Annotated in this window: 54 protein-coding genes (2 of these 54 only partly in view); 28 read left to right on the top strand and 26 right to left on the bottom strand. The window is 71.2% G+C overall.

Annotated features, from left to right (window positions below; genetic code table 11):
- On the top strand, positions 1-562 hold the 3' portion of the coding sequence (locus tag ACIBTX_RS00540; RefSeq protein WP_357130337.1) for a GPP34 family phosphoprotein. 116 nt of this gene lie to the left of the window's left edge; only the last 562 of its 678 coding nucleotides appear in the window; the start codon falls outside the window, past its left edge; the stop codon is at positions 560-562.
- Between the two features lie 18 nt (positions 563-580).
- Here ACIBTX_RS00540 and ACIBTX_RS00535 read toward each other — a convergent pair whose 3' ends face one another.
- Positions 581-2254: a phospho-sugar mutase gene (locus ACIBTX_RS00535; protein WP_357130334.1), complete on the bottom strand. Its 1674-nt coding sequence runs from the start codon at positions 2252-2254 to the stop codon at positions 581-583.
- A 48-nt stretch (positions 2255-2302) separates the two neighbouring features.
- Positions 2303-4366, bottom strand: a complete 2064-nt coding sequence (locus ACIBTX_RS00530; RefSeq protein WP_363660811.1) for a serine/threonine-protein kinase — start codon at positions 4364-4366, stop codon at positions 2303-2305.
- Between the two features lie 207 nt (positions 4367-4573).
- On the opposite strand from ACIBTX_RS00530, the gene ACIBTX_RS00525 reads away from it, so the two are divergent.
- Complete coding sequence (locus ACIBTX_RS00525) at positions 4574-6157, top strand: methylmalonyl-CoA mutase (protein WP_396831769.1); 1584 nt, start codon at positions 4574-4576, stop codon at positions 6155-6157.
- A gap of 460 nt (positions 6158-6617) precedes the next feature.
- Entirely contained in the window at positions 6618-7877 is a 1260-nt protein-coding gene (locus ACIBTX_RS00520) for an amidohydrolase (RefSeq protein ID WP_357130326.1), read from the top strand.
- On the opposite strand, the gene ACIBTX_RS00515 is transcribed toward ACIBTX_RS00520, so the two are convergent.
- Positions 7834-8787, bottom strand: coding sequence for a DUF4349 domain-containing protein (locus ACIBTX_RS00515; RefSeq protein ID WP_357130431.1), 954 nt, complete (start codon positions 8785-8787; stop codon positions 7834-7836). The genes ACIBTX_RS00520 and ACIBTX_RS00515 overlap by 44 nt on opposite strands.
- A 94-nt stretch (positions 8788-8881) precedes the next feature.
- Between ACIBTX_RS00515 and ACIBTX_RS00510 the strand changes: the two genes are divergently transcribed.
- The 6 genes from ACIBTX_RS00510 (at position 8882) to ACIBTX_RS00485 (ending at position 13089) form a co-directional block, all read left to right on the top strand.
- Positions 8882-9514 carry an MBL fold metallo-hydrolase gene (locus ACIBTX_RS00510; RefSeq protein WP_396831767.1) on the top strand — a complete coding sequence of 211 codons (633 nt, stop codon included), beginning with the start codon at positions 8882-8884 and terminating at the stop codon, positions 9512-9514.
- Positions 9515-9518: 4 nt separating this feature from the next.
- Positions 9519-10490, top strand: a complete 972-nt coding sequence (locus ACIBTX_RS00505; protein WP_357175033.1) for a hypothetical protein — start codon at positions 9519-9521, stop codon at positions 10488-10490.
- A gap of 76 nt (positions 10491-10566) precedes the next feature.
- A complete protein-coding gene (locus ACIBTX_RS00500; RefSeq protein ID WP_357175030.1) occupies positions 10567-11301 on the top strand; it encodes a hypothetical protein in 735 nt (244 codons plus the stop codon).
- Between the two features lie 67 nt (positions 11302-11368).
- On the top strand, positions 11369-11647 hold the full coding sequence (locus ACIBTX_RS00495; RefSeq protein ID WP_357130315.1) for a type II toxin-antitoxin system prevent-host-death family antitoxin: 279 nt from the start codon (positions 11369-11371) through the stop codon (positions 11645-11647).
- Entirely contained in the window at positions 11644-12054 is a 411-nt protein-coding gene (locus ACIBTX_RS00490) for a type II toxin-antitoxin system VapC family toxin (RefSeq protein ID WP_357130312.1), read from the top strand. The genes ACIBTX_RS00495 and ACIBTX_RS00490 overlap by 4 nt, the downstream gene beginning before the upstream one ends.
- A gap of 75 nt (positions 12055-12129) precedes the next feature.
- Positions 12130-13089, top strand: coding sequence for a GNAT family N-acetyltransferase (locus ACIBTX_RS00485; RefSeq protein WP_357130309.1), 960 nt, complete (start codon positions 12130-12132; stop codon positions 13087-13089).
- 72 nt (positions 13090-13161) lie between these two features.
- Here the strand turns inward: ACIBTX_RS00485 and ACIBTX_RS00480 are convergent, their stop codons facing one another.
- Positions 13162-13617 (bottom strand): gamma-glutamylcyclotransferase, encoded by a 456-nt coding sequence (locus tag ACIBTX_RS00480; RefSeq protein ID WP_357175024.1) that lies wholly within the window; start codon positions 13615-13617, stop codon positions 13162-13164.
- Between the two features lie 165 nt (positions 13618-13782).
- On the opposite strand from ACIBTX_RS00480, the gene ACIBTX_RS00475 reads away from it, so the two are divergent.
- Positions 13783-15186 (top strand): NAD(P)H-quinone dehydrogenase, encoded by a 1404-nt coding sequence (locus ACIBTX_RS00475; protein ID WP_357130303.1) that lies wholly within the window; start codon positions 13783-13785, stop codon positions 15184-15186.
- On the opposite strand, the gene ACIBTX_RS00470 is transcribed toward ACIBTX_RS00475, so the two are convergent.
- Together ACIBTX_RS00470 and ACIBTX_RS00465 are read right to left on the bottom strand one after the other, a co-directional pair.
- Positions 15143-15874, bottom strand: a complete 732-nt coding sequence (locus ACIBTX_RS00470) for a DUF998 domain-containing protein (RefSeq protein WP_396831766.1) — start codon at positions 15872-15874, stop codon at positions 15143-15145. The two genes, ACIBTX_RS00475 and ACIBTX_RS00470, sit on opposite strands and share 44 nt — an antisense overlap.
- Before the next feature lie 272 nt (positions 15875-16146).
- A complete protein-coding gene (locus ACIBTX_RS00465; protein WP_357130297.1) occupies positions 16147-16761 on the bottom strand; it encodes a DedA family protein in 615 nt (204 codons plus the stop codon).
- A gap of 503 nt (positions 16762-17264) precedes the next feature.
- Here ACIBTX_RS00465 and thrS point away from each other — a divergent pair.
- A complete protein-coding gene (gene thrS / locus ACIBTX_RS00460; protein ID WP_357175019.1) occupies positions 17265-18482 on the top strand; it encodes a threonine--tRNA ligase in 1218 nt (405 codons plus the stop codon).
- A gap of 39 nt (positions 18483-18521) precedes the next feature.
- On the opposite strand, the gene ACIBTX_RS00455 is transcribed toward thrS, so the two are convergent.
- From ACIBTX_RS00455 to ACIBTX_RS00440, 4 genes are all read right to left on the bottom strand, one after another.
- Positions 18522-20453, bottom strand: a complete 1932-nt coding sequence (locus ACIBTX_RS00455; protein ID WP_396832118.1) for an ABC transporter ATP-binding protein — start codon at positions 20451-20453, stop codon at positions 18522-18524.
- 176 nt (positions 20454-20629) lie between these two features.
- Complete coding sequence (locus ACIBTX_RS00450) at positions 20630-22363, bottom strand: ABC transporter ATP-binding protein (protein WP_357130291.1); 1734 nt, start codon at positions 22361-22363, stop codon at positions 20630-20632.
- A complete protein-coding gene (locus ACIBTX_RS00445) occupies positions 22357-22839 on the bottom strand; it encodes a MarR family transcriptional regulator (protein ID WP_357130288.1) in 483 nt (160 codons plus the stop codon). Before ACIBTX_RS00445 ends, ACIBTX_RS00450 begins: the two co-directional genes overlap by 7 nt.
- A gap of 24 nt (positions 22840-22863) precedes the next feature.
- Positions 22864-23310 carry a DoxX family membrane protein gene (locus ACIBTX_RS00440; RefSeq protein WP_357130285.1) on the bottom strand — a complete coding sequence of 149 codons (447 nt, stop codon included), beginning with the start codon at positions 23308-23310 and terminating at the stop codon, positions 22864-22866.
- 84 nt (positions 23311-23394) lie between these two features.
- On the opposite strand from ACIBTX_RS00440, the gene ACIBTX_RS00435 reads away from it, so the two are divergent.
- Positions 23395-23946: a TetR/AcrR family transcriptional regulator gene (locus ACIBTX_RS00435; RefSeq protein ID WP_357395859.1), complete on the top strand. Its 552-nt coding sequence runs from the start codon at positions 23395-23397 to the stop codon at positions 23944-23946.
- A 248-nt stretch (positions 23947-24194) separates the two neighbouring features.
- Entirely contained in the window at positions 24195-26084 is a 1890-nt protein-coding gene (locus ACIBTX_RS00430; protein WP_396831764.1) for a hypothetical protein, read from the top strand.
- A 104-nt stretch (positions 26085-26188) separates the two neighbouring features.
- Here ACIBTX_RS00430 and ACIBTX_RS00425 read toward each other — a convergent pair whose 3' ends face one another.
- Complete coding sequence (locus ACIBTX_RS00425) at positions 26189-27628, bottom strand: GuaB1 family IMP dehydrogenase-related protein (protein ID WP_357130276.1); 1440 nt, start codon at positions 27626-27628, stop codon at positions 26189-26191.
- A 137-nt stretch (positions 27629-27765) separates the two neighbouring features.
- The gene (locus ACIBTX_RS00420; RefSeq protein ID WP_363660157.1) at positions 27766-29517 is read right to left on the bottom strand and encodes a biotin carboxylase N-terminal domain-containing protein; all 1752 of its coding nucleotides are present in this window, start codon (positions 29515-29517) and stop codon (positions 27766-27768) included.
- Between the two features lie 139 nt (positions 29518-29656).
- On the opposite strand from ACIBTX_RS00420, the gene ACIBTX_RS00415 reads away from it, so the two are divergent.
- The 3 genes from ACIBTX_RS00415 to ACIBTX_RS00405 all read left to right on the top strand — a co-directional run bounded on the left by ACIBTX_RS00415 (position 29657) and on the right by ACIBTX_RS00405 (position 32154).
- Positions 29657-30268 carry a PadR family transcriptional regulator gene (locus ACIBTX_RS00415; protein ID WP_357175053.1) on the top strand — a complete coding sequence of 204 codons (612 nt, stop codon included), beginning with the start codon at positions 29657-29659 and terminating at the stop codon, positions 30266-30268.
- 152 nt (positions 30269-30420) lie between these two features.
- Entirely contained in the window at positions 30421-31380 is a 960-nt protein-coding gene (locus ACIBTX_RS00410; protein WP_357130270.1) for an ATP-binding cassette domain-containing protein, read from the top strand.
- Between the two features lie 18 nt (positions 31381-31398).
- Entirely contained in the window at positions 31399-32154 is a 756-nt protein-coding gene (locus ACIBTX_RS00405) for an ABC transporter permease (RefSeq protein WP_355048901.1), read from the top strand.
- A gap of 128 nt (positions 32155-32282) precedes the next feature.
- Here ACIBTX_RS00405 and ACIBTX_RS00400 read toward each other — a convergent pair whose 3' ends face one another.
- From ACIBTX_RS00400 to ACIBTX_RS00375, 6 genes are all read right to left on the bottom strand, one after another.
- Complete coding sequence (locus ACIBTX_RS00400) at positions 32283-32936, bottom strand: O-methyltransferase (protein ID WP_396831763.1); 654 nt, start codon at positions 32934-32936, stop codon at positions 32283-32285.
- A complete protein-coding gene (locus tag ACIBTX_RS00395) occupies positions 32933-33694 on the bottom strand; it encodes a Maf family protein (RefSeq protein WP_396831761.1) in 762 nt (253 codons plus the stop codon). The genes ACIBTX_RS00400 and ACIBTX_RS00395 overlap by 4 nt, the downstream gene beginning before the upstream one ends.
- 209 nt (positions 33695-33903) lie before the next feature.
- On the bottom strand, positions 33904-35013 hold the full coding sequence (gene mycP, locus ACIBTX_RS00390) for a type VII secretion-associated serine protease mycosin (protein ID WP_396831760.1): 1110 nt from the start codon (positions 35011-35013) through the stop codon (positions 33904-33906).
- A gap of 29 nt (positions 35014-35042) precedes the next feature.
- A complete protein-coding gene (locus ACIBTX_RS00385) occupies positions 35043-36401 on the bottom strand; it encodes a hypothetical protein (protein ID WP_396831759.1) in 1359 nt (452 codons plus the stop codon).
- Positions 36398-36856: a hypothetical protein gene (locus ACIBTX_RS00380; protein WP_355048897.1), complete on the bottom strand. Its 459-nt coding sequence runs from the start codon at positions 36854-36856 to the stop codon at positions 36398-36400. Before ACIBTX_RS00380 ends, ACIBTX_RS00385 begins: the two co-directional genes overlap by 4 nt.
- A gap of 89 nt (positions 36857-36945) precedes the next feature.
- Positions 36946-37140 (bottom strand): acyl-CoA carboxylase subunit epsilon, encoded by a 195-nt coding sequence (locus ACIBTX_RS00375; RefSeq protein ID WP_357130254.1) that lies wholly within the window; start codon positions 37138-37140, stop codon positions 36946-36948.
- 90 nt (positions 37141-37230) lie between these two features.
- Between ACIBTX_RS00375 and ACIBTX_RS00370 the strand changes: the two genes are divergently transcribed.
- Both ACIBTX_RS00370 and ACIBTX_RS00365 read left to right on the top strand, forming a co-directional pair.
- Complete coding sequence (locus ACIBTX_RS00370) at positions 37231-39216, top strand: protein kinase (RefSeq protein WP_357130251.1); 1986 nt, start codon at positions 37231-37233, stop codon at positions 39214-39216.
- An 87-nt stretch (positions 39217-39303) separates the two neighbouring features.
- The gene (locus tag ACIBTX_RS00365) at positions 39304-39537 is read left to right on the top strand and encodes a hypothetical protein (protein WP_141907885.1); all 234 of its coding nucleotides are present in this window, start codon (positions 39304-39306) and stop codon (positions 39535-39537) included.
- An 82-nt stretch (positions 39538-39619) separates the two neighbouring features.
- Here the strand turns inward: ACIBTX_RS00365 and ACIBTX_RS00360 are convergent, their stop codons facing one another.
- Both ACIBTX_RS00360 and ACIBTX_RS00355 read right to left on the bottom strand, forming a co-directional pair.
- Positions 39620-40372 (bottom strand): GH25 family lysozyme, encoded by a 753-nt coding sequence (locus ACIBTX_RS00360; RefSeq protein WP_357130422.1) that lies wholly within the window; start codon positions 40370-40372, stop codon positions 39620-39622.
- A gap of 125 nt (positions 40373-40497) precedes the next feature.
- Entirely contained in the window at positions 40498-40854 is a 357-nt protein-coding gene (locus ACIBTX_RS00355) for a Uma2 family endonuclease (protein WP_357130247.1), read from the bottom strand.
- A gap of 151 nt (positions 40855-41005) precedes the next feature.
- Here ACIBTX_RS00355 and ACIBTX_RS00350 point away from each other — a divergent pair, with 151 nt between their 5' ends.
- The 4 genes from ACIBTX_RS00350 (at position 41006) to ACIBTX_RS00335 (ending at position 44285) form a co-directional block, all read left to right on the top strand.
- Positions 41006-41749: a M50 family metallopeptidase gene (locus ACIBTX_RS00350; protein ID WP_357130244.1), complete on the top strand. Its 744-nt coding sequence runs from the start codon at positions 41006-41008 to the stop codon at positions 41747-41749.
- A gap of 136 nt (positions 41750-41885) precedes the next feature.
- Positions 41886-42869, top strand: a complete 984-nt coding sequence (locus ACIBTX_RS00345; protein ID WP_357130241.1) for a 2-dehydropantoate 2-reductase N-terminal domain-containing protein — start codon at positions 41886-41888, stop codon at positions 42867-42869.
- Between the two features lie 62 nt (positions 42870-42931).
- Positions 42932-43432, top strand: a complete 501-nt coding sequence (locus ACIBTX_RS00340) for a SigE family RNA polymerase sigma factor (RefSeq protein WP_357130238.1) — start codon at positions 42932-42934, stop codon at positions 43430-43432.
- Positions 43425-44285, top strand: a complete 861-nt coding sequence (locus tag ACIBTX_RS00335; RefSeq protein WP_396831756.1) for a hypothetical protein — start codon at positions 43425-43427, stop codon at positions 44283-44285. The genes ACIBTX_RS00340 and ACIBTX_RS00335 overlap by 8 nt, the downstream gene beginning before the upstream one ends.
- Before the next feature lie 156 nt (positions 44286-44441).
- On the opposite strand, the gene ACIBTX_RS00330 is transcribed toward ACIBTX_RS00335, so the two are convergent.
- Complete coding sequence (locus tag ACIBTX_RS00330; RefSeq protein ID WP_357130232.1) at positions 44442-46025, bottom strand: acyl-CoA carboxylase subunit beta; 1584 nt, start codon at positions 46023-46025, stop codon at positions 44442-44444.
- An 85-nt stretch (positions 46026-46110) separates the two neighbouring features.
- Between ACIBTX_RS00330 and ACIBTX_RS00325 the strand changes: the two genes are divergently transcribed.
- Both ACIBTX_RS00325 and ACIBTX_RS00320 read left to right on the top strand, forming a co-directional pair.
- Positions 46111-46986: a biotin--[acetyl-CoA-carboxylase] ligase gene (locus tag ACIBTX_RS00325; RefSeq protein ID WP_357130229.1), complete on the top strand. Its 876-nt coding sequence runs from the start codon at positions 46111-46113 to the stop codon at positions 46984-46986.
- Between the two features lie 176 nt (positions 46987-47162).
- Positions 47163-47735, top strand: coding sequence for a PH domain-containing protein (locus ACIBTX_RS00320; protein ID WP_357130226.1), 573 nt, complete (start codon positions 47163-47165; stop codon positions 47733-47735).
- A 45-nt stretch (positions 47736-47780) separates the two neighbouring features.
- Here ACIBTX_RS00320 and ACIBTX_RS00315 read toward each other — a convergent pair whose 3' ends face one another.
- From ACIBTX_RS00315 to ACIBTX_RS00305, 3 genes are all read right to left on the bottom strand, one after another.
- On the bottom strand, positions 47781-48428 hold the full coding sequence (locus tag ACIBTX_RS00315) for a MaoC/PaaZ C-terminal domain-containing protein (RefSeq protein ID WP_357130223.1): 648 nt from the start codon (positions 48426-48428) through the stop codon (positions 47781-47783).
- Positions 48425-49123, bottom strand: coding sequence for a GtrA family protein (locus ACIBTX_RS00310; RefSeq protein WP_357130419.1), 699 nt, complete (start codon positions 49121-49123; stop codon positions 48425-48427). The genes ACIBTX_RS00315 and ACIBTX_RS00310 overlap by 4 nt, the downstream gene beginning before the upstream one ends.
- A 63-nt stretch (positions 49124-49186) precedes the next feature.
- Positions 49187-49723, bottom strand: coding sequence for a GtrA family protein (locus ACIBTX_RS00305; RefSeq protein ID WP_396832117.1), 537 nt, complete (start codon positions 49721-49723; stop codon positions 49187-49189).
- A 442-nt stretch (positions 49724-50165) separates the two neighbouring features.
- Between ACIBTX_RS00305 and ACIBTX_RS00300 the strand changes: the two genes are divergently transcribed.
- From ACIBTX_RS00300 to ACIBTX_RS00285, 4 genes are all read left to right on the top strand, one after another.
- A complete protein-coding gene (locus tag ACIBTX_RS00300) occupies positions 50166-52016 on the top strand; it encodes a phosphoenolpyruvate carboxykinase (GTP) (RefSeq protein ID WP_357130217.1) in 1851 nt (616 codons plus the stop codon).
- A 31-nt stretch (positions 52017-52047) separates the two neighbouring features.
- Positions 52048-52908: a hypothetical protein gene (locus tag ACIBTX_RS00295; protein ID WP_357395908.1), complete on the top strand. Its 861-nt coding sequence runs from the start codon at positions 52048-52050 to the stop codon at positions 52906-52908.
- Between the two features lie 710 nt (positions 52909-53618).
- Positions 53619-54761 carry a geranylgeranyl reductase family protein gene (locus ACIBTX_RS00290; RefSeq protein WP_357130211.1) on the top strand — a complete coding sequence of 381 codons (1143 nt, stop codon included), beginning with the start codon at positions 53619-53621 and terminating at the stop codon, positions 54759-54761.
- A gap of 31 nt (positions 54762-54792) precedes the next feature.
- On the top strand, positions 54793-55563 hold the full coding sequence (locus tag ACIBTX_RS00285) for an isoprenyl transferase (RefSeq protein ID WP_357130208.1): 771 nt from the start codon (positions 54793-54795) through the stop codon (positions 55561-55563).
- A 5-nt stretch (positions 55564-55568) separates the two neighbouring features.
- On the opposite strand, the gene otsB is transcribed toward ACIBTX_RS00285, so the two are convergent.
- Both otsB and ACIBTX_RS00275 read right to left on the bottom strand, forming a co-directional pair.
- Positions 55569-56393, bottom strand: coding sequence for a trehalose-phosphatase (gene otsB / locus ACIBTX_RS00280; protein WP_357174995.1), 825 nt, complete (start codon positions 56391-56393; stop codon positions 55569-55571).
- 67 nt (positions 56394-56460) lie between these two features.
- Positions 56461-56495, bottom strand: the 3' portion of a protein-coding gene (locus tag ACIBTX_RS00275; protein WP_357130202.1) for a hypothetical protein. 319 nt of this gene lie beyond the right edge of the window; 35 of the gene's 354 nt are visible here — the last part of the coding sequence; its start codon lies off the right edge, out of view; the stop codon is at positions 56461-56463.

The raw sequence follows: 56495 nt of genomic DNA, 5'->3' as shown, positions 1-56495 counted from the left end.
CGAGCTGGCACTGGCCGGCCGGATCGCGTTCGCCGACGGGTCGTTGACCGTGATCGACGCGACGCCCACCGGCGAGCCGGTCACCGACGGGGTGCTCGCCCGGATCGCCGCCGACACCCCGCACACCCCGGCCTCGTGGGTGCAGCGCCTGCGGCACGGTCTACGCGACAAGATCCTCGGTGACCTGTGCGCCCAGGGTGTCGTCCGCGATGTCGACGAGACCGAACTGGGCTTCATCCACGTACACCGCTACCCGGTGGTGGACACCTCCGTCGAGGCGGACACCCGCCGACGGCTCGCCGACGCGCTGGCCGGCGCGGCGGCCCCGGACGAGCGGACCGCCGCCCTCGCCACCCTGGTGGTCGTGCTGCGGATGGAGTCCGCGCTGGGCGTCAGCGGCGAGGAGGCCGCCACCGCCCGCCGCCGGTTGGAGGAGATCGCCACCGGGGCGGGCTTCTCCGGCCAGGTGAGCACCGACGACTCGGTGGTCCGCCCCTCGGTCGGCCTGGTCGTCGCCGCCCTGGCCACGGCGGTCGACGCGGCGCTCGGCAAGCGCGCCTGACCGTCGGCCCGCACCCGGTCAGATGCCGAGCGCGGCAGCGACGTCGGCCCGCAGCCGCGCGATCGCCGCGCCGGCCCGGCTCCGGGCGGCGGCGACATCGCCGTCGGGCACCGGCTCCACCACTTCGAGGTACGCCTTGAGCTTGGGCTCGGTCCCCGAGGGGCGAATCACCACCCGGGCCGTCGCGGTACGCAGGATCACCACGTCCGACTCGGGCAGCAGGTCCCGGACACTGTCGACCGGCTGGTCCAGCAGCGTGCCCGGGGTGGCCGTCCGGATCCGGGCCATCGCGTCGGCGATCTCCCGCAGGTCGTCGACCCGGACGGAGAGCTGGTCGGTCTGGTGCACGCCGAACTCGGCGGCCAGCTCATCCAGCCGGTCGGTCAGCGTCCGACCCTGCGCCTTGAGGCCGGCGGCCAGCTCGGCCACCGTCAGCGCGGCGGTGATGCCGTCCTTGTCCCGGACGTGCTCCGGGGCGACGCAGTAGCCGAGCGCCTCCTCGTAACCGAAGACCAGCGGCGCGCTTCCGCCGCCCGCCCGCACGATCCACTTGAAGCCCGTCAGCGTCTCGTCGTAGGGCAGGCCCCGCGCCGCGCACATCGCCCGCAGCAGCGACGACGAGACGATGGTGGTGGCGTACAGCCCGGTCACGCCGCGTCGCATCAGGTGGTCGGCGAGCAGCACACCCACCTCGTCGCCGCGCAGCATCCGCCAGCCCTGTCCGGCCCCGGCCGCGCGGACGACCACGGCGCAGCGGTCGGCGTCCGGGTCGTTGGCGATGGCGAGATCCGCGCCGGTGGAGTCGGCCAGCGCGATCAGCCGGTCGACGGCCCCCGGCTCCTCCGGGTTGGGGAACGAGACGGTCGGGAACGCCGGGTCGGGCTCCGCCTGGTCGGGCACCACGCCGGGGACCGGGAAACCGGCCCGCGCGAACGTCGCGGTGAGCACCGCCGCGCCCACCCCGTGCAGCGGGGTGTACGCCACGGACAGGTCCCGTGGCCCGTCCGCGTCGATCACGGCGGTGGCCCGCTCGACGTACGCGGCGACGAGGTCGTCACCGAGCACCTCGCCGGCCCGCCCCAGCGGCACCTGGGTCAGCGGGCCGACCGCCCGGATGGCGGCCTCGATGCCGGCGTCGGCCGGCGGCACGATCTGCGCCCCGGCGCCCAGCTCACCACCCAGCTCCGCGCCGAGGTAGACCTTGTAGCCGTTGTCCTGGGGTGGATTGTGGCTGGCGGTGACCATCACGCCGGCCACCGCGCCGAGTTGACGCACCGCGTACGCGAGGACCGGGGTGGGCAGCGGGCGGGGGAGCAGCAGCGCCGCCCGGCCGGCACCGGTCGCCACCTGGGCGGTGCGTTCGGCGAACTGGCGGGAGCCGTGCCGGGCGTCGTACCCGATCACCAGCGGGCCGGTGCCGCCCTGGGCCGCGAGCCACGTGACCAGGCCGGCGGCGGCCTGGGTGACCACGGCGAGGTTCATGCCGTTCGGACCGGCGCGCAGCGGACCGCGCAGGCCGGCCGTGCCGAAGGTCAGCGGGCCGGCGAACCGGTCGGCCAGCTCCGGGGCGCTCGCCGGCAGCCCGTCGAGCACCGCCGTCAGCTCGTCCCGGCTGGTCGGGTCGGGATCGTCGGCCAGCCAGCGCCGAGCTTGCTCGCGAATGTCGTCGATGTCAGTGGTGTCCGCCGCCATGCCCCTTGATAGCACGACGGCGGATCACCGCTGCCGGTTCCCTCCGGCTCAGCCGTTTCCGGTGAGCTGGAACGTCTTCACCATCTCGTCGAAGATCGGCTTGCTCTCGGCGAACGCGTCCTCGGTGGCGGAGAGGTAGAACGAGTACGACTTGCCGTCCTTGACGACCGCGCGCCACACCCCGTGGCGCATCTCGCCACCGGAGCCGCAGGTGTACTCGAATTCGACGCCCGGGCTGCCCGCCAACTGCTGCTCGGCGATGGCCACCTGCTCGTACGGCTTCTTGCAGTTGGTGCTCTTGGTGCGGAGGAAGTTCTGCGCGCTCTCCGCCCAGCGGGTGGGCGTCCCGGTCCACTTCTCGGTGAGGATCCGGATCTTGCGACCGTCGTCCTCCGGGTCGATGTAGTCGGTGTACGAGCCGCCGGTGGCCTTCTTCCAACCCTTCGGCACCATCACCTGGATGCCGCGGGCCGTGTGCTCCTGCATCTCGACGGCCGGGCCCGCCGGGGCGGACGGGGTCGGCTGCGCCTGCGGGGTGCTCGGCGCGGGGTCGTCCCCGCCCGACAGCGCCACGATGCTGATCAGCAGCAGCACGACCAGGCCACCGGCTGCGGCGAGCTGGACCTTGCGCGGCCAGCCCTTCGCCGTGGTGACGAGTTGACCACCGGTCGCGCGGACCTTGTCCAGGGCACTGCCGCCGCCGGCGGTCGGGGGCGGCGTCGTCGTCCAGGGCTGGCCGGTGCCCGGAACGGACCACTGGTTGCCGCCGCCGTAGGTGCCGCCGATGCGCTGGGTGGCCTCGGGCGCCCCGTAGCCGACCTGCTGGGTGGCGTCGGGCCGGTTGCCGTAGGTGACCCGCTGGGTCGCGTCGGGGTGCGCCCCGGCGTCCACCCGCTGGGTGGCGTCCGCGCCACCGCCGTAGGTGCGCCCGGTGGCGGGGCGACCCGCGCCGGGCATCGCGCCGGTGGGGGTGTGCAGCGGGCCGGCGAGCGCGTCCGCGCTGGTCTCGTCAAGGGCTGCGGCGGCGGCCGCGCCGGCCGGCTGCGGGCGTTCGCCCCGGCGCAGCGCGGCCAACCGGTCGGTCAGCGACTCGTCCGGGGCGAGCATGGCCCGGCCACCGATCTGGTTGTCCGACTTCGACTCCGGCTGGGCCGGCTGGTGGACGGGGGCCGGACGCTGCTGCACCGGCACCACGGCGTACGGGTCGGTGACCGAGTGCACGGCGGTGGCGGTGCTGCCCAACGGGCCGGCGAGCAGCTCCCGCAGCATGCCCCGGGAGGTGTGTACGTCCAGCCGACGGGCCGGGTCCTTCTCCAGCAGGCCCATCAGCACCCGGGTCAGCGGGCCGCTGCGCTGCGGCGGGGCCGGCGGGTCCTCGACGACGGCGTGCATCGTCTCGATCGGGTCGCCCTTGTCGAACGGGGGACGCCCCTCGACGGCCGTGTAGAGCGTCACACCCAGCGAGAAGAGGTCGCTCGGCGGACCGAACTCCTGGCCCATGGCCCGCTCGGGCGAGATGAAGTGCGGGGAGCCGAGCACCATGCCGGGCGTGGTGAGCTGCACGTCGGTGGGCATCCGGGCGACACCGAAGTCGGTCAGCACGCAGCGGCCGTCGGAGCAGATCAGCACGTTGGCCGGCTTGACGTCGCGGTGCAGGACGCCGATGGCGTGCGCGACCTCCAGCGCGCCGAGCAGCGCGATGCCGATCTTGGCGACCGCGCGGGGCGCGACCGGGCCGTCCTCGATGACCATGTCGGCGAGGCTGCGGGCGTCCAGCAGCTCCATCACGATCCACGGCCGACCGGCCTCGGTGACCACGTCGTACACCTGCACCACGGCGGGGTGCTGGATGGCGGCGGCGGCGCGGGCCTCGCGCAGCGTCCGCTCGTACATGGCGTCGCGGTCGCTGGGCGCCAGGCCCGGGGGCAGGACGACCTCCTTCACCGCCACATCGCGGCGCAGCAGGGTGTCTGTGGCACGCCACACCGTGCCCATGCCGCCGTTGCCCACCGCGGACCGCAGCGAGTACCGGTCACCGATGGTGGTGCCGGGCGCTGCTCGTCCGCTGGCGGGACTTACCTGTCCGCCGCTCCACGTCGGGATCTGAGTCACAGAAAAGCCACCGGGGGAAATCGAGGGGGGCTGGGACACAACCCCCCTATCTTGCTGGTTCCGACGCCCGATGCGAAAGCCGACGCGGCGGACGTTTACCGAAGTCGACAGATCGTGCCCGAGCGTTCACCTCCCGTCGACCGGTCGAGACGCACTGTGCGGTATCCCTCACCCGACCTTGAGCCGGGGCGACCTACCATCCGAAGGATGAGCGAACGGCGGTCAAGCGAGTCCGGTTATCCGATCAAGGGCGTCTACACGGCGGCCGACCTTCCGGAGGACCTGGACACCCGGCTGGGCGGCCCGGGCGAGTTCCCGTACACCCGGGGGGTGTACCCCACGATGTACACCTCCCGTCCGTGGACCATGCGCCAGTACGCCGGCTTCGGCACCGCCACCGAGTCCAACGCGCGGTACCACCAACTGTTGCGGGCGGGCACGACCGGTCTCTCCGTCGCCTTCGACCTGCCGACCCAGATGGGGTACGACTCGGACGACCCGATCGCGCACGGCGAGGTCGGCAAGGTCGGCGTGGCCATCGACTCCATCGAGGACATGCGGCTGCTCTTCGCCGACATCCCGTTGGACCGGGTCTCCACCTCGATGACCATCAACGCTCCCGGCTCGGTGCTGCTGCTGCTCTACCAGCTCGTCGCCCAGGAGAACGGGGTCGCCGGCTCGGCGCTCAACGGCACCATCCAGAACGACATCCTCAAGGAGTACATCGCCCGGGGGACGTACATCTTCCCGCCGAAGCCGTCGCTGCGCCTGGTGGCCGACACGTTCGCGTACTGCCGCAAGGAGGTGCCGAAGTGGAACACGATCTCCATCTCCGGCTACCACATGGCCGAGGCCGGCGCGACGCCCGCGCAGGAGATCGCGTTCACCCTGGCCAACGGCGTGGAGTACGTGCGGGCGGCGTTGGCCGCGGGGCTCGCGGTGGACGACTTCGCGCCCCGGCTCTCGTTCTTCTTCGTGGCCCGCACCACGCTGTTGGAGGAGGTGGCGAAGTTCCGCGCCGCCCGGCGGATCTGGGCCCGGCTCATGCGTGACGACTTCGGCGCCCGGGATCCGAAGTCGATGATGCTGCGTTTCCACACCCAGACCGCCGGTGTGCAGCTCACCGCCCAGCAGCCGGAGGTGAACCTGGTCCGGGTCGCGGTGCAGGGCCTGGCCGCGGTCCTCGGCGGCACGCAGTCGCTGCACACCAACAGCTTCGACGAGGCGCTCGCGCTGCCCACCGAGAAGGCGGCCCGGCTCGCGCTGCGCACCCAGCAGGTGCTGGCGTACGAGACGGACCTGACCGCGACAGTCGACCCGTTCGCCGGCTCGTACGTGGTGGAGGCGATGACCGCCGAGATCGAGGCCGCCGCCGTGGAGTTGATGGAGCGGGTGGCCGACCACGGCTCGGCGGTCGACGCGATCGAGGCCGGGTTCCAGAAGCGGGAGATCGAGCAGTCCGCGTACCGGATCGCCCAGGAGATCGACTCCAGCGAGCGGGTGGTGGTGGGGCTCAACCGGTTCACGGTCGACGAGGAGGAGCCGTACGAGCCGTTGCGGGTCGACCCGACGATCGAGGCGGCGCAGGCCGAGCGGTTGGCCCGGCTGCGCGCCGGCCGGGACGCCGACGCGGTGACGCGGGCGCTGGCCGACCTTCGGGCCGCCGCCGAGGGTTCGGACAACGTGCTGTACCCGATGCGGGAGGCGCTGCGGGCCCGGGCCACGGTGGGCGAGGTCTGCGGCACGCTGCGCGAGGTGTGGGGGCAGTACCGGCCCACGGACCGGTTCTGACGCGACCGGCCGGTTCTGACGCGACCGCCCTCGGGTGTGTCCGCCCGGCTCCGGGGGTACGGCAACAGGTGGGCCGGAACGCACAAGGTGTGCGGTCGGCGTCGGCGAGATTATGTGAGCGTCCTTGTCCGGCCCGTTGCGGAGCGTGGTCGTCTTATTGTCGGAGTGTCAGTTCATCACCCCGACTAATGCGACAATTCGCAGCGTAGGTCCAGGGGTGGTATCGCGACTCCCGGACACTCCGCTTGGTTACGCGTTGTAGGAGGTGAGGGGGCGGATGGCGGCGTTCGAACGCGATCTACCTGCGGTCCCGCACCTCGACGAGCGCGCTCAGCAGGGCATACGTGACGCTACGCGGTCTGATCATCACCGTAACGAGGTTGCGCAGCGTCACCGTCGGAGGTCTAGGCTGTCTGCTGTCCCCGATGATCCATCCATCTCTAGTGATCGAGAATTCGACGTGACGAGTGCGTTGACGCTGCCGACCGGCGGCCAGCTGGCGTCGTCCTGGCTGGAGACCCCGCCGGGGGCCCAGCCCCTGCCCCGCGACCTGGACCACCTGCTCGCCCTACGGGTACCCGGGCTCATCGCCACGCGCCGTCACCTTCACTCGCACCCCGAGTTGTCCGGTACGGAGTTCGAGACGGCGGCCCTGATCGCCCGGGAACTCTCGCTCGCGGGCCTGAACCCCCGGCTGCTGCCCAAGGGCAACGGCGTGATCTGTGACGTCAACGGTCGTCCGGACGGCCCGGTCATCGCGCTGCGCGCCGACATCGACGCCCTGCCGCTCGACGATCCCAAGGACGTGCCGTACCGCTCCACCGTCGAGGGCGTCTGCCACGCCTGCGGCCACGACGTGCACACCTCGATCCTGCTCGGCGTCGGCATGCTGCTGGCCCAGCTCGCCGACCTCGGCGAGCTGGACGGCCGGGTCCGGCTCATCTTCCAGCCGGCCGAGGAGATCCTGCCCTGCGGCTCGTTGGAGGTCATCGAGGCCGGCGGCCTGGACGACGTGGTGCAGATCTTCGCGCTGCACTGCGACCCGAACCTGCCGGTGGGCCAGGTGGGCCTGCGCGTCGGCCCGATCACGGCGGCCGCCGACAACGTCACCGTCCGGCTCTCCGGGCCGGGCGGGCACACCGCCCGTCCGCACCTGACCGTCGACCTGGTGGACGCGCTCGGCCGGCTGGTCACCGAGGTCCCGGCCCTGGTCAGCCGTCGGGTGCCGGCCAACAGCGGGCTGCTGCTGGTGTTCGGCCACGCCTCGGCCGGCACCCGTTACAACGTCATTCCCTCCGAGGCGTGCGCCTCGGGCACCCTGCGGGTGATGGACCGGGACACCTGGGAGCAGGCTCCCAAGATCGTGGCTCAGGTGGTGCGGGACGTGATCGCCCCCACCGGCGCGACCGTCGACCTGGAGTACCTGCGCGGCCGACCGCCGGTCAGCAACGACTCGCGGGCCATCCAGGTGCTGACCGCCGCCACCAGCGCGGCGCTGGGCCCGGACGGCGTCGCCGAGACGCCGCAGAGCATGGGCGGCGAGGACTTCTCCTGGTACCTGGAGTACGTCCCCGGCGCCCTCGCCCGCCTCGGCGTGGGCCGGATCGGCCCCAACGTCGACCTGCACCGCGCGTCCTTCGACGTGGACGAGCGGGCCATCCCGGCCGGCGTACGCGTCATGGCGCAGACCGCGCTGCGGGCACTGGCGGCGGCGCGCTGACCTCGGCGACCTGTGCCGGCGACCGGCGTCGCCGGCGCAGCGCCAGCAGCAGGACCGCCAGGGGTACGCCGACCGCCACCAGCCATGGCAGCAGCGCGCCCAGAACGGTGAGCAGGACGGTCATCGAGGTGACGAACGCCTCCCAGCCGCCCTTGAGCCCGACCAGAAAGCCGGTCTCGGCCTTCTCCTCGCTGGCCTTCGCCGCCGGCCCGGCCAGCGACACCGTGATCGTGGACAGCGCCGTCAGGTCGGCCAGCCGACGCTTCTTGGCCTCCAGCGAGGCCAGGTCCGCCTCCCGGCGACCCAGCTCGTTCTCCAGGGACACCAGGTCGGAGATCGAGTTGGCGCGGGCGAGCAGCCGTCGCGCGCTCTCCACGCGCGCCCGCTGCGTGATGATCCGGGCCTCCAGGTCGACGGTCTCCTCCGTGACGTCCTGGGTGTTGATCTCGCGGCTCTGCTGTCGACCGAGCTTCGCGACCTCCTCCACCACCGCGCCGAACTTGGCGGCGGGTACCCGCAACTCCAACTCGGCCACCGCGTCGGCCTCGGCGCTGCGCCGCTGGTCCCCGCCGACGAAACCACCCGCCCGGGTGACCACCGCGCTTACCTCGCGGGCCGCCGCGTCCACATCGGTCACCTGCACCCGCATCGATCCGGTGTAGATGATCGCCCGCTGGTCGACCCGCAGATCCGGAGCGCCCGCCCCGGCGGTCCCCGCTGCCTGCGCGCCGCTGCCCTTGTCGAGCGCGGCCTGGGGGGCCTCGGCCGCCGTACCCGCCGAATCCGCTGATCCGCTGTCGCCGGCGCTGCACCCCGCGAGGGCCAGCGCCGCCACAAGTGTTCCCGCCGCCAGGAGTGCCCACCGGCGTCGCCCTGTCCGTCCGTCCATCCCCGCTCCCATCGTCGTCAGCTTCAGTGGCGATAGTTCGGACGCGACGCGTCCACCCGCTGGTTCCGGCAGACTGCGCTGAGGACATCACGATTCGATAAGTCGAGGAGTCACGATGCGGCTCACCAAGTACGCCCACTCCTGTGTCCGGGTGGAACACGACGGCGGAGTGCTCGTGGTCGATCCCGGAGTGTTCAGCGATCCCGCGACCGCGCTCGACGGCGCGGACGCGGTGCTCGTCACCCACGAGCACCCGGACCACCTCGACCCGGCCGCGGTGCGCCTCCAGCTCGACCGGCGGCCGTTCCTGATCTACGGGCCCGGCGCGCTCGCCGACACCCTGGGCGACGCGGCGGAGGCGCTGTGCCCCGTCGAGCCCGGCGAGTCGTTCACCGCCGCCGGGGTCGCGGTCCGCGCGTACGGGGGACGCCACGCGGTCATCCACGCCGACATCCCGGTGGTCGACAACATCGGTTACCTGATCAACGACGTGGTCTACCACCCCGGCGACTCGCTCGTCGTACCGCAGGAGACGCCTGTCGACACGCTCCTCGCGCCGATCCACGCACCCTGGTCGAAGTTCGCCGAGGTGCTCGACTTCATCCGGGCGGTCGCCCCGCGCCGCGCGTACGCCGTGCACGACGCCCTGCTCAACCACAACGGGTTGGGCGTGCTCAACCGGCAGTACGCGGCGCTGTCCGGCACCGAGTACCAGCGTCTGGAGCCCGGCACCCGGGTGGACGTCTGACGCGATGCCCGGCCCCTCCACGGAGTTGGTGCGGCAGCTCTACCGCACCCCACCGGACCGGTTCGTGGCGGCCCGGGACGCCGCGGTGGCCGAGGCCCGGAGAGCCGGGGACACGACCACCGCCCGGCAACTGGCCCGGCTGCGTCGTCCCACCGTCGCCGCCTGGCTGGTCAACCTGCTCGCCATCGAACGACCCGAGCTGGTGGACGACCTGGTCGGTCTCGCCGACGCGCTACGGGCAGCCCAGCGGGAGCTGCGCGGTCCCCGACTGCGGGAGTTGTCGGCCCAGCGCCGTGCGGTGGTCGCGGCCCTGGTCGCCGAGGTCCGTACGCTCGCCGCGGCGGAGCCCGAGGCGCCACCGGCCGGCCGGCTGCCGCTGGCCGAGGTGGAGGCGACCCTGAACGCCGCGCTCTCCGACGCCGACGTCGCCGAGCAGGTACGCGCGGGGCGTCTGCTCCGCTCGGCCACCTACGCCGGCTTCGGCGAGGTGCCCCGACCGCAGTTGCGACTGGTCACCGGCGACGAGGAGGAGCCGCCGGCTCGACGGCCGGGCGCCCAGCGCGAGGGCCCGGAGCCGAACCGCCGTACCGACCGGGCCGGGGAGCGTGCCGCGCAGGCCGAGCGGGCGGCACAGCGAACGGCTCGGGCCGAGCGGGCCCGCCGCCGTCGGGCCCTGGACCGCGAGTTGGACCGTGCCCGCGCCGACCAACAGCGGGCCGAGGACGAGCTGGCCGAGGCGGTCGGGCAGGAGCGCGACGGGGTTGCCGTACTCGATGGGATCGAGACGGAGCTGGCCGAGTTGGAACGTCGGCGCGCGGTGGCGGAACAGGACCTGAGCCGGGCGAAGCTGGCCCGGCGTGCGGCCGAACGGGCGGTGACCGTGGCCCGCCGCCGGGCGGGCGAGGTCGAGGCGGCCGTCGAGGCGTTGGTGGCCGAAGAGGGGGATGCGGACGCGGGCGGCGGGGCGGCAGACTGACATCGATGGACGACGACGAGTGGGTGGGCCGTCTGCGGGCGGCCGTCCCCGAGCCGCGAGCGCGGGTGGCGTCCGGATGACGCCGGAGCAGCTCGCCGCCGCCAGCAAACCCGCCGTCCTCGACCTCGGCGACGGGTTCAGCAGGTGTCCGAGCACGCTGCGTCGGGCTCGGTTGCTCGGCATCTCCGGCTGGGCCTTCTACATCAGCGGTCGGGCCGGGGCGCTCGGCGACGTACGCGCGGAGACGGCCGCCGCGGCGATCGGCTTCGTCGCGCCGGACGCCGTCGCGGACGGCTGGGACGCCGCCGCCCGGGTCCTGCCGCCGGTCGAGGTGGCCGCCGCGAGTCTCGCCGAGTGCTGCCGGTGGGGGACGGAGATGCTGGGCGTGCTCTCCGGGATCGAGCGCCTGGCCGACCTCGTCGAGCGGGCGGTCGCCGCCGCCGACACCAGCGGCATGCCGCTCTTCGCCGCGTGGCGGGCCATGCCGCTGCCGGACCACTCTCCGGGCGCCCGGAGCGCGGCCGGGCTGCGGCTGCTGCGTGAACACTTCACGGGCGCCTACCTGCTGGCGGTGCGGGCCGCCGGCATGACCCCGCTGGAGGCGGTGCTGGCCGGGCCGGAGGGCGAGGCCGGCGCGGTGGCGTGCGGCTGGCCGCCGCCGTACCCCGCGGTCGGGCCGTTGGTGCGTCGGCGGCTGTGGGCGGAGGCGGTGACCAACCGGCTGGCCGCGCCGGCGTTCGCGGCGCTCGGCCCGGCCGACGGCACCGAGCTGGTGGAGCTGCTGCACCACACCCGCGCCGGCCTGGGGTGAACGCCCCGGCCAACGCCGATGTCAGAAGCGATGGAAGTGTAGAACATCTGGTTCTACACTTGTTCGTATGGAGCGCATCGGTGTTCGCGAACTCAACCAGAACACGAGTCAGGTGTTGGCGCGGGTAAGTGGAGGTGAGACGGTCGAGATCACCGATCGCGGTCACCCGATCGCCCGACTCGTACCCGTCAGCGACGACAGGTCGATGCTGGCCAAGCTGGTAGCGGCCGGGCGGGCCGTCGCCCCTACCGGCGGCGGTCCGATGCCGCTTCCGCCAAAGCTGGGTGACGAGGCGGTCGATGTGGCCGCCGACCTCAGCGCCATGCGTGACGAGGAGCGCTGGTGATCTATCTCGATTCCGCCGCCGTCGTTAAGCTGGTCAGGCAGGAGGCGTGCAGCGCCGACCTCGTCTCCTGGCTCAACACCCACCCCGACGTGCCATTGGTGTCCTCCGCCCTCGTCGAGGTGGAGGTGCCCAGGGCCCTGCGCCGATCCGCTCCGCAAGCGTTGATCGGGGTGCCCGCAGCCGTCGGACGGCTCTTTCGATTGGAGATAGACAGTACGATCCGCGCCACCGCGGCCGCGTTCGCCGAACCCGTGCTCCGCAGTCTCGATGCCATCCACCTGGCCACCGCCCAGGTCCTGACCAACGAGTCCGGCACCGCACTCGTCGCCTTCGTCACCTACGATCGCCGACTGCTCGACTGCGCCAAGGAAGCAGGGTTGCCCGTCGCGAGCCCCGGCCAGAACTGATCGACTGGTCGGCCAACGCCGCCGCCACGGAAAATGGGCGGCGTTCCCGGCCGTCGGCTGTCAGGATCTCCTGCCGTGACCCTTCCCGCCGGCTGGACCACGCGCCGGCCCACCCTCGACGACGTGCCGGCGATCCTCGCGGTGGTGCACGCCGCCGACACCTTCGCCATCGGCCATCCCGACTTCGACGCCGAGGATGTCGAGCAGGCGCTGACCGCGCCCCACTTCGACCCGAGCCGGGACTCCTGGCTGGCGCTCGACCCGGACGACACCGTCGTCGCCTGGGCGACGGTGGACAACCCGACCGGGGTCGGCCGGGAGTTCGTGGAGGTCTACGTCGACCCCGAGCGGGCCGCCACCCTCCGTGCGCCGCTGCTCGCCCGCCAGCTCGACCGGGTCGCCGAGCGCGCCGCGGAGCGGGGGCTGCCGGCGCTCACCGCCCGCTGCGCGGTGTTCGCCCCGGAGCGCGACTGGGACCGGGACCTGCGGGCCGCGGGTTTCACCCTGGCCAAGCGGTACGTGCGGATGCGCCGCACGTTGGCCGACCTGCCCGCCGAGCCCGCCACCCCGCCCGGTGTGACGGTGCGGCCGGTCCGCTCCGACGACGAGGCCGAGCTGCGGGAGTTCCACCGGATCCACGAGGCCGCCTTCGGCGACACCCCGGACCACGAGCCGCTGTCGTACGAGCGGTGGCGGGCCCGCATCGGTGACGTGACCGCCTGGGACGAGTGGTTCGTTGCCGAGGTCGATGGGGTGCTCGCCGGCGCGTTGCAATCCTCGGACCAGGCGCTCGACCAGCAGGAGGGCTGGGTGAAGAGTCTGTCGGTGCTGCCCGCGTACCGCCGCAGGGGTGTCGGTGCGGCGCTGCTGCGCCGCGCGTTCGCCCGCTACGCCGACAAGGGCCGGCAGTTCGCCGGCCTCGGCGTGGACCTCACCAACCCGACGGCCCCGGTGTCGCTCTACCGCTCGGTGGGCCTGCGGGAGACCGGGTGGACCGACATGTACGAGCGGGTCGTCCCGGCCGCCGGTGTGTGATTGACGACCCCGGCCGGGCCCGACGGGCGTCGGGATCGGCGCCGGTTGCAGACTGGGGGCGTGGGATGCGCGCTACGGGGACGCGGTGCCGGTGGGGCGGGACCGCAGCTCGGTGACGTAGTCGTCCGGCGCGCCCGCCTTCTCGGCGGCGTTCGCGATCTCGGACAGGTACCACGACGTCGGCAGGCCGCCCTCGTACCCGTCGAACACGTAGATCCACGCCGTGACGTCGCCGTCGAGGGTGGAGACCCGTACGTGCAGCTTGCGGTAGGTGCCGGCGGTCACGCCCTCGATCTCGTCGAGCTGCGCGGCGTCGTACGGGTGGATGTCGTAGATCGCCACGAACACCCGGTCGCCGGGGGACTCGACGACGGTGCTCACCGCGCCCTCCCAGCCGATCACGTCCTCCCCGGCGAAGGTCAGCCGCCACCCCTCCAGCCAGCCGGTGCCGACCATCGGGGAGTGCGGGCAGTAGGCCCGCATCCGGGACGGATCGAGGTTTGAGCCGTAGGCGGCGTGATGACCCACGGCGATGACGATAGCCCGGCGGATGGGTGGGGGAGAATACGACTGTGCGTGTCGGATGCGCTCGGGAGAAGAAAGTCACTGTGAGCACCAACGAAGGGCGAACGTGGTGAGCGCGAGGAGTGCAGCGCGGCGGAGCCCCGCAGTCGCGAGCGAAAGGATGGCGCTGTGAGCCGGATCGTGATCATCGGCGGTGGGCCGGCCGGGTACGAGGCGGCACTGGTCGCCGCCCAACTGGACGCCGATGTCACCGTGGTCGAGGCCGACGGCGCGGGCGGGGCCTGTGTGCTCTCCGACTGCGTACCGTCGAAGACCTTCATCGCCAGCTCCCAGGTGGTCACCGGCTACCGGGACACCGAGGAGTTCGGGGTGCACTCGGACGGCCTGGAGGCGGTGACCGTCGACGCGCAGGCCGTGCACGCGCGGGTGAAGCGGCTGGCGTTGGCGCAGTCCGCCGACATCCACGCCAAGCTGCTCAAGGCGGGTGTCACCTTCGTGGCCGGCACCGCCCGCCTCGGCGAGGACGCGCTCGGGCACACCCACCGCGTCATCGTCACGCCCGCGGACGGCGGCGAGGAGTACCCGATCGACGCCTCCACCGTGCTGGTCGCCACCGGCTCGACGCCCCGGCAGTTGCCCACCGCCGTACCGGACGGCGAGCGCATCCTGACCTGGCGTCAGGTGTACGACCTGTCGGAGCTGCCGGAGCACCTGATCGTGGTCGGCTCGGGCGTGACCGGCGCCGAGTTCGCCAGCGCGTACCTCGCGATGGGGGTGGAGGTCACCCTGGTCTCCAGCCGCGACCGGGTGATGCCGCACGAGGACGCCGACGCGGCGTCGGCCATCGAGCGGGTGTTCCGCAACCGGGGCATGAACATCCTCAACAACTCCCGGGCCGACGCGGTGCGGCGAACCGCCGACGGGGTCGAGGTGGAGCTGTCCGACGGGCGCAGGGTCACCGGTTCGCACGCTCTCATCGCGGTCGGCTCGATCCCGAACACCGCCGACCTGGGCCTGGCCGAGTACGGCGTGGAGCTGGGCCGGGGCGGTTACGTCACGGTCGACCGGGTCTCCAGGACGAACGTGCCCGGCATCTACGCCGCCGGTGACTGCACCGGCGTGCTGCTGCTGGCGAGTGTGGCCGCCATGCAGGGTCGGATCGCCATGTGGCACGCCCTCGGCGAGGCCGTCCGCCCGCTGCGGCTGCGGACCGTCGCCGCGAACGTCTTCACCGACCCGGAGTTGGCCACCGTCGGCGTCTCGCAGGACGAGGTCGACGCGGGCAAGGTGCCGGCTCGGCAGGTGATGCTGCCGCTGTCCGGCAACGCCCGGGCCAAGATGGACGACCTGTCCGACGGCTTCGTGAAGTTGTTCTGCCGCCCGGCGAGCGGTCAGGTGATCGGCGGCGTGGTGGTCGCCCCGAAGGCCAGCGAGCTGATCCTGCCCATCACCATGGCCGTGGAGAACAATCTGACGGTCAACGAGCTGGCCCAGACGATCACCATCTACCCCAGCCTCTCCGGCTCCATCACCGAGTCGGCCCGCCAGCTAATGCTCCACGAACTGGAGTAAGCGCCCGCGCCCCATCCTCGTCGATCATGGACTTGTGGTGGCCGTTATGCGGCGTCACACCCCTTTCGTGGGGCACCACAACTCCATGATCGACGGGTGCACGCCGGACCTGGGTCACCGCGACCGTCGCCAGGACCGCTACCTCGGTGAGGATCAGGAGGCGTTCGGCCAGGCCGATGAGCAGGCGGTCGCCGGGGTAGGCGGACCAGACCATCGCGGCCGACAGGGCCAGGCTGAGCACGACCAGGGCGCGTAGCGTCCTGGCGGTGGGCGTCAGGTCGGGGCGACGCGCGAGCAGCCAACCGCCGACGGGGAGAGCCAGGAAGGCGACCACCGACGCGTACCGGTGCACGTAGGCGGATGCGGTCATGGCGGTGCCCGGCTCGTTGGTCGGCACCACGGCGGCCAGCAGCAGCCCCGCGACCCAGGCGACGAGCAGCAGTTCGGCCGCTCGGCCGGGCGGCGGGCCGGTACGACGCAGCCCGTACATCACCGCCGCGGTGGCGAGCGCCAGCACCACCATGGCGACGTCGATGACACCGCCCCGGTCGGAGACGGCGAAGTCGCTGATGGTCAGCGCCCACGGGTTGAGGTCGTCGTTGACTTCCAGGTGGCCGATCACGGTGAGCAGCGCCGCCACGGCGATCCCGCCGAGGGCCAGCAGGCCGGTACTCCGGGTTCCAGGCATGCCTCAGCCTGTCGCCGCGAACACCCCAGCCAGATCCGGGACCGCCACCGACTTGGCCCCCAAAACCCACCCCTACAGGCCGGTCCGCCCTCGCCCCCGCCCCCGCCCCCGCCCCAGCGCTCGCCCTCGCCCTCGCCCTCGCCCTCGCCCCTCGCCCCCGCGATCTTGCACTTTCGGTTGCCGTTATGCGGTTATCCGCCACAATTGCCGCGACCGAAAGTGCAAGATCGCGGAGAGTGGAGAGTGGAGAGCGGAGAGCGGAGAGCGTGCACTCAGTCGACGGGGACTTCGGCGGCGGCGCGGGCGTGGCGGGCGCTGACCAGGGTCATCGCCCAGCCGGCCGCCGCGAAACCGGCCGCCGCGGCGACGGCGATGATGGCCAGCCGCCAGGCCGACTCGGTGAGCGCGGTGCCGCCCAGGTGTCCGATCAACGCGCCGTAACTGGCCCAGCCCAATGCGGCGATCATCTCGTAGAGCGCGAACAGCCGGTACGGGTAGCGGCTGCGGCCGGCCGAGAAGCAGGCCGCCATCCGTCCGCCCGGCACGAACCGGCAGAGCAGGATGACCAGCGGGCCGGGTTGTCGGAGGCCCTGGGTGACCCGGCTGGCGACGCGGCGGGCGCGGCTGAGCTCCGCGTGCCGGGGTGCCCGCCGGTCCGGGGCGAGCCGGCCGAGCAGGTAGCAGGCCAGATCACCGGCGAACACGCCGAGCGCGCCCACGGCGATGGTGACCGGCAGGCTGAGGCCGCCGTACACGGTCAGCGCGCCACTGGTGATCATGACGATCTGGGTGGGGATGACGGGTACGAAGGCGTCGGCGACGAGGAGCCCGAGCAGCACCAGGTACGCCCACGTCGGCGACGCGACGTCAGTCAGTAGTTCGGGCACGCCTGCCACCTCGCCGGATGCGGCCGATTGGGTGTCTTGAGCCTGACGGCATGGCCGGCGTCACGGTGGAGGGGCCCGGGGCGTCGTGACCGCCGACACCACAGGGCCACCCTGTTCCAACGAGGCAGGCGTCCCGCTGGTGACGGTCCCAGCGCGGCCTGAGGCGGTCGCCGGATCGGCGTGCGTCGGCGTACCGTGGTCGGCGCGGCCCAGCACGCCGGGTCCCCCGTTCCTGACGATGCGGGCCGCTCAGGGCCGCCGGCGGGTCCCGCGCCGGCGGCCCGTCCCTCTTCCCGCCGCCGCAAATCCGGGTGCGTCCCCGACCGCCCGACGGGTAGCGTCGCGGCATGCGCAGCGCGAAAGTGACGACGACGCCGGGTGTCCCCGGCGTGCCGCGCTGACGTAACCACCGTCGACCAGGCCCGGGGCGATCCGCCCCCGAGGGCCGTTCGGCGTTCGGTGTCCAGGTCGCCTCCGGGTCGTACCCGATCCAGGAGCCCGACATGATCGACCACCGTAGGCTCGGCCGTGAGCTGGACCTGTTCGTCTCCGACCCGCTGGCCGGCGCCGGCCTGCCCATCTGGTTGCCGGCCGGCGCCGCCGCCCGGCACGCCGTCGAGGAGTACGTCCGGGAGTTGGAGCGCCGCTCCGGCCACCGGCACGTCTACTCGCCGCCGCTCGGTAAGCGGGAACTCTTCGAGCTCTCCGGCCATCTCGGCTACTTCGCCGACGACATGTTCCCGCCGCTGCGACTGAGCGCCGACGACGAGTTCGTGCTCCGGCCGGCGCTCTGCCCGCACCACGCGTTGGTGTTCCGCGCCCGGGGCCGCTCCTACCGGGAGCTGCCGCTGCGCGTCGCGGAGCTGGGCGGGATGTACCGCGCGGAGCGTTCCGGGGTGCTCGGCGGTCTGTCCCGGGTACGCGCCATCTCCCTCAACGACGCGCACATCTTCTGCGCTCCCGAGCAGGTCGGCGCGGAGGTCGCCGAGATCCTCGGGCTGATCCGCGCCGCGCACGCCGCGCTCGGCGTACGCCCGGCGGGGTTCCGGCTGTCGCTGCGCGGACCGGGCGGGAAGTACGTCGGCGACGACGCGCAGTGGGCCCGCGCCGAGGACCTGCTGCGGGGCGCGCTGGCGGGGGTGGAGTACGTCGAGGCGCCGGGCGAGGCCGCCTTCTACGGGCCGAAGATCGACATTCAGATCGTCGACGCGGCGGGCCGGGAGTCGACCATCTCCACCATCCAGGTCGACTTCGACAAGCCGGAGCGGTTCGACCTGTCGTACACCGACTCCGACGGCGGCCGGCGTCGGCCGGTGATGCTGCACCGCAGCCTGGTCGGCAGCATGGAACGGCTGTTCGCGTACCTCATCGAGGCGCACGAGGGGGCGTTCCCGGCCTGGTACGCGCCCGTCCAGTTGGTGCTGCTGCCGGTGGACGACGGGCAGGCCGACGCGGCTGCCGACCTGGCCCGGCGGGCCGTCGACGCCGGGCTGCGGGTCGAGGTCGACGCCGCCGGCTCGCTGGGCGCCCGGGTCCGGGACGCGGCCCGCCGCCGCGTCCCGTACCTCGGGGTCCTGGGTGCCTCCGAGGCCGCCGCCGCCGCGCTCGCCCTCCGGCTGCGCGACGGCCGTGCCCTGGCTCCGATGCCGGCCGACGCCGCGCTCGCCCTGATCGGCGGGCAGGTCGCCGCCCGCGCGGCCGATCTGCTCCCGCCGGGCTGACCCGCCCGCCGATCCGGTTGTGTGCACGACCGGCCGCCCTCAGACCGACGCCGGTTGGGCGGCGGTGGCCGGCTCCTCGTCGACCGCCGCGCCGGTGAACTGTGAGCGGTAGAGCCGGTGGTACGCGCCGTGCGCGGCGAGCAACTGCTCGTGGGTGCCCTGCTCGACGATGCGACCCTCCTCCATCATCAGGATCAGGTCGGCGTCCCGGATGGTGGAGAGCCGGTGCGCGATGACGAAGCTCGTCCGGTCCGAGCGCAGCGCCGCCATCGCCCGCTGGAGCAGCACCTCGGTACGGGTGTCCACCGAGCTGGTGGCCTCGTCCAGGATGAGCAGGGACGGCTCGGCGAGGAACGCTCGGGCGATGGTGATGAGCTGCTTCTCGCCGGCGCTGACGTTGCTGCCCTCCTCGTCGATGATCGTGTCGTAGCCGTCGGGCAGGCTGCGCACGAACCGGTCCACGAAGGTGGCTCGGGCCGCGGCGACGATCTCCTCCTCGGTGGCGTCGGGTCGGCCGTAGGCGATGTTGTCGCGGATGGTGCCGCCGAACAGCCAGGTGTCCTGGAGCACCATGCCGATCCGGCCACGCAGGTCGTCGCGGCGCAGCGTGGTGACGTCCACCCCGTCGAGCGTGATCCGGCCGGCGTCCAGCTCGTAGAAGCGCATGATCAGGTTGACCAGGGTGGTCTTGCCGGCGCCGGTCGGGCCGACGATCGCCACCGTGTGCCCCGGCTCGGCCACCAGCGACAGGTCGTCGATCAGCGGCTTGTCCGGCGCGTACCGGAACGAGACGTGCTCGAACTCGACCCGGCCGTGCGGGTCGACGACCCGGGCCGGCTGGGCCGGGTCGGGGCTCTGCTCGTCGGCGTCGAGCACGGCGAAGACCCGCTCGGCCGACGCCACCCCGGACTGGAGCAGGTTGGCCATCGAGGCGAGCTGGGTCAGCGGCTGGGTGAACTGGCGGGAGTACTGGATGAACGCCTGCACGTCACCGAGGCTCATCGCCCCGGAGGCCACCCGCAGACCGCCGACCACGGCGATCGCCACGTAGCTCAGGTTTCCGATGAACATCATCGACGGCATGATGATCCCGGAGATGAACTGTGCGCCGAAGCTCGCCCGGAACAGTTCCTCGTTCTTCGCGTGGAAGGCGGCCTCCACCTCGCGCTGCCGGCCGAAGACCTTCACCAGCTCGTGCCCGGTGTACGCCTCCTCGATCTGGCCGTTCAACGCGCCGGTGTGCGTCCACTGCGCGATGAACTGCTTCTGCGACCGCTTGGCGATGCGTTGGGTGACCAGCACCGACAGTGGCACCGCGACGAGTGCCACCAGGGCCAGCAGCGGCGAGATCCAGAACATCACGGCCAGCACGCCGATCACGGTCAGCAGCGAGGTGAGTAGCTGACTGAGGGTCTGCTGGAGGCTGGTGGAGATGTTGTCGATGTCGTTCGTGACCCGGCTGAGCAGCTCGCCACGGGGCTGCCGGTCGAAGTAGGGCAGTGGCAGTCGGTTGAGCTTCTCCTCCACCTCGGCGCGCAGCCGCAGCACCGTGCGCTGGACCACCCCGTTGAGCAGCCAGCCCTGCCACCACGCCAGCACGCTCGACGCCAGGTAGAGCCCGAGCGCCAACAGCAGCACCCGGCCCAGCGCGTCGAAGTCGATGCCCACCCCGGGCACCACGTCCATCCGGGACAGCATGTCGGCGAAGCTCTCGTTGCCGCTGGCCCGCGCCGCCGCGACGGCCTGGTCGGCGGTGGTGCCCGCCGGCAGTTGCCGACCGATCACCCCGCTGAAGATGAGATCGGTGGCGTGGCCCAGGATCTTCGGACCGGCCACGCTGAAACCGACGCTCACCACGGCCAGGGTGATGATCGCGCCCAGGTGCAGCCGGTGCGGGCGCAGCCGGCCGAGCAACCGTCGCGCCGACGGTCCGAAGTTCATCGACTTCTCGGCGGGCATTCCCGCGCTCATCCAGGGCGGGCCGCCGCCCGGTCGGCCCGCCGGCAGCCGCTTCGGCGTCTGCCCGTCGCCGCCGGGCTGCTGCGTGGCGCCGCCGCCGGGCTGCTCGGCGTCGCCGGTTGGCGTCCGCGGGTCGCCGGCCGGCTTCTGACTGGGTACGGCCGCGGCGCGCGGCTCGTTCCGCTCGCTCACGCCGCCACCTCCGCCGTCTGCTGGGAGGCCACGATCTCGGCGTACGTCGGGCAGGTCTCCAACAACTGGGCATGTCGTCCCACTCCGACGACCCCTCCGTTCTCGAGCACGATGATCTGGTCGGCGTCGACGATGGTGGACACCCGTTGGGCCACGATCACCACCGCCGACTGCGCGGTGATCGGCCGTAGCGCCGCCCGCAGCCGGGCGTCGGTGCCGAGGTCGAGCGCGGAGAACGAGTCGTCGAACAGGTAGATCTCCGGCTGCCGGACCAGTGCCCGGGCGATGGCCAGGCGTTGGCGCTGCCCGCCGGAGACGGTGCTGCCGCCCTGTGCGATCGGCGCGTCCAGCCCGCCGGGCATCTGGGCCACGAAGTCCCGGGCCTGGGCGATCTCCAACGCCGCCCACAGCTCCTCGTCGGTGGCGTCCGGGTTGCCGTAGCGCAGGTTGCTGGCGACCGTGCCGGTGAACAGGTACGGCCGCTGCGGCACCAACCCGATGCGTCGCCACAGCTCGTCGGGTTCCAACTCGCGTACGTCGACCCCGTCGACCAGCACCGCGCCGTCGGTCACGTCGACCAGGCGCGGGACGAGCGACAGCAGGGTCGTCTTGCCGGCGCCGGTGCTGCCGATGATCGCCGTCGTGGTGCCGGCGGTGGCGCGGAAGGAGATGTCCCGCAGCACCGGCTCGACCGCCCCGGGGTACTGGAACCGCACCCCGCGCAGCTCCAACTCGGCCCGGCTGGGCAGCTCGGTGACCGGGGTGGCGGCGGGGACCACCGAGGAGTCGGTGTCCAGCACTTCGACGATGCGTTCGGCACAGACGGCTGCCCGGGGCACCATCATCAGCATGAAGGTGGCCATCATGACGGCCATCAGGATCTGCATCAGGTACGCCAGGAAGGCGGTGAGCGCGCCGATCTGGATCGCGCCGGAGTCGACCCGCTGCGCGCCGAACCAGAGCACCGCCACGCTGGACACGTTGAGCACCAGCATGACCACCGGGAAGATCAACGCCAACAACCGTCCGGTACGCAGGGCGGTGGCGGTCAGGTCGGCGTTGGCGACACCGAAGCGCTCCGTCTCGTACGGCTCGCGGACGAACGCGCGGACCACCCGGATGCCGGTGATCTGCTCGCGCAGCACCCGGTTGACCGTGTCGATCCGGGTCTGCATGAGCCGGAAGCCCGGCACCATCCGGCGGATGATCGCGCTCAGCGCGACGGCCAGCACCGGCACGCTGACCAGCATCAGCCAGGACAGCCCGATGTCCTCGCGCAGCGCCATGACCACCCCACCGACGCTCATGATCGGTGCGGCGACCAGCATGGTGCAGCTCATCAGTACGAGCATCTGCACCTGTTGGACGTCGTTGGTGTTGCGGGTGATCAGCGACGGCGCCCCGAACCGGGCCACCTCGCGGGCGGAGAAGCTGTTGACGTGCGAGAACAGCCGGGCGCGGACGTCCCGGCCGAAGCCCATGGCGACCTGCGCGCCCAGGTAGACGGCCGCGATCGAGCAGACGATCTGGATCAGACTGACCAGCAGCATCCAGCCGCCGGTGTGCACGATGTAGCCGGTGTCGCCCCGGGCCACGCCCTTGTCGATGATGTCGGCGTTGAGGCTGGGCAGGTAGAGCGAGGCCATGGTGCCCACGAACTGGAGCAGCACCACCGCCACTAGCGGTCTGGAGTACGGGCGCAGTTGGCCGCGTAACAGTCGGATCAGCACGACGTTTCCTCCGCGTCGGTGGGTCGTCCGGTCATCTGCGGGTCGTGGCCGCTGCCGATGACTTCGAGTAGGAACTCCCGGATCACCTGGGCCTTCGCCGGGTCGGCGTCGACCGAGGTGAGCGGGCGTCCGGAGTGCATGAGAGCGCCGAGCGCGGCCACCCGTTCCCGGCCGGCGGGGGTGATGGCGAGTCGGATGCTGCGCCGGTCGCTGTCGTCGCGCTGGCGCTCGACCAGGCCGTCGCGTTCGAGGGTGTCGACGATGCCGGTCAGTGTTGCCGGGCGGACGAACCCCTTCTCGGCGACCTGGCGGTGGGGCAGCTCGCCGTGCCGGGCGAGCGTCATCAGGGTGATCATGCCGGCCTGGGTGAGGCCGTGTTCCTCGGCGAGGAAGCGGTTCCAGCGCTGCCCGACGAGGTGCCCGGCCACGACCAGTAGTCGTCCCAGCGGCACATCCTGGAGGGTGATGAGTTCCACGAGAGCAGATTAGCCCCCTGATAGTCAGGGGCCAAACGAAATAGCCGCGGCGGTGGCGACGAACACGAGTTGCAGGATCGCGCGCTGACCCAGTGGGGTGACCGGGCGTCCGGCGAGGGTCAGCCTCCGGCGTGCGGCCGAGGCGTTCGCCGGGAACATCGCGAGCAGGAGCAGGCCGAGCCCGGCCGCGGCGAGGCGGGCGGTCGTCGGGATCAGCAGCCCGACCGCCCCGACCAGCTCCAGTGCGCCGGTGAGGGTGACCAGCAGGTCCGGCCGGGGTAGTCGGGGCGGAACCATCGCGATCAGGTCGGCGCGGCGTCGGCCCACGAAGTGCGCAACGCCGGTCAGCACGAACATCAGGGCCAGTCCGACCCGCAGCGCGGGATGCCAGCCGTCGAGCGCGGAGACGCCGGCCAGGCCGGCCAGGCGGGCCAGTGCGCTGCCGGCGATCAGGACGATCAGGGGTGCCATCGGAGTCCTCCTCGGGGAAACTTGTCGGTGACAAGATTGCGGTGGTCGGTGGCATCTTGTCAATGGCAAGATTAGGATTCGGGCATGACCGAGACGCGTCCGTACCACCACGGCGACCTTCGCCGCGCCCTGCTCGCCGCGGCGCTGCAGGCGATCGAGGAGGTCGGACCCGCCGCGCTGAGCCTGCGCGACCTGGCTCGTCGGGCCGGTGTCTCGCACGCCGCGCCCGCGCACCACTTCGGTGACAAGGCGGGGCTACTCACCGTTCTCGCCACGGAGGGCTTCGACCGGTTGGCGCAGGCGCTGGTCGCCGCCGGCGACGACCTGCTGACGGCCGGCGTCGCGTACGTGGACTTCGCGGTGTCGCACCGCGCCTACTTCGAGGTGATGTTCCGGCCCGAGCTGCACCGGGTCGACGACCCCGAGCTGACCGCCGCCCGCGAGCGGGCCGGCGCGGCACTCCGCGCGGGGGTGGCCGCCCGTGGCGCATCCGGCGACACCGGCCTGGACTCGCTCGCCGCCTGGTCCATCGCCCATGGATTCGCCACTCTGTGGCTGGCCGGCGCACTACCGGACCGCGTAGGTGGCAGCCCCGGCAACGCAGCCCGCGAAGTCCTGGGCCGCCTAACTAGGTAGACACGCGGCAGCATCCCGCGTCGCGAAGCGGCGTGGGGTGGGTCGTGGTGTAGCGGTGGCTGACGGCGAGGTCGAGAGTGACGCGGCAGAGCCGTGTGCGGAGTTGGGGCGGGCACCGATTCGGGTAGGCCCGTTTCGTGTTGAACCTTCGTCGTGGATGCCCCGTTGGGGAGCTGGACAGCGGTCATCCACGCGAGAGGACCAGAAGCATGCCCCGACGACGCGAATCCGCCCCCGCTTATACGCCGATGGCCTACCAGCAGATCATCGACGACCCGGGCCTCGCCGATCCCAGCCTCGTGCTGGACTGGGCACACAAGTCAGGTCGACTCGCCCGCGGCTCCGATCACATCGCCAAGTTGAGCCGGGGAGTGTTGGGGGAATTTGCCCGGTCGCACGGGCTCCCCGCCGGCTACTTCACACTTGAGTCAGATGGCGCGACATATTTTCTGGGGAAGCATCCTGATCTTGCCCCCGGCGGTGCCGACCCGAGGTCCGTGGCAGCTCGGCGAATTGACCCGCCCGCCCGCTGGGGGCGAGTGTTCGTACCGGCGGCCTATCAGGCGGTTATCGACAACCCGAGCATCGCCGATCCCAGCCTCGTGCTGGACTGGGCACACAGGTTAGGTCGACTTGCGCGTAGCTCCGATCACCTCGGTCAGTTGAGCCGGGCAGTGTTGGGGGAATTTGCCCAGTCGCACGGGCTCCCCGCCGGCTACTACACACTCGAGTCAGATGGCGCGAAGTATTTCCTGGGGAAGCATCCTGATCTTGCCCCCGGCGGTGCCGACCCGAGGGCCGCGGCAGCTCAGCGAATTGACCCGCCCGCCCGCTGGACGCGAGTGTTCACCCCGGCGGCTTATCAGGCGGTCATCGACAACCCGGGCATCGCCGACGCCCGCATCGTGGTGGCCTGGACCCATGCGACAGGCCGGTTGGGGCGTACCGCCACCAGCCTCGCTGGCATGAGCCCGGGAGTGTTGGATGACTTTGCCCGGTCGCACGGGCTTCCCGCCGGCTATTACACGTCTGAGCAGCTTGGCGCGAAATATTTCCTGGCGAACCATGCTGATCTTGCCCCCGGCGGTGCCGACCCGAGGGCCGCGGCAGCTCAGCGAATCGACCCGCCCGCCGGCTGGCCCCCGCGACTGTTCGTACCGGTGGCCTACCAGGAGGTCATCGACAACCCCGCCATCGTCGATCACTCACTCATCGCGGCCTGGGCTGGCGCCACCGGCCGACTCGCCAATCCCAACGCCAGGCTTCTGAGCCTGGCGGTGGTGAACGATTTCACCGATGCCCACGGACTGCCCAGACGTTCGTTCATCCTGAACGTATACGGCAACAGCTCCGTCCTGCAGCCGAACCCCGACCGCTTGCCCGCCGTGGGCGACCCGGAGATCGCGGCACCCGGCAGGATCCCACTGCCCCAGGGATGGCGACCGAGGGTACCCGTCGAGGCGCACCAGAACGAACAGGTCATCGACCCGCCACAGCGGCTGCCCGCCCCAGGCAGCCCCGCCCGTTCCTACTCGACGCCCTCCGGGCCGTACACCCACGACGCAGCACCCCCGTACTACGCCGTCGCACCCGCACCAGGGTCAGAGCCGATGTCCCAGAACACCAACCTTTATTCGGTAGCGGCTCAATCATCATTCACACCCCAGGACCCCTACTCGTACCCCTCGCCCGAGGTCAGTCAGTACCCGGCTCAATACGACACGAGCGCGTCCTACGGCGTCAACCAGCCGACCCTTTACGCGCCCAATTACGGGTCCACCTATGCGCCCTCTTACGAGTCCGCCTACGCGCCCACCTATGCGCCCTCTTACGAGTCCAACTACACCCAATACGCCGACAGCGCAGGTCCCGCCTTCAACCCCGCCGGCCCGAGCTACGCCCCCACCGCCGCCACGCCGGCCATCCAGTACGGCAACAGCAATGTCGACCAGCGAGCCATCAGCTACACAACGGCACGGATGGACTCCATGAGCATCACCAGCGCCAGCTGGCACCCCGACGCGGCACGCATTCCCTCATCAGGAGCCCCGACGCACCGCCAGGCCGATTACAGCGTCACCGAAAGCAGATCACCAACTCCTGAACAGCGCCCCAGAAAACAGCGCAAACGCGCTTGACCGTCGAGCCCGGCCATGCCGATCTTGGGGGCAGCCCCGTTGACCCCAAGTGGCGTGTCGTGGCAATGACGTCATGAGCCGCGCGAGCGCGGACCGGTGGGTTCTTACCAGCTGGTGGGGAGGGGCATTCCTTCGGTGTAGCCGGCGGCGCTCTGGACGCCGACTATCGCTCGCTCGTGGAACTGCGTCAGGTTGCGGGCACCGGCGTAGGTGAAGGCGCTGCGTACCCCGGCGATGATCTCGTCGATCAGATCCTCGACGCCGGGGCGGTGCGGATCCAGGTACATCCGGGCCGAGGAGATGCCCTCCTCGAACACGGCCTTGCGAGCCCGGTCGTACGGGCTGTCGTCGGCCGTACGGGCGCTGACCGCCCGCGCCGAGGCCATCCCGAAGCTCTCCTTGTACCGCCGCCCGTCCGGTTCGGTGTAGAGGTCACCGGGGGACTCGTAGGTGCCAGCGAACCAGGAGCCGATCATCACGTTCGACGCGCCGGCGGCGAGCGCGAGCGCCACGTCGCGGGGGTGACGTACACCGCCGTCGGCCCAGACGTGCCGGCCCAGCTGCCGGGCGGCCGTCGAGCAGTCGAGGACGGCGGAGAACTGCGGCCGGCCCACGCCGGTCATCATCCGGGTGGTGCACATCGCGCCCGGGCCGACACCGACCTTGATGATGTCCGCGCCGGCCTCGACCAGGTCGCGTACGCCCTCGGCGGTGACCACGTTGCCGGCCGCCACCGGTACGCCCGGGTCCAGCTTGCGGACCGCCTGCAACGCCGAGATCATCCGGGCCTGGTGGCCGTGCGCGGTGTCCACGACCAGCGTGTCCACCCCGGCTTCGAGTAGCGCGGCGGCCTTGCCGGTGACGTCCCCGTTGATGCCGACCGCCGCCGCGATGCGCAGCCGACCCCGGTCGTCGACGGCCGGCGTGTAGAGGGTGGCTCGCAGTGCGCCCTGTCGGGTGAGCACCCCGACCAGCCGGCCGTGAGCGTCCACCACCGGAGCGAGCCGACGCCGGCCGGCGGAGAGCCTGTCGAAGCCGGTACGCGGGTCCGCGTCGGCCGGCACGGTGTGCAGCTCGGTCGACATGACGTGTCGCAGCTGGGCGAACCGGTCCACTCCCACGGTGTCCGCCTCGGTGACCACGCCCACCGGCCGGCCGGCGTCGTCGACCACGATCACCGCGCCGTGCGACCGCTTGGGCAGCAGGTGGATCGCGTCGCCGACGGTCTCGGTAGGGCCCAGGGTGATGGGCGTGTCGTAGACCAGGTGCCGCTGCTTGACCCAGGAGACGACGTTCGCCACGACCTCGATGGGGATGTCCTGCGGGATCACCGTGATCGCGCCCCGACGGGCCACCGTCTCGGCCATCCGCCGGCCGGCGACCGCCGTCATGTTCGACACCACCAGCGGGATGGTGGTGCCCGTGCCGTCGCCGGTGGACAGGTCCACGTCTAGGCGGGAGCCGAGGTCGGAGCGGGCCGGCGCCATGAAGACGTCGGTGTAGGTCAGGTCGTGCGCGGGGGCCGCGCCGGAAAGAAACCGCACCCGGCCATCATTCCCGCCCATGGCCGCCCGCGCCCACCTCGGTGCGGCAAACCACCCCCACCGAGCCCCGCCCGCCCGGACAAACGTAAGGAAGGGCCCCTTCTTATACACGAGGCGATAACAAGGTGCCCTTCCTTTCAGGAGATGGTGCAGATGGGCGCGCCCGCCGTGATCACGGCACCGACCTCGGCGGCGAGTCCGCTGACCGTACCCGCCTTGTGGGCGTGCAACGGCTGCTCCATTTTCATCGCCTCCAGCACCACCACCAGGTCGCCCTCGGCCACCGTGTCGCCGTCGGCGACCGCGATCTTGACGATGGTGCCCTGCATCGGGGAGGTGAGCGCGTCTCCGCCGACCGGTACGCCGGCCTTGGCGCCACCCCCGCGCCGGGTCGGCTTGCGGGAGGCGGTTGAGGCTGTGGTCGTACTCCCGCCGAAGCCGGCGGGGAGGCTGACCTCGATGCGCTTGCCGCCGACCTCGACCACGACGGTGTCGCGTTCCGCCGGCGCGTCGGCGGTGCCGGCGGCGGCGGCGAACGGCGGCACGGTGTTGTGGAACTCGGTCTCGATCCACCGGGTGTGCACGGTGAACGGCTCGGCGGTGAACGCCTCGTCCCGCACGACGAGCCGGTGGAACGGCAGCGCGGTGGCCATGCCGTCGACGACCATCTCGTCGAGGGCGCGGCGGGCGCGCTCCAGCGCCTCGGTGCGCGTCTCACCGACGATGATCACCTTGGCGAGCAGCGAGTCGAAGTTGCCGCCGATCACGTCGCCGGCCGAGATGCCGGTGTCGACCCGCACGCCCGGGCCGCTGGGCAGGCGCAGCGCCGTGACCGTGCCGGGCGCGGGGAGGAAGTTGCGGCCCGGGTCCTCGCCGTTGATCCGGAACTCGATGGCGTGCCCGCGCGGCGTCGGGTCCTCGGTGATCCGCAGCTTCTCGCCGTCGGCGATCCGGAACTGCTCGCGGACCAGGTCGATGCCGGCGGTCTCCTCGGTGACCGGGTGCTCGACCTGGAGTCGCGTGTTGACCTCCAGGAAGGAGATGGTGCCGTCCTTGCCGACCAGGTATTCCACGGTGCCGGCGCCGTGGTAGCCGGCCTCGCGGCAGATCGCCTTGGCGCTGGAGTGGATCTGGGCGCGCTGGGCGTCGGTGAGGAACGGCGCGGGAGCCTCCTCCACGAGCTTCTGGTGCCGGCGCTGCAACGAGCAGTCCCGGGTGCCCACCACGATCACGTTGCCGTGCTGGTCGGCGAGGACCTGCGCCTCGACGTGGCGGGGCTGGTCCAGGTAGCGCTCGACGAAGCACTCGCCCCGACCGAACGCCGCGACGGCCTCGCGGGTGGCCGACTCGAAGAGCTGCGGGATCTCCTCCATGGTGCGGGCGACCTTGAGGCCCCGACCGCCGCCGCCGAAGGCCGCCTTGATGGCGACCGGCAGGCCGTGGTCGACGGCGAACGCCATCACCTCGTCCGGGCTGTCCACCGGGTCCGGGGTGCCGGGGACCAACGGCGCGCCGGCGCGCTGGGCGATGTGCCGGGCGGTCACCTTGTCGCCCAGGTCGCGGATCGCCTGCGGGGTCGGACCGATCCAGGTCAGCCCGGCGTCGATGACGGCCTGGGCGAAATCGGCGTTCTCACTGAGGAAGCCGTAGCCCGGGTGCACGGCGTCGGCGTCGGCCCGGGCGGCGACCTCGAGCAGCTTGTCGATGCGCAGGTACGTGTCGGTCGCGCTGTCTCCGCCGAGCGCGTACGCCTCGTCCGCGAGCGTGGCGTGCAGGGCGTCGCGGTCGGAGTCCGCGTACACGGCGACGCTGCCCAGGCCGGCGTCACGACAGGCGCGGATGACCCGGACGGCGATCTCGCCGCGGTTGGCGATCAGTACCTTGCGCACCTTCGTGGCTCCTCCCGGCAGGTTACTGACGGGGAGTGTATCGGCCGCCCCGGGCGGCCCCTAACGATCGCTCAGTGTGGGATGGGGCACTGGTTTAGTCAAACTTGGCTATTACGCTTGTCTGGTGTCTGCGACTCGGATGATGATCCTCGGCCTGGTGCGGTGGATGCAGCCCGTGCACGGTTACGACGTGCGCCGCGAGCTGCTGAGCTGGAGCGCCGACAAGTGGGCGAACGTGCAGCCCGGCTCGATCTACCACGCGCTGCGCAAGCTCACCGAGGAGGGGCTGTTGCGGGCCGTCGCCACCGAGCAGGTCGGCGCCCGTCCGGCGCGTACGACCTACGAGGTCACCCCGAAGGGGGACGACGAGTTCGAGACCCTGTTGCGCAACTTCTGGTGGAACTTCACCGAACCCGTCGACCCCTTCACCGCGGCCTTCTCGTTCCTGCCCGCGATGCCCCGGTCCGAGGCGGCGGCGGCGCTGCGCAACCGGGCCAACCTGCTGCGGGCCGGCATGGAGTCGATGCGCGCCTCGCTTCAGTCGGACTGGGTGCGTAACACCAAGCCGGTGCACGTCAGTTGGATGTTCGAGCTGTGGTCGGCGCGGGCGGAGGCGGAGCTCAGCTGGTGTGAGCGCATCGCGGAGCGGATCGAGTCTGGTGTGTCGTACCTGCCTGCTGAACTGGCGGACGCCGAGGGTTGGTCGGGCCCACGGGAGGGCGAGGAGCGGTTCAATCGCAACGCGAAATAATCAACGTTGACTACAAGCGCTATATCGCGTTAGCCTGCTGTCGGCACAGCGGGGGAGTGCGCCGTCCGGCGTCGTCCCACTCGACGGCCGGCCCACCGGTCCGACCGACACATGACGGCCGGCGCGGCCGGCCCGACCGACCAGGAGCAGAAATGATCGAGACCAGGGGGCTGCGGAAGTCGTTCCGCTCCCGCGCGGGTCGAGAGACGAAGACGGTGGACGCCGTGCGCGGCGTCAACCTCGAGGTCGCCGAGGGCGAGATCTTCGGCTTCCTCGGCCCGAACGGCGCCGGCAAGACCACCACGCTGCGGATGCTCGCCACGCTGATCGAGCCCGACGGCGGCGAGGCCACCATCGCCGGGGCGGACCTCCGCAAGGACCCGGCGGAGGTCCGCCGCCGGATCGGGTACGTGCCGCAGGGCGGCAGCACCTGGGACGAGTCGACCGCCCGCGAGGAGCTGGTCCTGCACGCCCGGATGTACGGCATCGGCAAGGCCGACGCGCAGCAGCGCGCCGTCCGCGCCCTGGAGGCTTTCCAGCTCACCGAGTACGCCGACCGCAAGTGCAAGACCTACTCCGGTGGCCAGCGTCGACGGGTCGAGATCGCGCTCGGCATCATCCACGAGCCGAAGATCGTCTTCCTGGACGAGCCGACCACCGGCCTCGACCCGCAGAGCCGCGCCCACATGTGGGACGAGATCCGGCGACTGCGCAGCGACGGGATGACCGTCTTTATCACCACGCACTACCTGGACGAGGCCGACGCACTCTGCGACCGCATCGCGATCATGGACAACGGCGAGGTCGTCGCCGAGGGCACACCGGCCGAACTCAAGCGGGAGATCTCCGGCGACGTGGTGCTCGTCGGCCTCGACGTGGCCGCCACCCCGCAGGCGGCGAAGGCGCTGGACGGCGAGCCGTACGTCAACAAGCTGGAGACCGTCGACGAGGGTGGCCTGCGCCTCTACGTCGACGAGGGCGCCACCGCCATTCCCCAGGTGCTACGCCGTCTCGACCAGGCCGGGCTCGAGCTGCGCTCGATCGAGCTGCACCGGCCCAGCCTGGACGACGTCTTCCTGACCAAGACCGGCCGCTCGCTGCGCGAGTCCTGACCCCCGGAGAGACGACTCATGAAATTCGCCCGCGACACGTGGCTGATCTTCCAGCGGCAGATCCAGCTCCTGCTGCGCAACCCGGTCTGGGTCTTCGTCGGCGTGTTCCAGCCGGTGATGTACCTGCTGCTCTTCGCCCCCCTGCTCAAGCCGGCCCTGAACGCGCCCACCCAGGCCGCCGCCTACAAGATCTTCGTACCCGGCCTGCTGGTGCTGCTGGCCATCTTCGGCGGCCTGTTCCAGGGCTTCGGCCTGATCGCCGAACTGCGCGCCGGCGTCATCGAACGCTCCCGGGTCACCCCGATCAGCCGCCTGGCACTGCTGCTCGGGCGCTCGCTGCGCGACGTGGTCTCACTCGTCGTGCAGGCCGTCATCATCACCCTGCTGGCGCTCCTGTTCGACCTGCGGGTCTTCATCGGTGACCTCCTGCTGGCGTACCTGATGCTCGCCCTCATCGCGCTCATGACCTCGGCCGTCTCCTACGGCGTCGCGCTCAAGGTCAAGAGCGAGGACGCGCTGGCCCCGCTGATGAACACCGTGGCGCAGCCGGTGCTGCTGCTCTCCGGCATCCTGCTGCCGCTGACCTTCGCTCCCGGCTGGTTGCAGGGCATCGCCGACTGGAACCCGTTCTCCTGGGCGGTCGACGGCACCCGGGCGCTGTTCGCCGGCGACCTGGGCAGCGACAAGGTCTGGCAGGGCCTGACCATCACCGCGGTCCTCGCCGCGCTGGGCGTCTTCTGGGCCGCCCGCCAGTTCGCCCGCAGCGTCCGCTGACGCTCGCCCCGGGGCCGGCCTGGCCCCGGGGCGAGCCCGGCTTGATCGACTCGGGTTCCTGGAAGTTGGGGTGTCTTACCGCCGGGGATGCCGCGATTTCCAGGAACCCGAGTGGTTCAGAGCGCCGCTCAGCGCACCCGGGCGAGGGTGAGGCCGTCGGCGATGGGCAGCATCACCGGGTCGACCCGTACGTCGGCCAGCACCTCGTCGTTGAACGCCGCGATCGCCCGGTCGTTGACATCCTGCGGCGCGATCACCCGCCCGCCGCGCAGCACGTTGTCGACGGCGATCACCCCGCCCGGCCGCATTCGCGGCACCAGCTCGGCCCAGTAGACCGGATACCCGGTCTTGTCGGCGTCGATGAACGCGAAGTCCAGGTGGCGCTCCTGCGGCAGCTCCCGCAGCGTGTCGCCGGCCGGGCCGATCCGCAGGTCGATGCGGTCCTGCACCCCGGCGCGGGACCAGTAACGCCGGGCGATCCCGGTGTACTCCTCGGAGATGTCGAAGCAGGTCAGCCGCCCTCCCTCGGGCAACCCCCGGGCGATGGCCAGCGCCGACAGGCCGGTGAACGTGCCGACCTCGACGGCCTGCCGTACGTCGAGCAGCCGGGTCAGGAACGTCAGGAACGCGGCCTGCTCCGGTGCCACCTGCATGCTGGCGTGCTCCGGCAGCAGCGAGCGGGTCTCCTCGGCCAGATCTCGAATGATCTCGTCCGGCGGTGCGCCGTGCGCAACCAGGTAGGCGTGCAACTCGTCGGTGAGCGGGATCGACTTCATGGTCATGAATGGACGTTACCGAGCGGCTCGACCGTTTGGCCGCCCGGCGCGACCTTTGTCCACAGGTCCGTGATCTCCAGACCCAGTTCCGCCAGTAGCCGACGCAGCAACGGCATCGACAACCCGACGACGGTCCCCGGGTCACCCTCGATCCGCTCCACGAACGGCCCACCCAACCCGTCGATCGTGAACGCGCCCGCCACCGCCAACGGCTCGCCCGTGGCGACGTACGCGGCGATCTCGTCGTCACTGATGTCGGCAAAGTGGACGACCGTCGAGGCGACCGCCTCCGCCCGCCGCCCGGCGACACTGTCGATCAGGCAGTGTCCGCTGTGCAGGACCCCACTGAGCCCCCGCATCCGCAACCAACGACGGGTCGCGTCCGCCGCGTCGGCCGGCTTGCCCAGAATCTCCCCGTCGAACTCGAGCACCGAGTCACACCCGATGACCAGGGTGCGCTCACGGGCTGTGTCCGTGCTGGTGCTGTTGGCGGCGTCCGTGCTGGCGCTGGTGCTGTTGGTGGTGTCTTTGGCGTTGGTGGTTGAGCTGTTCGCCGTGGCGGTCGGATTCAGCCGGGCGAGCACCGCCTCGGCCTTGAGTCGGGCCAACTCGAGGCAGAGATCCTCAGCGCGATCGGTCACCACCAGGGATTCGTCCACCCCACTGACCAGCACGTCCGGGTCGATGCCGGCGGCCCGAAGCGACTTTCGGCGAGCAGGACTGGCAGAGGCCAGCACGAGGCGGAGCGGCAGAGTGTCAGACACCGGCCCGACGTTACCGGCCCGCCACGCCCGACACCCGTTCCCGGCCCTCAGCGCCGCGCCGCGTCCTTGATCGACTCCCGATCGCCGATATCGCGCCATCAAGGACGCCCGCCGCCGTGATCCACTCGGCTTCCAGCAAACCGCGGCATCCCAAGCCACCAGACACCCCAACCTCAAGGAACCCGAGTCGATCGAGGCGCCGGGCACGCCTAGCGGCTGATTCTGGGCGGCGGATCATCACCGCGCCGCCGACGCCGTGCCACGACGGCCCACCCAACCCCAACGGCGACGATCACGCCAAGGGTGGCAAGGCCCCGAACCGCCGAGCCGTCATCCTCGTCCGGCCGAGCATCGGCCGCCGTGGTCGGGCCACCGCCGGCGGGCGCGCTCACCGATTCAAAACCTAACGGGGGTACGTCTGCCGTTAGCGCCGCGACAAGATCGATAACGCCGTACCCGTACTCGTCGTCCCGGCCAGGCGGGCCTTTGTCGATGGCCGTTGCCGTAAGCCGGTGGGCCACTTCCTGCGCCGGCAGATAGGGATACTTCGACCTGATCAACGCCGCCGCCCCGGCCACAATCGCCGTTGCACTCGACGTTCCCGTGCCCTTCGAGTACTTCCCGCCATAACTAGTGCTGTAGATATCGACCGCAGGTGCTACTACATCGATTTCCGGTCCAGTAACCGAAACGGCGGCATGCTGTCCAGCGCGGTCTACGCCGCCAACAGCAATCACTCCTTCCTCAGTCGCTGGGTATCCAATACTTTGAACCTGCGGCAGATTGCCGACACCTGCGACGACGATGATATTCCTGCCAACAGCGCTGCGCACCGCTTCGCGTAGCCTCGAACTGCTCGCGCCGACAGAAGAGATGCTAATTATATCTACATCACTTTCTATCGCAAATTCAATCGCCTGGGCAAGGGTATCTGGTTGCCCTTCGCCAGAGGGCGGGGAATCGTATATCGGTAATATCTTCGCAGCCGGAGCGACGCCAAGCGCGCCACGCTTGCCATCCTGGCCATGTGCAGCGATCAGGCCGGCCATCGAGGTTCCATGGCTGTCCCTGTCTTGCCGGCCGTCGCCGTTACCTCCTGCGATAATGTCCTTACCTGGAAGGAGGTTGTTGCGAAGGTCGGGGTGTGGATCCACCCCAGTATCCGGCACCGCAATTACAACTCCATCGCCACGGCTCAGAAGTTGAGCCTTCGTTGCTCCTAGATAATTCAAATGCCATTGCTCATCCCGAATGCGGAAGGATGGATCAGGTGGCGGTGAAGACAGGATGAGCGGCGCGGATAAGAAGTTCAGTGTCAAGAGGGATGCTGCTAGTTTGGGGCTAGTAGTCACCGATTAAAACCAATTGCCGGGCCGGGGTCGATCGGGCCTTGTTCTTCTGTGGAGCGGACGACAGGTTCCACCCCTTGCTCCGTCGCCCACGGATTGTCGGGATCCCATCGACGTGTCTTGTCGCCTTCTTCGTGAAGATTGCCTTGGCGCCTTGAGTTTGGGCCTATGCCTGTGTTATGGCTCAGAGGTGGGGCGCCACCGAATGGGCCTGGATTCCCTTGCGCACTGCTGAAAGTGCGTCCGCTGCCCGGACGAGATCCCGCGCCTCCGGTTGGGCCAGTGCCAGCGCCGCCCCCGCCGATGACTCCTCCGACCGGATTCACCCTGCGAGGCTGTGCCGGACCAGTACCCGGCGTGACGAGATTCGGGCTAGTGGGCCCGCCAATCACTCCCCCTGGTGGCATGGGGCGTGGGGGTGGTGTTGAAGACGGCAAGTTCTGTCGTCCATCCAGGGTGCCGAGTGGGCGGTTTGACCGGATCGGTGCGCCGGATGAGATGGGGCTGCTCGGCGCTGGCACCTGTCCCTGGGATATTTGGGTTGCTGTCGGCAGGGACGGAATGGCCGGGCTAGGCGTTTGAGGGTTGTTCGCTGCTAGTCCGGTTTCTGCACCGCCTAAAACTGGACCAACGCCATGTAGGCCGGCTATTGGCGCGGTGGTCTTCGCGGGCCGTGTTGTTGTGATTTTGACCGGCGGTTGCATGGGTACGGGGACGATCGGCGGAATGACAGGCGTGGCGGAGGCTGCGCCTAACGCGTCGGGGTCGCCAGACTGGATCGGTGCGCGTGTTGGTGGGGGTTTTTGGAGGGTGGCTTGGGCTTGTTGTAGTTCGCCACTGAGGTTGAACATCATTGCCCGCGCCTGCACGTTCAGCCGTTCCAGGTCGCTATCTGTCACGGGCGCGTCCACGACCCGATTGCCCATGACCGCCTTGGGGTCGGCGGCGGTGGCCTCGTACGCCCGCTTCTGTTGGAGCTTTGTCGCGTACTCCTCGTGGAGCTTGCGCAGCTCGGCGCGGGTGGTGCCGATGGCCTGGGTGGCGGCGGACAGCGCGGTGTAGTTGGCGGCGGCGGCGTCGTGGGTGTGTCGCACCTTGGCGATCAGGTCGTCGAGTTGGGTGAGGTACGTGCCGGAGGCGGCGCTGGTTTCGGGGGGCCATGCTTCGGCGAGGCCCCGCCGGTACTCCTGAAGTCGGCCGAGGTGGATCTGGGCGAGGTCGCAGACCTTGCGCCAGCCGGCGACCTGTTTCCAGTGGTTGGTGGTGTCGTGGTCCTGGAGGCACGCCCACATGCTGTTGAGGTCCATCAAGTGCCAGTCGGTCTGGCTTGAGGTGCGGCCGCCACCACGCTCGATCACGGGAGGACCACCGGCCTTTCGCTGTCGGGGCCGGTGGGGTCGCTCAGCGTCGGCGTCCGGCTGCCGGGCAGGACGGTTCCCGGGTCGGCGAGGGCGTGTTGGACGTCCACGGCGCGGGCGGCGGAGAAGGCGTCGCTGTCGGCGTACTGGGTGGCGACGCGGTCGGCGACGGCGGCAAGGTGGCCGGTGGCGCCGCGGACGGCGTACACCATGTCGGTCGTGGCCTGCTGCGTCTCGTGGTGGGCGTGCAGGAAGGTGACCAGTTCGACGAACGCGTCGCAGGGGTTGGGCACCTTCGCGGACATGTCTTCGGCGATGTACGGCAGGTGGGGCGCGTAGTTGCTCTCGACCTCGGCGGCGAGCCGGTCGGCGAACTCGCGGAGTTGACGGATGTCGGCCTCGATGCCGCCGTAGCCGTGCAGCCAGGGCGCCGGTTGGTCCTCTTCGGGGATCATCGACCCTCCCTGTCCGTCACCGCACCGTTTCCCTCAGTGAGGTTAACGGCTACGCGCCATCCTGGCAGCCCCCGGAATGGGAACCGGGGTCAGCGAGGCAGACCGGAGGCCCGCCAGGTGTCGGGGCGGGCGGGCCGGCCGCTGCGCGCCCAGGCGGACGTGGCCGTCGGCGCGGGTGCGGTAGCCGGTCGGGACCGCACGATGATCGCCCCGACCAGGGCGGCCAATTCCTCGGCGGTGGGCACGCCGCGGACGACCCGGAACAGCGGCTCTTCGGCAGGCATGCCGCCAGGGTACGCGGCCCGAAGTCACGTCACACGCACAGTGGCGTGCCGGCGGTGTGACCGTCGGCGGGTCCGGGTACCGTCTCAGCGATGTCGAACGCGCTTCCCCAACTCGTCGCTGACCGATACCGGCTTCTGTCGCCGCTCGGCCAGGGTGGCATGGGTCGGGTGTGGAAGGCGCGCGACGAGGTGTTGCACCGGGACGTCGCCATCAAGGAGTTGGTGCCGCCGCCCGGCCTCACCGACGAGGAACGCCGCGAGATGCGGGAGCGGTCGCTGCGCGAGGCGCGGGCCATCGCCCGGCTCAACCACGTCAACGTGGTACGCATCTTCGACGTTTTGCGGACCGACGGCGACCCGTGGATCGTCATGGAGTACGTGGCGTCGAGGTCGTTGCAGGACACCCTCGCCGAGGACGGGCCGGTGTCGGTGGCCCGCACGATCGAGATCGGCCTGGGCGTGCTGGGCGCGCTGAACGCGGCGCACAAGGCGGGCGTCATGCACCGCGACGTCAAGCCGGGCAACGTGCTGCTGGGCGAGGACGGCCGGGTGGTGTTGACCGATTTCGGCCTCGCCACGATCCCCGGTGACCCGAACGTCACCCGTACCGGCATGGTGCTCGGTTCGCCCGCGTACATCTCGCCGGAGCGGGCCCGGGAGGGCACCGCCGGCCCAGAGGCCGACTTGTGGTCGCTGGGCGCGACGCTCTACGCGGCGGTGGAGGGCAAGTCGCCGTACGCGCGGCCGTCCGCGATCGCCACGCTCGCCGCGCTGGCCACCGAGCCGATGCCGCCGCCGAAGAACGCCGGCCCGCTCAAGGCGGTGCTCACCGGGCTGCTCCAGAAGGACCCGAACGAGCGGATCACCGCGGAGGTGGCCGAGCGGCTGCTGCGCCGCGCCGGGGGCAAGCGGGCGCGCGGGATCTCACTGCTCGATGGCGTACGACGGCCGGGGCCGAACGGTCCACGGGAGCCGCGCCCGCCGCTCGTACCGGCACCACGGCCGGCCGAGGAGGTCGCCGATCGTTCGGTGTCGCCACCGGCTCCGCGTACCCCGCCGCCGGTAGCCGCCGCCGCGGCCGGGCCGGCGGTGGCCGACGCGACGCCGACGGAGGTCGTGCCGGCCGGCGCGGACGCCGAGCCGACGGCAACGGTGCCGGCCGAACCGACGGCGAAGATCGACCGCCCGTCCGAGGCTGAGCCGACCGCGACGGTGCCGGCCGCCGACGACAAACCCGATGACGGTACGACGGCAGGCGACGACGAGCCGACGGCCGTCGACGGTCCGCCGGTGGCGCCGGAGCAGCGCAAGCCCTCGACGCCCACGTCGGTGATGCCGCCGGTGGGTCCGGCCGGGCGCGCGGCGGTGCCGGTGTTCGACGGTACGAAGTCGAACAACACGCGCCGGAACGTGCTGATCGGTGCGCTGGTGGCCCTGCTGCTGGTCGGCCTCGTGGTGATCGTGCCCATGCTGACCAACGGCGACGACACCGAGAGCCCGCAGGCCGGCCCGACGACCGGGGCGGCCGTGACGTCGGCGCCAGCGCAGTCCTCCGCTCCGGCGGCGCCTCCGCCCACCACGGGCGCACCGAGTGCGACGCCCTCGGCCACGCCGTCGGCCGACCCGAACGTGCTGCCGGCCGGCTGGAAGCTGTACGAGGGGCCGACCTTCTCCATCCCGCTCCCACCCGGCTGGAGCGGCGGTCAGACCGGCTCGGACACGGCCATCTTCAACCAGTCCGGCGGGCCCGGCAAGATGCTGGTCCAGTGGACTCCCACCCCGCTGAAGGACGCGGTCGCCGACTGGAAGGAAAAGGAACCGTACCGCCGGAATCTGGTCACCAACTACCAGTTGGTGGGCAGCATCAAGGCCTGCGACTGGTACCGGACCTGCGCCGACTGGGAGTGGCTGGAGACCCGGAACAACACCCGCGTCCACGTGCGCAACCGGGGCTTCGTAACCGCCAGCAACCGGGGTTACGCCATCCGGTGGGAGATCGCGGAGAAGGACTGGCAGGCCAACCTCGCCAACTTCGACCAGATCGTCAAGGGCTTCAAGCCCGACCGGGTCAACTGACCGGCGTTCCGCACCTGCACGAACCTCTCTCGCATGTTCTTGCGTCGTTCGGGGTATCTGATCTCCAACGACGGAGGGAGGTGCGACATGGGTTACCGATACAGGAACGCCCGGCCCCGGCTGGCACTGTGGATGCTCGTCGCACTCGGGGATGTGGCACTGCTGCTGATCAGCGTTGGGCTTCCGGTACTCGTCGCGCTGTTCGGCGTCGTCGCCATCGCCGTTGGTGCGGTGGGCGTCCGGCGGCTCAGCCGGCGGGATGCGGTCGTCCGCGAGGACGCTCCGGTGATGGTGCCGGCGATGAGCCGACGGCGGGCCTGACCCGTACGCGGTGGCGTGGCGGCAGCCGGACCGATTGTCGACCGTGAGGTGACCGTCGATCCCGCTGCCGCCAACCGCCCGATCAGGTGTTGTTGGCCAGCGCGATCAGTCGGCTCCGGTCACCGTTCCAGTAGTTGCGGTCCACGTTGCCGCTGATCCCGGAGACGGCGCCGCTGCTGGTGTACTGCCAGAAGCTCCACACCGGCGCACCGGCCGGCAGGGCGCCCGGGGTGCTCGACCAGCGGGCGAGCCAGAGCGGGTGGTTGGCCCACGGGCCGGTCCAGCTGCCGGTGCACTGGTTCCACCAGCTCGTGGTGGTGTAGATGACCGCGTACCGGCCGGTGCGCGAGCGGTAGGTGTTCAGGAAGTCCTGCACCCAGTTGCGCATCCCGGTGGTGCTGAGCCCGTAGCAGTAGCCGCCGCTGTACGGGTTCGCCTCGATGTCCAGCGCGGCCGGCAGGGTGCGGCTGTCCGCCGACCACGCGCCACCGTTGGAGGCCAGGTAGTTGGCCTGGGTCGAGCCGGCGGAGATGTTGGGCCGGGCGAAGTGGTACGCCCCGCGGATCACCCCGGCGTTGTAGGCGTTGACGTAGTTCGCGTTGAAGGCGGAGTCCTTGACGCTGGTGCCCTCGGTCGCCTTGATGAAGGCGAACTCGATGCCCGCGTTCCGGACGCTGGTCCAGTTGATGCTGCCCTGGTAGTGGGACACGTCGACGCCGGCGGTGGTGGCCGCCGCCGCTGGGCCGGCGGTCGCGACCAGGGTCGCCGCCGCGGTGGCGAGGACGGTGAGGCCGGCGGCGAGCGCGCGGCGCAGCGATGATCGGGTACGGGCCATGAGTGCCTCCAGGGACGCCGGTCTATTGACGCCCATCTTTGGAGTTAAGTGCCCTTGATCGCAATAGCTGTAGAGAAAACTTTCATCGATGGGCTGCGATCGTCCGGTGGCGGGAGTCGAACGGATCAGCGCAGCGTGGCCGGGTCGAGCTGCCAGCGGAACGGCTTCGCGATGCTCAACGTCTCGCCGGCCTTGGCGACCTGATCCTCGACGTAGTGCTCGCCGTCGAGCCGGTACAGACGCAGCGAATGACCGTCACCGTCCTGCTCGACCAGCAGGTACCAGGGGATTCGCGCGATCGCGTAGAGCTGCATCTTGACCAGGCGGTCAGCGGCAGCGTTGCCCGGCGAGACGATCTCGCCGACGAGGGTCACCCGCTCGGCGTCCAGAAAGTCGCCATCGTCGTCGATGTCGGTCACGACGAGATCCGGAATGACGACCCGGTCGACGTCGAGCCGGACGTTGATCGCCTCATAGACCAACAGACCGCCAGGATCAGCCCGACGTGGTGTCCCAGGGGTTCCGCGCTCATCAGCCCTCACCTCCCGCTTCACTCGCCACCCGATCAGTCTCACAGGATACGAGCCGGTGCCTCGGCAGCGACCCGGAACGCCGCCGGTAGGCTCGCGCCCCATGATGTCGATCGACGGACTGGGCGAGATGTGGGACACGCTGTTCGGCGCGCAGCCGGACCCGCCCCCGTTGCTGGTGTTGATCACCGCGGCCGTCGCGCTGGTGGTGGTGTCCACCCGGCTGCCCTGGCGGATCGCTCGCAACGCCATCACCATCGCCCACGAGGGCGGGCACGCGCTCGTCGCTCTGCTCACCGGTCGCAAGCTGCGTGGCATCCGGCTGCACTCGGACACGTCCGGGCTGACGCTCTCCGCCGGTCGGCCCACCGGACCGGGCATGATCCTGACACTGCTCGCCGGGTACGTCGCCCCGCCGCTGATCGGGTTGGCCGGCGCGTGGCTGCTCGGCGGTAACCGGATCACCCTCCTGCTCTGGGTCGCGGTGGTGCTGCTGCTCGCCATGCTGGTCATGATCCGAAACGCGTTCGGTGTGGTGTCGCTGCTGGTCACCGGGGCGCTGGTGTTCGCCGTCTCCTGGTACGCGACGCCGCAGGTGCAGGCCGCGTTCGCATACACCGGGGTGTGGTTCCTGCTGCTCGGCGGGGTGCGGCCGGTGGTGGAGCTGCAACGCCTGCGTGCGCGTGGCCGGATGCCCGCCTCCGACGCCGACCAACTCGCCGGGCTGACCCCGTTCCCGGCATTCTTCTGGGTCACGTTCTTCGCCCTGGTCAACCTGGTCGCCCTAATAGCCGGCGCCCTGCTGCTAGCTGGCCCCATCCTCACCGACGCCGGCCTAACCCTCTGACACCGGCCCCGTCCCCGGCCCCCTCCCCGTCGATCATGGAGTTGTGGTGGGCCACCAAAGCCGCAATCCTTATGCATTCGGGCACCATGACTCCATGATCGACGGGGTGCCGCGGGGCGGCGGGCAGAATGGGCCCATGCGATACGTGATCATCGGGGCGGGCGCGGTTGGCGGAACCATCGGCGTACGGCTGGCGCAGGCCGACCGGGACGTGACCCTGGTGGCCCGCGGCGCGCACCTGGACGCGATCCGGGAGCGCGGCCTGACGCTGCGGCAGCCCGACGGCGACGTGACCGCCCGGCTCGCCGCCGTCGACGGCCCGGACGACCGGCCGCTGCCCGCCGACACGGTGCTGGTGCTGACCGTCAAGTCGCAGGACACCGAGGCGGCGCTGGCGACGTGGGTGGACGCTCCCGTCGCCGGCGGCGGGACGGCCGGTGAGCGACTGCCGCTGGTCACCGCGCAGAACGGGGTGGCGAACGAGCGGGCCGCCCTGCGGCTCTTCGCCGACGTGCATCCGGTCTGCGTCTGGCTGCCGGCCACCCACCTGGATCCGGGCGTGGTGGTGGCGAACGGACATCCGCACCCCGGGATGCTCCACATCGGCCGCTATCCGCGCGGCGCCGACGACACCGACCGGGCGATCGCCGCCGACCTGACCGCCGCCGGTTTCGTCGCGCCGGTCCGCGAGGACGTACTGAGCTGGAAGTACGGCAAGCTGCTCAGCAACCTCGGCAACGGCCTTCAGGCGCTGCTCGGGGAGGACATCCCGGACGCCCTCGTCGAACGGGTACGCGCCGAGGGCGTCGCCGCGCTCGCCGCCGCCCGCATCCCGCACACCTCCCCGGCCCAGGAGCGGGCCGAGCGCGGCGACCTGGTCCAGCAGCGCCCGGTCGGGGGCGCCGACCGGTCCGGCGGCTCCACCTGGCAGAGCCTCGCCCGGGGCACCGGCTCGACCGAGGTCGACCACCTCAACGGGGAGATCGCGCTACTCGGCCGGCTGCACGGCGTACCGACGCCAGCGAACGTGGCTGTGCAGCGGGCGGTACGACTGGCCAGCCGGGAGAAGATCGCGGCCGGCGCGTTCCCGCTCGCCGAGCTGGAGAAGATGATCGCCTGAACCGGGCAACCGGAGGCCCCGCACGGCGCGTGTTCCCTGCGACCGACACGGGGAGGTAACGGGTGCCGGACGTCGACGGGTTCGACGAGTTCTACCGGGGGAGCCGACAGCGGCTGCTCGGTTTCGTCTACGCCCTCACCGGCGACCGGGTCGAGGCCCAGGACGCGGTGCAGGAGGCGTACATCCGGGCCTGGCAGCGGTGGTCGACGATCAGCGGGTACGACGACCCGGAGGCGTGGGTACGGGTGGTGGCCAGCCGGATCGCCGTCAGCCGGTGGCGCAGCCTGCGTAGTCGCGCCCGCGCGTACCTGCGGCACGGGGCGACCGAGACCGTCCCCGGGCCGGGCACCGACACCGTCGAGGTGGTCGCCGCCCTGCGCCGGCTGCCCGAGGAGCAGCGCGTCGCCATCGCCCTGTACTACCTGGTCGGCATGCCGGTCGCCGAGGTGGCGCGGGAGACCGCTGCCCCGGTCGGCACCGTCAAGGCCCGTCTCTCCCGGGGGCGTACCGCGCTCGCCGGCCTGCTCGCCGTCTCTGACCTGGAGGAGGCCACCGATGCGTGACGACCCGACGTTCGTCGAACAGATCCAGCGGGAGCTGCGGGACGTGCGCTGGCCTGCCCCGGAGGAGATCCGCGGCAGAGCCCGTCGCCGCAGCCAGCGCAGGATCGTGGTGGCCGGCGTCGTACTGGCTCTCGCCGGGGTCTCTGCCGTGGCGGTCGCCGCCCCGAGGACGTCTCCGCCGCCGTCCCCGCCGGCCGCCGCCCCCTCCGCCTCGCCGACCCGGCACGAGATCACTACCGACGCCCTGCTGCAGCCGGCCGACCTGTCCCAGCAGGTCGAGGTGCAGCTCAGCCAATCGGGGCTGGGCGAGCCGGTCCTGCTGGATCCCATCCTCGGCGCCTGCCGGACGAGCCAGGGGCGCTCCGATGGCTGGGAGTTTTCCATCGTGTCCCGCTCACAGACATTGGTGCCCAGACGCGCCGCGCCGATCCTCACCCAATCGGATGGCCTGATCACGCAGGATCTGTTCCGGCTGACCCCGGACGCGGCCATCCAGCTTCTCGCCACGCTGGACGACGTGGTCGCCCCGTGCGCCGAGTGGACCAGCGTTGGCGAGTACAAGGTGGGTGGCGCAACGGGCAGCGGGACGGCGACGCACCGTTGGGCGGTGGTCCAGCGGGGTTTCGCCGGCGACGGGGCCGCGCTGCTGCGGCACACCGGTACGCAGCCCGTCGACCAGAAGACGGGCGAGCCGATCGGTTCGGCGCCCCGCCCGGACACCACCGCCGTGGTTCGGGTCGGTGACCTGATCACCGTGCTCAGACTGGGGCAGGCCGGCACCGAGCTGGATCTGCGCCGCCTGGCGGAGGTCGCCGCTCGCCGGATGTGCGCCGCCGCCAACCCGGCCTGCTGACTGCCGGCCGCGCGGCGAAGATCCGCACAACGTCGGCGATGTTGCTGCCTCCCGCCGCCGGGAAGCAGCAGTTTCCCCGAAGTTGCGCGGATCAAGCGCGACCACGCCGGAGCACGCCGGAGCGCGACGACGCCAGAGCGCGACCGGGCGCCAGGGTCAGAGCGGGATGTTGCCGTGCTTCTTCGGGGGCAGGGTTTCCCGCTTCGTGCGCAGGACGCGCAGCGCCCGGACGATCTGCGTACGCGTCTCGTGCGGCGCGATCACCGAGTCGACGTACCCGCGCTCGGCCGCCACGTACGGGTTGGCCAGGGTGTCCTCGTACTCGGCGATCTTCTGGGCCCGGACCGCCGCCGGGTCCTCGGCGCCGGCCAGCTCGGAGCGGTAGAGGATGTTCACCGCTCCCTGCGCGCCCATCACGGCGATCTGCGCGGTCGGCCACGCGAAGTTCAGGTCCGCGCCGAGGTGCTTCGAGCCCATCACGTCGTACGCCCCGCCGTAGGCCTTGCGGGTGATCACGGTGACCTTGGGGACGGTCGCCTCGGCGTACGCGTAGATGAGCTTGGCGCCCCGGCGGATGATGCCGTCCCACTCCTGGCCGGTCCCGGGCAGGAACCCGGGCACGTCGACGAAGGTCAGCACCGGGATGTTGAACGCGTCGCAGGTGCGCACGAACCGGGCTGCCTTCTCGGAGGCGGCGATGTCCAGGGTGCCGGCGAAGTGCATCGGCTGGTTGGCGACCACGCCGACCGGGCGGCCCTCCACCCGGCCGTAGCCGATGACGATGTTCTGCGCGTAGAGCGGCTGGACCTCGAGGAACTCCCCGTCGTCCAGGACGTGCTCGATGACGGTGTGGATGTCGTACGGCTGGTTGGCCGAGTCCGGGATGAGCGTGTCCAGCTCACGGTCCTCGTCGGTGACGTCGAGATCCGCGTCAACGGAGAAGACGACCGGCTCGTCGAGGTTGTTCGACGGCAGGTACGACAGCAGCGCCTTGACGTAGTCGACCGCGTCGTCCTCGTCGTTGGCGAGGTAGTGCGCGTTGCCGCTGCGGGTGTTGTGCGTACGGGCCCCGCCCAGCTCCTCCATCCCGACGTCCTCGCCGGTGACCGTCTTGATCACGTCGGGGCCGGTGATGAACATGTGGGAGGTCTGGTCGACCATGACGGTGAAGTCGGTGACCGCCGGGGAGTAGACCGCGCCGCCGGCGCAGGGCCCCATCACCAGCGAGATCTGCGGGATGACGCCGGACGCCCGCACGTTCCGGAAGAAGATCTCCCCGTACCGGCCGAGCGACACCACGCCCTCCTGGATGCGGGCGCCGCCGGAGTCGTTGATGCCGATCACCGGGCAACCGATCTTCATGGCGAGGTCCATCACCTTGACGATCTTCTCGCCGAAGACCTCGCCGAGCGAGCCGCCGAAGACGGTGAAGTCCTGGGCGAAGACGCACACCTGCCGGCCGTCGACCGTGCCGTAGCCGGTCACCACGCCGTCGCCGTACGGGCGGTTGCGCTCCAGCCCGAAGGCCGTGGACCGGTGCCGGGCCAGCCCGTCCAGCTCAACGAAGGAACCCTCGTCGAGCAGCATGTCGATCCGCTCGCGGGCGGTCTTCTTGCCCCGGGCGTGCTGCTTCTCGACCGCGCGCGCCGACCCGGCGTGCACCGCCTCGTCGACCCGGCGCTCCAGGTCCGCCAGCTTGCCGGCAGTGCTGTGGATGTTGGTCCCGGTCTCGGTAGTCACCCAGGGAATATAACGATGGTTCAGGTGGGAGCGTCTGTGCAGTACGCCTCAACGCCGGCACCGCTCGCCGCCGTAGGCTGACGGGATGCCGGGCTCCCCGTACACCGATCTGGACCGACCGCCGCTGTCGGCGGCCCGGCTGCGGCGCGCGCTGGTCGCGCCGAACGGACCGTGGGCCCGCCTGGAGCTGCACGCGGAGACCGGCTCCACGAACGCGGACGTGTCCGAGGCCGCCGCCACGGGCGAGCCGGAGGGGCTGGTCGTGGTCGCGGAGCGGCAGACCGCCGGGCGAGGTCGGCGCGGCCGGGTCTGGCAGTCGCCGCCGCGCGCGGGCATCGCCACCAGCGTCCTGCTGCGGCCCGGCGAGGCCGTGCCGGACCGCGACTGGGCGGCGGTTCCACCCACGGGGTACGGCTGGCTGCCGCTTCTCGCGGGCGTCGCGCTGGTCGAGGCGGTGGCCCGGCTGGCCGAGCTGGACGCCGCTCTGAAGTGGCCCAACGATCTGCTGATCGGCGACGCGAAGTGTGCCGGTGTGCTGGCCGAGGCGGTGCCGGGGCGCTCGCCGGCCCAACCGCCCGCCATCGTCCTCGGCATCGGCCTCAACGTGACCCTGCGGGCCGACGAACTGCCGGTGAACCCGACCGGGTTGCCGGCCACCTCGCTGCAACTGGCCGGCGCGGCGGCCACCGACCGGGATCCGCTGCTCCGGGCGCTGCTGCGCTCGGTGGCGGACTGGTACGACCGCTGGCGCACCGCCGGCGGGGACGCCGAGGCGAGCGGCCTGCGCGACGCCTACCTGGCGTCCTGCGCGACGATCGGTCGCGAGGTACGGGTCCTGCTGCCCAACGGCGAGACCCAAACCGGCACCGCAACCGGCATCGACGCTGACGGCCAACTCCAACTAACCACCCCCACCGGAACCCGATCCATCGCCGCCGGAGACGTCCTCCACCTGCGCTAGCCCTCCCTGCGCGGCGATCTTGCACTTTCTGTCGTGGCGTATCGGGCTCAAGGCCGCGTAACGGCGACCGAAAGTGCAAGATCGCGGAAGCTCGGGTGGGGCCGCGTGGCGGATGTCGCCGAGTGGCCTTCGGGGATTACGGTCGGCGCGTCAAAGAAAAGGCGTTGGAGGTTGTCGTGGCGTTCCCCGAAGACGTGCTCACGAAGGACGAGCACGTCGTGCTGCACCTACACCCGCACTGGAAGGCTCTGGTCCGGCCGATCCTGGTGCTGGTCCTCGCCATCGCCGCCGTGGTGGTCGGCGTGCTCCTGCTGCCCGAGAGTTCCGGCGGTTCGATCGCGTTGGCCGTGATCGGCGCGATCGGCCTGGTCGCGGTCCTCTGGCTCGGTCTGTGGCCGTTCCTGGTCTGGCGTACCACCCATTACCTGTTCACCAACGAGCGCGTGCTGTTGCAGCAGGGTGTGTTCTCCCGGGACCGGCGGGACCTCCCGCTCACCCGGATCAACGACCACTCGATGAACCAGCACTTCTTCGAGCGGATGCTCGGCTGCGGCACCCTCACCATCGAGTCCGCCGGCGAACGCGGCCAGTCGGTGCTCAAGGACGTACCGGGGGTCGGCCGGGTGCAGACCACCCTCTACGAGCTGGTCGAGGCGCAGCACGACAAGCACTCGCTGGGCGACGGGGAGATGCGCGACATCCTCGCCGACATGCGCGAGGGCAAGCCGTTGCGCGACACCACGAGCTGAGCCGATCGGCGCTGACCACTCCGGCCCGAGGACGGGTCGGAGTGGTCAGGTGTGCTGACCGGCCCCGGCCGCCGCCGGGCCCGCCGCAGCCTGTTCCGCCGCAGCCGGCTCTACTCCAGCCGGCTCTGCCCCAGCCTGTTCTGGCGGAGCCGGAGCCGGATCGGTCGAGGACGGCCCGGCCTCGGGGTCTGTCTCGACCGGCCGTAGCGCGAACCAGCCACGGAAGCGGGTCCGCAGCACCTCCTGCTCGGGCTGGTTGTCCGGGCCGAGGCGGAGCATGGTGCCGGTGAGGATGACGGTGCCGAGCCCCGCGCGAGCGTCCGAGGGGCGTGCGCCCATCACGTCGACCCGGACGGCGAGACGGTCACCGGCCCGGACCGGGGCGAGCCACCGCAACTCCTCCAGGCCGGGGGAGGCGTCCGCCGCCGCGCGGGACAGCAGGTGATCGACGTACGCCCGCATGAACAGGCTGACCGTGTAGAAGCCGCTGGCGATCACCCCGCCGTACCGACTGGCCTCGGCCAGCTCCTGGTCGACGTGGTACCACTGCGGGTCGAAGCGTCGGGCGAAGGCCCGCATCTCGTCGCCGTCCACGGTCACCGTCCCGAGGTCGACGGTGAGCCCCGGAACGAGGTCCTCGAAGAACAGCTCGGCGGCCGCTCCGGTGCCGGAGCGGGGGGCGGGAGCCGTCACCGGCGGGGTGCGCGACGCGTGCCGGCGTGCAGCTCCGCGGCGAGTTCCGCGTCCAGGTCGGCGGTCATCGGCCGCCCCTGCACGGGAGCGGCGCCGGTCGGGCCGGGTGTCGGGCCGGGCCGGTCGGCGGACTGCGCCTCTTCCAGCTCGGAGACCGATTCGGCCAGCTCGGCGACCGGGTCCATCTCGGCCATGGTGTCCCACTCGTCACGCGGGATGTCGTGCCAGGTGGGCTCGGTCTTCGTGGCGTCCGCGGCCGGTGCGACGGGCTGGAAGACGAAGGTGCGGTACGACCAGAACCGGAACAGGGTGCCCAGCAGGACACCGGCGGTCTTCGCCACGTTCAGCGCCAGCAGGCCGTGTACGCCGAGGCCGTACTTGGCTGCGGCCACCGCGCCCAGTTCGATGAGCAGGCCGGCACCGTTGAACAGGAAGAACAGGACGTACTCCCGGCGAAGCGCCGATTTCGGGCGATCCCGGTACGTCCAGTGACGATTCATCAGGTACGACGTGATCGTCGCGACGAGGGTCGCGATCACGTTCGCCTTCAACTGACCGTTGACGAAAACGGTAAGTGCAAGGACATTGAACACGGCGTAATTGATGACGGTGTTCACACCGCCGACGATGCCGAATTTGAGCGCCTCGTGGATGAACTTCTGCCAGCGCTCAGGCAGCAGACGGACAAGACGCATGCGAAACACCTTAGGGCAGTCGGTGAAGCCGGCGATCACCGGCCGGACGAGGTGGGCGGCAGGTCACGCCCCGTGATCCCGGTCGTGTTCCACCTGCGGAACGACCGGTGTTCCCGCTTCGACGAAGACGAACCGCCGGTAGGACCAGAATCGGAACAGCGTCCCGAGGCCGGTGCCCACGACGAAGCTGGCGATGTTGTCGGCGAGCTGCGTCTGGAACACCGCCGGCCAGATGCTGCCGAGCCCGTACCGGCTGATCGCGAGGCAGCCCACCGCGATCCCCAGGCCGACAGCGTTGAAGAAGAAGAACAGCGCGTACTCCCGCGCCGGGTTGCTGCGTTGGCGGTGCCGCCAGGTCCAGAAGCGGTTGCCCAGGAAGGCGAAGGTCGCGGCGATCACGGTCGAGATCGTCTTCGCCGTCACCTGCTCCATGCCGCGCGCGGTCGTCAGGTAGTTGAAGAGCGCGAAGTCGACGAGGAAGGCAATCCCGCCCACCGTGGCGAACTTGCTCAACTCGCGCACGAGGTGACCGAAACGGTCGAGCAGTGCGCGGACCAGACCCGGTCGGGTCTGCCGGGGGCCCGGTTGCTCCCCGGTCATCGTGGCGGCCACGGGGCGAGCCTACCGGCTGTGGACGTGTCGGCGGGGGAGCAACGGCGAGGGGGACATCGTCGCCTATGGCGGCCCTGTCAGTCGGTGTGCCGCCGTTGAACGCAGCGTAACCAGAAGGGAGGACTGACGCGGCTCGGAACGGGAATCCGCGAACCGGTCGGCAGGGTGGGTTGACGGCCCGACCGCAACACGCGTCGACCGGGGGTGCACAACAAGATTTGCGTGAAACTGCGCAGGAAAGCGGGTATCAGATCGTGATGCCGCAGCGTGGCCGTACCTTGTGCAGTTCTTCACAACCAGTCCCACTGACTCGGAAGGCTGACCGGTTTACGCTGAGCCCAATCCCAGGTTTCCACGAAGGCGGCGCTTCGCGTCGCTGAGACTCGTGCATCCCATAGATCGGTCAGCGTCGACCACAAGGAGATGTGTCATGGTTGCTCCGGCTGTAGTGCGGGGTATCGATCAGGCCCCGACGTCCCATCCGAAACTGCTTGCCTGGGTCCGTGAGGTCGCGGAACTGACCACCCCCGACCGGGTCGTGTGGGTGGACGGGTCCGACGAGGAGTGGCGCCGCCTCACCGATGAGCTGGTCGAGGCCGGCACCCTCATCCGGTTGAACCCGGAGAAGAAGCCGAACTCGTTCTACGCGCGCACCGACCCGTCCGACGTCGCGCGGGTCGAGGAGCGCACCTACATCTGCTCTGTCGACGAGGCGGACGCCGGCCCCACCAACAACTGGATGGCGCCGGCCGAGATGAAGCGGACGATGACCGAGCTGTACCGCGGCTCGATGCGCGGTCGCACCATGTACGTCATCCCGTTCGTGATGGGCCCGGTCGAGGCCGAGAGCCCGATGTTCGGTGTCGAGATCACCGACAGCCCGTACGTGGTGGCGTCGATGCGCATCATGACCCGGATGGGCGCGGCGATCCTCGAGGCGATGGGCGACGACGCGGACTTCGTGCACGCGCTGCACTCGATCGGCGCCCCGCTCGCTCCGGGCCAGCAGGACGTGCCGTGGCCCTGCAACGAGACCAAGTACATCTCGCACTTCCCGGAGACCCGCGAGATCTGGTCGTACGGCTCCGGGTACGGCGGCAACTCGCTGCTCGGCAAGAAGTGCTACTCGCTGCGTATCGCCAGCGTGATGGGCCGGGACGAGGGCTGGCTCGCCGAGCACATGCTCATCCTCAAGATCACCTCGCCGGAGGGCAAGGTCCACCACATCGCCGGGGCCTTCCCGTCCGCCTGCGGCAAGACCAACCTGGCTATGGTGGAGCCGACCATCCCGGGCTGGAAGGTCGAGACCATCGGCGACGACATCGCCTGGATGCGGTTCGGCCCGGACGGCCGGCTCTACGCGGTGAACCCGGAGTACGGCCTCTTCGGCGTCGCGCCCGGCACCGACTGGAAGACCAACGCCAACGCCATGCGCACGCTGGACCGCGGCAACTCGGTCTTCACCAACGTGGGCCTCACCGACGACGGGGACGTCTGGTGGGAGGGCATGGGGGAGCCCCCGGCGCACCTGATCGACTGGAAGGGCAACGACTGGACGCCGGAGAGCGACAGCCTCTCCTCGCACGCGAACAGCCGGTTCTGCACCCCGATCACGCAGTGCCCCATCCTCGCCGACGAGTACTTCGACCCGAACGGCGTACCGATCGACGCGATCCTCTTCGGTGGCCGCCGCAAGGACACCATTCCGCTGGTGACCGAGGCTCGCGACTGGGTGCACGGCGTCTACATGGGCGCGACGCTCTCGTCCGAGACGACGGCCGCCGCGTCCGGCGCGGTGGGTGTGGTCCGCCGCGACCCGATGGCCATGCTGCCCTTCATCGGCTACCACGCGGGCGACTACTTCCGGCACTGGATCGAGATGGGCAAGGGCGCCGACGGCGACGAGGCCAAGCTGCCGAAGATCTACTACGTCAACTGGTTCCGCAAGGATCCGGACGGCTCGTTCCTGTGGCCGGGCTTCGGCGAGAACTCCCGGGTGCTCAAGTGGATCGTCGAGCGGATCGAGGGCACGGCCGACGCGGTCGAGACCCCGGTGGGCATGGTCCCGGCGCAGGACGCGCTCGACGTCGAGGGACTGGACATGACCCCGGAGGACGTCCGGATCGCGCTGAAGGTCGACCCGGACGAGTGGCGCAACGAGCTGCCGATGATCACCGAGTGGTTCGAGAAGTTCGGTGACAAGCTGCCCGGCGTGCTGTGGGCCGAATTGGACGCGCTGCGCGCCCGACTGGACGCGGTACAGCCCCAGCGCCAGGTGTGAACATCGCCCGCCGCGGGCAACAACGGATCCCATGAGGACGGCCGCCGAGACCGAGGTCCGGCGGCCGTCCGCCGTCCGCGCGCTCACCCTCCTGCTCGCGACGACAGCGGCGGCCACCGTCGTGGTCGAGCTGCTCAACTGGTGGTACGCCCCGGAGCAGGGCTTCGGTCTGGCCGTACGCACCGGCTGGGCCATGCTGCGCTCGTTCGGCTTTCTGCTGCTGATCGGGCACGTGCGCAGGGGCCGGACGGTGGCCCGCCCGTTCGGGTTGATCCTCGCGGTCACCACGATCTTCGCCGTTGGCCGGCTGATCGTGCCCCGGCAGGGAGTGCCGCCGCTGCCGGGACTGCTCGGCTTCGCCGCGCTCAGCGCGCTGTGTGTGGCGGTGGTCTGGCTGCTCTACCGCTCGTCGGCGCTCGCCGGGCACCTGGTTCGGCACCGGCCCCGACTGGTCATCGACAAGACCGGCATCTCGTGGCGGGAGACGCCGCCGCGTCGGCCGCAGGCGAGCGCGTGGTTGTTGACCAGCCGCGTGGCGGCGTTCACCTACAGCCCGCTGATGCTGGTGCCGGCGCTGGTGGCCGGGGGTGCCATCCTGGACAATCGCCTCTCCGCCGTGCCGGCCGTGCTGTTCTGGTTCGGCGCCGGCATCGCGGCCAGCTACGCCGTGCTGTTCTGCACCGCGTTCCTGATGCGCGGCAAGGACTGGGCGCGGGGCCTGCTGATCGTCGTCACGCTGGGCGTACTCGCGGTGGACCTGCCGCTGTGCTGGTGGCTGCTGGGCCTGGACGGCCTGATCCGCGACGGCGCCCCGCTGGTGGCCGCCGCGGCCCTGGCCCTCTACGGCCTACGCCGGGCGGCGCGGGCATCCGACGCGGCCATCCCCGCCTGAGAGCCTGCGCGCGTGCCGGCGAAGCGGTCGGTGGGGCTGGCCGGTCGGTGGGGCTGGCCGGTCGGGCTGGCGGGGTTGGTGCGAGCCCTGTCGAGTTGCCCCAAATATGGGCCGCCGGCGGCGCTCGCTTAGCCCTGGCGGCAGCGCGCCGTCGAGCCATCGGAGGCGCGGGGCTGGCGGGGTTGGTGTGAGCCCTGTCGAGTTGCCCCGGATATGGGTCGCCGGCGGTGCGGCTTAGCCTCGGCGGCAGCGCGCCGTCGAGCCATCGGAGCCCCTGCCCCATCTATGGGGCAGCTCGACAGGCAGCGCAGTAGACGGCACGGGTGCCGGAGCCGATCCGCCGGTCCACGCGTCGGCGGGCAGGCGGCAGAGCGGCAGCCGCGTGGGCGGGCGGCAGCGGTGTGTGGCGGGCGGCAGCCGTGTGGGCGGGCGGCAGCAGTGTGGGCGGGCGGCGGCCGTCTGGGTGGCAGCGGGCGGCAGCGGTGCAGCAGAGCGGCAGCCGTGTGGGCGGGCGCCAGAGCGGCAGCCGTGTGGGCGGGCGCCAGAGCGGCAGCCGTGTGGGCGGGCGGCAGAGCGGCAGCCGTGTGGGCGGGCGGTCAGGGGGCAGGATGACGGGTGACGTCGGTCACCGTGGCCGGTGTCGACGGCCCAGGTGATCGCCGGGCGGGACGGGTACGAGCCGTGCCGCCCCGGTCGGAGGGAGGCGCGCGGTGAGCGACGAGTTCGACGTGGTGGTGGTCGGTGCCGGGCCGGCCGGGGCGGCCGCCGCCCTGACGGCCCGCCGGGCGGGTGCCAGCGTGTTGCTGCTGGACCGTGCCGATTTTCCCCGGGACAAGGCGTGTGGCGACGGGATCGCTGCGCACTCGGTGGACGTCCTCAACGAGTTGGGCGTGACCGAGGCGGTGGCCGGGTACGCCCCGCTGCCCGCGCTGCGGATGGTCGCGCCGGGCGGCCAGGCGGTGGCTCGGGCGCTGCCCCGGCCGGCGTACACCGTGCCCCGGGAGGTCTTCGACGCGCGGCTGGTGGCCGCGGCGGTGGCCGCCGGCGCGCAGTTGCGTCGGCACAGCGTCCGCCGGGTCCAGCCGCGTGGCGACCGGGTGGTGCTCGACGGAGAGCTGTCCGGCCGGGTGGTGGTGGGCGCGGACGGCGCCGGGTCGGTGGTGCGCCGGGCCCTCGGCCACCCCGTCAACCCCGACCGGCACCTCGCGCTGGCCATCCGTGGGTACGCGCCCGCGCTGCCCGGCCCACCCGAGCAGCTCATCGTGACCTCCAAGGCGCGCTGGCCGGCGTACGCCTGGTCGTTTCCGATCGGCGACGGGCGGGCGAACGTCGGGTACGGGGAGGTGCTGCGCGGCGAGCCGCTGAGCCGCGCCTACCTGCTGGATCGACTGGCCGCGCTGCTGCCCGGCACCGACCTGTCGACGGTGACCGCGTTGCGCGCCCACCACCTGCCGCTGTCCACGCACCGGCCGGCGCCGGGTCGGGACCGCACCCTGCTGGCCGGCGACGCCCTGTCGCTGATCAATCCGTTCACCGGGGAGGGCATCTTCTACGCGCTGCTCTCCGGAGCGTTGGCCGGGGCCGCTGCGGCTCGGGAACCGGAGGCGGCGGCCCGCCGCTACGCTGCGGGTCTGCGTCGCCGCCTCGGCACACACCTGCGCCACAGCTCGGTGGCCGCCTGGTTGGCGCGGCGGCGACGAGTGGTCGACGCCGCGGTCCGGGCGGCCCGTCGGGACGACCGGGTGTTCGACGACGTGGTCGAGTTGGGGCTTGGCGACGGGCGGCTCACCGCCCGTACGCTGGGCATGATCGGCATCGAACTGTCCGGCGGGGATCGCCCTCCGAAGGGGTGATCCGGCGGGCGGGTCGCTACGCTGCTAGGTGATGACGCTGCGGAACCTTATCTACTCCGTGTACGAGCGCCGGCTCACCGCGAAGCTCGCGGGCAAGCCGGTGCCCCGGCACGTCGGGGTGATGTGCGACGGCAACCGCCGGTGGGCCCGCGAGATGGGCTACGTCGACCCGAACGACGGGCACCGGGTCGGCGCGGCGAAGATCAAGCATGTCCTCGGGTGGTGTGACCAGGCCGGTATCGGCCACGTCACGCTCTACCTGCTCGCCACCGACAACCTGCGCCGCCCGGCCAGCGAACTGGACCCGCTGCTGCAGATCATCGAGGACCTGGTGGTGGAGCTGGCGGAGGAGGGCAACCCCTGGCGGCTGCGCATCGTCGGCGCGCTCGACCTGCTGCCCGCCCAGACCGCCGCGGCGCTCAAGGGCGCCGAGGAGCGTACCCGGGACCGCAGCGGCGGCGCGGAGGTCAACATCGCGGTCGGCTACGGCGGCCGGCGGGAGATCACCGATGCCGTCCGCTCGCTGCTGCTGGAGCACGCCGCATCCGGCGGCACCCTCGAGGAGTTGGCTGAGGTGCTGGACGTCGAGCACATCGCCGAACACCTCTACACCCGTGGCCAGCCCGACCCCGACCTGGTCATCCGTACGAGTGGGGAGCAGCGACTGTCCGGGTTCATGCTGTGGCAGTCCGCGCACTCGGAGTTCTACTTCTGCGAGCTGAACTGGCCGGATTTCCGGCACATCGACTTCCTGCGGGCGCTGCGCTCGTACGCCACCCGCCAGCGCCGCTACGGCGCCTGACGGCCTCAGGGCAGCTGGTCCAGGGCCCGGGTCAGGAAGTCACCCAGCGCGGCCGGTGACTCGATGGTGAGGTCGGCCGCGTCGGCCACCTCCTGGCCGGTCTCCGGGTTGGCCACGGCCACACAGACACCGAAGAAGTCCGGGTCGCCCTCGGCGCGGGCGCGTAGCGCCGCGAACGCCTTGATGTCGGAGACGTCGTCGCCGAAGTACCAGGCGCCGCTGGCGCTCTGGACCACCTCGCCGATCACCATCCCCTTGTCCCGGTCGACCGGTGGCTTGAGCTCCAGCACCATCCGACCGGCCTGCACCCGCAGCCCCAGGCGGTCGGCCTGCGCCTGACCCCACTGCTGCACCGTCGCACCGAGCTGCGGGGCCGTACGCCAGTGCAGCGCGACGGAGAGCCGCTTGAACTCGACGAGGGCGCCGGGTGGCAGCTCCTCGCGCGCCAGGTCGGCCAACTCGGCCATGGTGGGCACCCAGGGCAGGGCGGTGGGCTCGGTGACGGTCTCACCACCGGAGTGGCTGTGCTCCAGGCCGTAGAGGCCGTACAGGTCCACGCCGCTCAGCTCACCGAGGCGGTCGCGGAGGAACTCGACGGGCCGCGCGGAGACGATCGCGATCCGCCGCACCACCGGGGCCAGCGCCTCGATCGCGGCGAGCGCGTTCGGCGCGGGACGGACCGCCGTCGGATCGTCGTCGACGGGCGCGAGGGTGCCGTCGAAGTCGAAGAAGAGCACGGTCCCACCGGCCCGGCCGGCGGTTATCTGCCAAGCCTGGTCGGCGTTCAACGGGGTCCTCGGCTGGTGGTTGCCCAGATTCAACGGCGGCACGCGCGTCAGCGTACCCCGGCGTTGGAGGCTCATTCCTGGCCGAGCGGACCCACCCGGCGGCGCTCGGTCAGCGTTCGGCGGCTCCTCGTCCACGGCGTCCGA

The organism is Micromonospora sp. NPDC049359 (assembly GCF_044466585.1).
Classification (GTDB): domain Bacteria; phylum Actinomycetota; class Actinomycetes; order Mycobacteriales; family Micromonosporaceae; genus Micromonospora.
Note: the sequence above shows the minus strand (reverse complement) of the source record. Positions and strands in the feature narration are given on the sequence as shown.

Coding starts and splice junctions, on each gene's coding strand:
- ACIBTX_RS00535 (WP_357130334.1), bottom strand. CDS start 2,254: ATGGCGGCGGACACCACTGACATCGACGACATTCGCGAGCAAGCTCGG.
- ACIBTX_RS00525 (WP_396831769.1), top strand. CDS start 4,574: ATGAGCGAACGGCGGTCAAGCGAGTCCGGTTATCCGATCAAGGGCGTC.
- ACIBTX_RS00510 (WP_396831767.1), top strand. CDS start 8,882: ATGCGGCTCACCAAGTACGCCCACTCCTGTGTCCGGGTGGAACACGAC.
- ACIBTX_RS00505 (WP_357175033.1), top strand. CDS start 9,519: ATGCCCGGCCCCTCCACGGAGTTGGTGCGGCAGCTCTACCGCACCCCA.
- ACIBTX_RS00500 (WP_357175030.1), top strand. CDS start 10,567: ATGACGCCGGAGCAGCTCGCCGCCGCCAGCAAACCCGCCGTCCTCGAC.
- ACIBTX_RS00495 (WP_357130315.1), top strand. CDS start 11,369: ATGGAGCGCATCGGTGTTCGCGAACTCAACCAGAACACGAGTCAGGTG.
- ACIBTX_RS00470 (WP_396831766.1), bottom strand. CDS start 15,874: ATGCCTGGAACCCGGAGTACCGGCCTGCTGGCCCTCGGCGGGATCGCC.
- thrS (WP_357175019.1), top strand. CDS start 17,265: ATGATCGACCACCGTAGGCTCGGCCGTGAGCTGGACCTGTTCGTCTCC.
- ACIBTX_RS00455 (WP_396832118.1), bottom strand. CDS start 20,453: ATGAGCGCGGGAATGCCCGCCGAGAAGTCGATGAACTTCGGACCGTCG.
- ACIBTX_RS00440 (WP_357130285.1), bottom strand. CDS start 23,310: ATGGCACCCCTGATCGTCCTGATCGCCGGCAGCGCACTGGCCCGCCTG.
- ACIBTX_RS00435 (WP_357395859.1), top strand. CDS start 23,395: ATGACCGAGACGCGTCCGTACCACCACGGCGACCTTCGCCGCGCCCTG.
- ACIBTX_RS00430 (WP_396831764.1), top strand. CDS start 24,195: ATGGCCTACCAGCAGATCATCGACGACCCGGGCCTCGCCGATCCCAGC.
- ACIBTX_RS00415 (WP_357175053.1), top strand. CDS start 29,657: ATGATGATCCTCGGCCTGGTGCGGTGGATGCAGCCCGTGCACGGTTAC.
- ACIBTX_RS00410 (WP_357130270.1), top strand. CDS start 30,421: ATGATCGAGACCAGGGGGCTGCGGAAGTCGTTCCGCTCCCGCGCGGGT.
- ACIBTX_RS00405 (WP_355048901.1), top strand. CDS start 31,399: ATGAAATTCGCCCGCGACACGTGGCTGATCTTCCAGCGGCAGATCCAG.
- ACIBTX_RS00400 (WP_396831763.1), bottom strand. CDS start 32,936: ATGACCATGAAGTCGATCCCGCTCACCGACGAGTTGCACGCCTACCTG.
- ACIBTX_RS00380 (WP_355048897.1), bottom strand. CDS start 36,856: ATGATCCCCGAAGAGGACCAACCGGCGCCCTGGCTGCACGGCTACGGC.
- ACIBTX_RS00375 (WP_357130254.1), bottom strand. CDS start 37,140: ATGCCTGCCGAAGAGCCGCTGTTCCGGGTCGTCCGCGGCGTGCCCACC.
- ACIBTX_RS00370 (WP_357130251.1), top strand. CDS start 37,231: ATGTCGAACGCGCTTCCCCAACTCGTCGCTGACCGATACCGGCTTCTG.
- ACIBTX_RS00365 (WP_141907885.1), top strand. CDS start 39,304: ATGGGTTACCGATACAGGAACGCCCGGCCCCGGCTGGCACTGTGGATG.
- ACIBTX_RS00360 (WP_357130422.1), bottom strand. CDS start 40,372: ATGGCCCGTACCCGATCATCGCTGCGCCGCGCGCTCGCCGCCGGCCTC.
- ACIBTX_RS00350 (WP_357130244.1), top strand. CDS start 41,006: ATGATGTCGATCGACGGACTGGGCGAGATGTGGGACACGCTGTTCGGC.
- ACIBTX_RS00345 (WP_357130241.1), top strand. CDS start 41,886: ATGCGATACGTGATCATCGGGGCGGGCGCGGTTGGCGGAACCATCGGC.
- ACIBTX_RS00335 (WP_396831756.1), top strand. CDS start 43,425: ATGCGTGACGACCCGACGTTCGTCGAACAGATCCAGCGGGAGCTGCGG.
- ACIBTX_RS00325 (WP_357130229.1), top strand. CDS start 46,111: ATGCCGGGCTCCCCGTACACCGATCTGGACCGACCGCCGCTGTCGGCG.
- ACIBTX_RS00310 (WP_357130419.1), bottom strand. CDS start 49,123: ATGCGTCTTGTCCGTCTGCTGCCTGAGCGCTGGCAGAAGTTCATCCAC.
- ACIBTX_RS00305 (WP_396832117.1), bottom strand. CDS start 49,723: ATGACCGGGGAGCAACCGGGCCCCCGGCAGACCCGACCGGGTCTGGTC.
- ACIBTX_RS00300 (WP_357130217.1), top strand. CDS start 50,166: ATGGTTGCTCCGGCTGTAGTGCGGGGTATCGATCAGGCCCCGACGTCC.
- ACIBTX_RS00295 (WP_357395908.1), top strand. CDS start 52,048: ATGAGGACGGCCGCCGAGACCGAGGTCCGGCGGCCGTCCGCCGTCCGC.
- ACIBTX_RS00285 (WP_357130208.1), top strand. CDS start 54,793: ATGACGCTGCGGAACCTTATCTACTCCGTGTACGAGCGCCGGCTCACC.